This is a genomic window from Ralstonia sp. VS2407 (assembly GCF_052950655.1).
Window position 1 is genome coordinate 1 of record NZ_JBRFVG010000019.1, and the last position, 53148, is coordinate 53148.

General features: G+C 64.7%; 47 protein-coding genes. 26 read left to right on the forward strand and 21 right to left on the reverse strand.

Features of this window, described 5'->3' with window-relative positions; genetic code table 11:
- Window positions 1–182: 182 nt before the first annotated feature.
- From ACU8YE_RS22270 to ACU8YE_RS22280, 3 genes are all read right to left on the reverse strand, one after another.
- Window positions 183–806: a barstar family protein gene (locus ACU8YE_RS22270; RefSeq protein WP_260802179.1), complete on the reverse strand. Its 624-nt coding sequence runs from the start codon at window positions 804–806 to the stop codon at window positions 183–185.
- Complete coding sequence (locus ACU8YE_RS22275) at window positions 803–1234, reverse strand: ribonuclease (protein WP_232041020.1); 432 nt, start codon at window positions 1232–1234, stop codon at window positions 803–805. Before ACU8YE_RS22275 ends, ACU8YE_RS22270 begins: the two co-directional genes overlap by 4 nt.
- Before the next feature lie 473 nt (window positions 1235–1707).
- Complete coding sequence (locus ACU8YE_RS22280; RefSeq protein ID WP_232041021.1) at window positions 1708–4053, reverse strand: NADP-dependent malic enzyme; 2346 nt, start codon at window positions 4051–4053, stop codon at window positions 1708–1710.
- 161 nt (window positions 4054–4214) lie between these two features.
- On the opposite strand from ACU8YE_RS22280, the gene thiL reads away from it, so the two are divergent.
- The 4 genes from thiL to ACU8YE_RS22300 are packed head-to-tail and all read left to right on the forward strand — an operon-like array spanning window position 4215 to window position 6688.
- Window positions 4215–5300, forward strand: a complete 1086-nt coding sequence (gene thiL, locus ACU8YE_RS22285; protein ID WP_446929628.1) for a thiamine-phosphate kinase — start codon at window positions 4215–4217, stop codon at window positions 5298–5300.
- Window positions 5297–5875: a phosphatidylglycerophosphatase A gene (locus ACU8YE_RS22290; protein WP_433865311.1), complete on the forward strand. Its 579-nt coding sequence runs from the start codon at window positions 5297–5299 to the stop codon at window positions 5873–5875. Before thiL ends, ACU8YE_RS22290 begins: the two co-directional genes overlap by 4 nt.
- Window positions 5876–5907: 32 nt before the next feature.
- The gene (locus ACU8YE_RS22295; RefSeq protein ID WP_260802182.1) at window positions 5908–6408 is read left to right on the forward strand and encodes a CinA family protein; all 501 of its coding nucleotides are present in this window, start codon (window positions 5908–5910) and stop codon (window positions 6406–6408) included.
- 40 nt (window positions 6409–6448) lie between these two features.
- The gene (locus ACU8YE_RS22300; RefSeq protein ID WP_446929629.1) at window positions 6449–6688 is read left to right on the forward strand and encodes a hypothetical protein; all 240 of its coding nucleotides are present in this window, start codon (window positions 6449–6451) and stop codon (window positions 6686–6688) included.
- Here ACU8YE_RS22300 and pyrF read toward each other — a convergent pair.
- Window positions 6669–7484: an orotidine-5'-phosphate decarboxylase gene (gene pyrF, locus ACU8YE_RS22305; RefSeq protein ID WP_232041025.1), complete on the reverse strand. Its 816-nt coding sequence runs from the start codon at window positions 7482–7484 to the stop codon at window positions 6669–6671. The genes ACU8YE_RS22300 and pyrF overlap by 20 nt on opposite strands.
- 209 nt (window positions 7485–7693) lie before the next feature.
- Between pyrF and corA the strand changes: the two genes are divergently transcribed.
- A complete protein-coding gene (gene corA / locus ACU8YE_RS22310; protein WP_446929630.1) occupies window positions 7694–8656 on the forward strand; it encodes a magnesium/cobalt transporter CorA in 963 nt (320 codons plus the stop codon).
- 12 nt (window positions 8657–8668) lie between these two features.
- On the opposite strand, the gene mtgA is transcribed toward corA, so the two are convergent.
- From mtgA to mpl, 7 genes are all read right to left on the reverse strand, one after another.
- Window positions 8669–9373: a monofunctional biosynthetic peptidoglycan transglycosylase gene (gene mtgA / locus ACU8YE_RS22315; RefSeq protein WP_260802183.1), complete on the reverse strand. Its 705-nt coding sequence runs from the start codon at window positions 9371–9373 to the stop codon at window positions 8669–8671.
- 20 nt (window positions 9374–9393) lie between these two features.
- Complete coding sequence (gene aroE, locus ACU8YE_RS22320; protein WP_316871810.1) at window positions 9394–10311, reverse strand: shikimate dehydrogenase; 918 nt, start codon at window positions 10309–10311, stop codon at window positions 9394–9396.
- Between the two features lie 11 nt (window positions 10312–10322).
- Window positions 10323–11237 carry an energy transducer TonB family protein gene (locus ACU8YE_RS22325; protein ID WP_446929631.1) on the reverse strand — a complete coding sequence of 305 codons (915 nt, stop codon included), beginning with the start codon at window positions 11235–11237 and terminating at the stop codon, window positions 10323–10325.
- A 52-nt stretch (window positions 11238–11289) separates the two neighbouring features.
- Entirely contained in the window at window positions 11290–13386 is a 2097-nt protein-coding gene (locus ACU8YE_RS22330; protein WP_446929632.1) for a ribonuclease catalytic domain-containing protein, read from the reverse strand.
- A 153-nt stretch (window positions 13387–13539) separates the two neighbouring features.
- A complete protein-coding gene (locus tag ACU8YE_RS22335) occupies window positions 13540–14118 on the reverse strand; it encodes a chorismate--pyruvate lyase family protein (protein WP_446929633.1) in 579 nt (192 codons plus the stop codon).
- Window positions 14115–14738, reverse strand: coding sequence for a YqiA/YcfP family alpha/beta fold hydrolase (locus tag ACU8YE_RS22340; RefSeq protein ID WP_446929634.1), 624 nt, complete (start codon window positions 14736–14738; stop codon window positions 14115–14117). Before ACU8YE_RS22340 ends, ACU8YE_RS22335 begins: the two co-directional genes overlap by 4 nt.
- 7 nt (window positions 14739–14745) lie before the next feature.
- Window positions 14746–16131: a UDP-N-acetylmuramate:L-alanyl-gamma-D-glutamyl-meso-diaminopimelate ligase gene (gene mpl, locus ACU8YE_RS22345; RefSeq protein ID WP_446929635.1), complete on the reverse strand. Its 1386-nt coding sequence runs from the start codon at window positions 16129–16131 to the stop codon at window positions 14746–14748.
- Window positions 16132–16209: 78 nt separating this feature from the next.
- Here mpl and ACU8YE_RS22350 point away from each other — a divergent pair, with 78 nt between their 5' ends.
- The 10 genes from ACU8YE_RS22350 (at window position 16210) to ACU8YE_RS22395 (ending at window position 24734) form a co-directional block, all read left to right on the forward strand.
- Window positions 16210–16884 (forward strand): UDP-N-acetylmuramate--alanine ligase, encoded by a 675-nt coding sequence (locus tag ACU8YE_RS22350; protein ID WP_322017550.1) that lies wholly within the window; start codon window positions 16210–16212, stop codon window positions 16882–16884.
- A 64-nt stretch (window positions 16885–16948) separates the two neighbouring features.
- Window positions 16949–17473: a TlpA family protein disulfide reductase gene (locus ACU8YE_RS22355; RefSeq protein ID WP_232041034.1), complete on the forward strand. Its 525-nt coding sequence runs from the start codon at window positions 16949–16951 to the stop codon at window positions 17471–17473.
- Window positions 17474–17656: 183 nt separating this feature from the next.
- Window positions 17657–18124 carry a type II 3-dehydroquinate dehydratase gene (gene aroQ / locus ACU8YE_RS22360; RefSeq protein WP_446929636.1) on the forward strand — a complete coding sequence of 156 codons (468 nt, stop codon included), beginning with the start codon at window positions 17657–17659 and terminating at the stop codon, window positions 18122–18124.
- A gap of 141 nt (window positions 18125–18265) precedes the next feature.
- Complete coding sequence (accB, locus tag ACU8YE_RS22365) at window positions 18266–18733, forward strand: acetyl-CoA carboxylase biotin carboxyl carrier protein (protein ID WP_232041036.1); 468 nt, start codon at window positions 18266–18268, stop codon at window positions 18731–18733.
- Between the two features lie 132 nt (window positions 18734–18865).
- Window positions 18866–20233 carry an acetyl-CoA carboxylase biotin carboxylase subunit gene (gene accC, locus ACU8YE_RS22370; RefSeq protein WP_232041037.1) on the forward strand — a complete coding sequence of 456 codons (1368 nt, stop codon included), beginning with the start codon at window positions 18866–18868 and terminating at the stop codon, window positions 20231–20233.
- On the forward strand, window positions 20230–21129 hold the full coding sequence (gene prmA, locus ACU8YE_RS22375) for a 50S ribosomal protein L11 methyltransferase (protein ID WP_232041038.1): 900 nt from the start codon (window positions 20230–20232) through the stop codon (window positions 21127–21129). Before accC ends, prmA begins: the two co-directional genes overlap by 4 nt.
- 107 nt (window positions 21130–21236) lie before the next feature.
- Window positions 21237–22676, forward strand: a complete 1440-nt coding sequence (locus tag ACU8YE_RS22380; protein ID WP_446929637.1) for a DUF3426 domain-containing protein — start codon at window positions 21237–21239, stop codon at window positions 22674–22676.
- 52 nt (window positions 22677–22728) lie between these two features.
- Complete coding sequence (gene tpx, locus ACU8YE_RS22385) at window positions 22729–23229, forward strand: thiol peroxidase (protein WP_024979133.1); 501 nt, start codon at window positions 22729–22731, stop codon at window positions 23227–23229.
- Between the two features lie 92 nt (window positions 23230–23321).
- A complete protein-coding gene (locus ACU8YE_RS22390) occupies window positions 23322–24257 on the forward strand; it encodes a carbohydrate kinase family protein (protein ID WP_232041041.1) in 936 nt (311 codons plus the stop codon).
- Between the two features lie 9 nt (window positions 24258–24266).
- The gene (locus ACU8YE_RS22395) at window positions 24267–24734 is read left to right on the forward strand and encodes an outer membrane lipoprotein (protein WP_045204804.1); all 468 of its coding nucleotides are present in this window, start codon (window positions 24267–24269) and stop codon (window positions 24732–24734) included.
- 251 nt (window positions 24735–24985) lie between these two features.
- On the opposite strand, the gene ACU8YE_RS22400 is transcribed toward ACU8YE_RS22395, so the two are convergent.
- The gene (locus ACU8YE_RS22400) at window positions 24986–25561 is read right to left on the reverse strand and encodes a histone H1-like DNA-binding protein (protein WP_004632965.1); all 576 of its coding nucleotides are present in this window, start codon (window positions 25559–25561) and stop codon (window positions 24986–24988) included.
- A 786-nt stretch (window positions 25562–26347) separates the two neighbouring features.
- Window positions 26348–26533, reverse strand: coding sequence for a hypothetical protein (locus tag ACU8YE_RS22405; protein ID WP_440076263.1), 186 nt, complete (start codon window positions 26531–26533; stop codon window positions 26348–26350).
- Between the two features lie 766 nt (window positions 26534–27299).
- Here ACU8YE_RS22405 and ACU8YE_RS22410 point away from each other — a divergent pair.
- From ACU8YE_RS22410 to ACU8YE_RS22435, 6 genes are all read left to right on the forward strand, one after another.
- A complete protein-coding gene (locus tag ACU8YE_RS22410; protein ID WP_322017542.1) occupies window positions 27300–28079 on the forward strand; it encodes a collagen-like triple helix repeat-containing protein in 780 nt (259 codons plus the stop codon).
- 132 nt (window positions 28080–28211) lie between these two features.
- Window positions 28212–29273 (forward strand): collagen-like triple helix repeat-containing protein, encoded by a 1062-nt coding sequence (locus tag ACU8YE_RS22415; protein WP_446929638.1) that lies wholly within the window; start codon window positions 28212–28214, stop codon window positions 29271–29273.
- A 66-nt stretch (window positions 29274–29339) separates the two neighbouring features.
- On the forward strand, window positions 29340–29795 hold the full coding sequence (locus ACU8YE_RS22420; protein ID WP_232041045.1) for a DUF2147 domain-containing protein: 456 nt from the start codon (window positions 29340–29342) through the stop codon (window positions 29793–29795).
- 218 nt (window positions 29796–30013) lie between these two features.
- The gene (locus tag ACU8YE_RS22425) at window positions 30014–31561 is read left to right on the forward strand and encodes a methyl-accepting chemotaxis protein (protein WP_322017539.1); all 1548 of its coding nucleotides are present in this window, start codon (window positions 30014–30016) and stop codon (window positions 31559–31561) included.
- A 118-nt stretch (window positions 31562–31679) separates the two neighbouring features.
- Entirely contained in the window at window positions 31680–33023 is a 1344-nt protein-coding gene (locus tag ACU8YE_RS22430; protein WP_446929639.1) for a peroxidase, read from the forward strand.
- A 123-nt stretch (window positions 33024–33146) separates the two neighbouring features.
- Complete coding sequence (locus tag ACU8YE_RS22435) at window positions 33147–34043, forward strand: EamA family transporter (protein WP_446929640.1); 897 nt, start codon at window positions 33147–33149, stop codon at window positions 34041–34043.
- Here the strand turns inward: ACU8YE_RS22435 and ACU8YE_RS22440 are convergent.
- The 3 genes from ACU8YE_RS22440 to ACU8YE_RS22450 form a co-directional block, all read right to left on the reverse strand.
- Window positions 34040–35122 (reverse strand): M14 family metallopeptidase, encoded by a 1083-nt coding sequence (locus ACU8YE_RS22440; protein WP_446929641.1) that lies wholly within the window; start codon window positions 35120–35122, stop codon window positions 34040–34042. The two genes, ACU8YE_RS22435 and ACU8YE_RS22440, sit on opposite strands and share 4 nt — an antisense overlap.
- 154 nt (window positions 35123–35276) lie before the next feature.
- Complete coding sequence (locus ACU8YE_RS22445; protein ID WP_102066852.1) at window positions 35277–36485, reverse strand: ribonucleotide-diphosphate reductase subunit beta; 1209 nt, start codon at window positions 36483–36485, stop codon at window positions 35277–35279.
- Window positions 36486–36601: 116 nt separating this feature from the next.
- Window positions 36602–39574, reverse strand: coding sequence for a ribonucleoside-diphosphate reductase subunit alpha (locus ACU8YE_RS22450; RefSeq protein WP_260802212.1), 2973 nt, complete (start codon window positions 39572–39574; stop codon window positions 36602–36604).
- Window positions 39575–40224: 650 nt separating this feature from the next.
- On the opposite strand from ACU8YE_RS22450, the gene ACU8YE_RS22455 reads away from it, so the two are divergent.
- Genes ACU8YE_RS22455 through ACU8YE_RS22465 form a run of 3 tightly spaced genes read left to right on the forward strand, consistent with a single transcriptional unit; the run spans window position 40225 to window position 44676 of the window.
- A complete protein-coding gene (locus ACU8YE_RS22455) occupies window positions 40225–42255 on the forward strand; it encodes an alkaline phosphatase family protein (protein WP_446929642.1) in 2031 nt (676 codons plus the stop codon).
- A 30-nt stretch (window positions 42256–42285) separates the two neighbouring features.
- Window positions 42286–42480: a hypothetical protein gene (locus tag ACU8YE_RS22460; RefSeq protein WP_446929643.1), complete on the forward strand. Its 195-nt coding sequence runs from the start codon at window positions 42286–42288 to the stop codon at window positions 42478–42480.
- A 36-nt stretch (window positions 42481–42516) separates the two neighbouring features.
- On the forward strand, window positions 42517–44676 hold the full coding sequence (locus tag ACU8YE_RS22465; RefSeq protein ID WP_414561098.1) for a phosphocholine-specific phospholipase C: 2160 nt from the start codon (window positions 42517–42519) through the stop codon (window positions 44674–44676).
- A 566-nt stretch (window positions 44677–45242) separates the two neighbouring features.
- Here ACU8YE_RS22465 and ampD read toward each other — a convergent pair.
- From ampD to ACU8YE_RS22490, 5 genes are read right to left on the reverse strand one after another with little or no spacing between them, the layout of a single operon-like run.
- Window positions 45243–45839 carry a 1,6-anhydro-N-acetylmuramyl-L-alanine amidase AmpD gene (gene ampD / locus ACU8YE_RS22470; RefSeq protein WP_232041054.1) on the reverse strand — a complete coding sequence of 199 codons (597 nt, stop codon included), beginning with the start codon at window positions 45837–45839 and terminating at the stop codon, window positions 45243–45245.
- On the reverse strand, window positions 45832–47454 hold the full coding sequence (locus ACU8YE_RS22475) for a sigma-54-dependent transcriptional regulator (RefSeq protein ID WP_232041055.1): 1623 nt from the start codon (window positions 47452–47454) through the stop codon (window positions 45832–45834). The genes ampD and ACU8YE_RS22475 overlap by 8 nt, the downstream gene beginning before the upstream one ends.
- A 39-nt stretch (window positions 47455–47493) precedes the next feature.
- On the reverse strand, window positions 47494–49542 hold the full coding sequence (locus tag ACU8YE_RS22480; protein WP_414561101.1) for an ATP-binding protein: 2049 nt from the start codon (window positions 49540–49542) through the stop codon (window positions 47494–47496).
- Window positions 49539–49805 carry a hypothetical protein gene (locus ACU8YE_RS22485; RefSeq protein ID WP_232041057.1) on the reverse strand — a complete coding sequence of 89 codons (267 nt, stop codon included), beginning with the start codon at window positions 49803–49805 and terminating at the stop codon, window positions 49539–49541. Before ACU8YE_RS22485 ends, ACU8YE_RS22480 begins: the two co-directional genes overlap by 4 nt.
- A gap of 45 nt (window positions 49806–49850) precedes the next feature.
- On the reverse strand, window positions 49851–50759 hold the full coding sequence (locus ACU8YE_RS22490) for a cytochrome C assembly family protein (protein WP_446929644.1): 909 nt from the start codon (window positions 50757–50759) through the stop codon (window positions 49851–49853).
- Window positions 50760–50932: 173 nt separating this feature from the next.
- Here ACU8YE_RS22490 and ffh point away from each other — a divergent pair, with 173 nt between their 5' ends.
- Both ffh and ACU8YE_RS22500 read left to right on the forward strand, forming a co-directional pair.
- Window positions 50933–52348 (forward strand): signal recognition particle protein, encoded by a 1416-nt coding sequence (ffh, locus tag ACU8YE_RS22495; RefSeq protein WP_446929645.1) that lies wholly within the window; start codon window positions 50933–50935, stop codon window positions 52346–52348.
- Window positions 52349–52416: 68 nt separating this feature from the next.
- Window positions 52417–52965 carry a hypoxanthine-guanine phosphoribosyltransferase gene (locus tag ACU8YE_RS22500; protein WP_232041060.1) on the forward strand — a complete coding sequence of 183 codons (549 nt, stop codon included), beginning with the start codon at window positions 52417–52419 and terminating at the stop codon, window positions 52963–52965.
- Window positions 52966–53148: the final 183 nt, after the last annotated feature.

A 53148-nucleotide genomic window follows, 5' to 3' on the forward strand; every position in this document is an offset into this window, starting at 1 on the left:
ACAGCTTAAAAGCCAGGCTGTAGTCCCGCTGCGTTCGCTTCTTTGACCCTTCCATCCTGACTCTCCTTCCTACACCCGGAAAAAGTGTCAACCTTATTCAGGACGGGTCACGCGCAACAAAAAAGCCTCGCGGTTGCGAGGCTTTTTCACTTCAACGCCGATCAATCAGCGGTCGGGCAAGTTCACGCAAACGAATAGAACACGCGGAACTGGACCTTGCGCTCGCCCCAGAATTCGGCCGCGTCGCGGAACACGTCCAGCAGCACTTCGCGCGCTTCCTTGTCGAACTTGGGTTGGCACGGCAGCCCCTCTAGCACGATGACAAAACCCGGCTGCGGGCCGGCCTTGTAGATCATGTCGGTCAGGCAGTCAGCCAGGGCGTCGAAGTTCTTGCCGAAATGCTTCGGGAACAGGAACTCGCGTGCAATCACGTCGAGCACTTCGCTCTTGGTGGTCGCGGCCGCGCAGTTGGCGTACAGGAAATGCTGGCCCAGACTGGCCGCCGACTCGGCCAGATCCGCCACGCGAAACGCGCGGATCGACTGCACGATATTCGGACGCACCGTCTTGAACAGGTTCATGGCGTCTTCGCGACCTCCATCGTCGTCCGTCTGTGTGTTGTCCTGCGTCATGGTGTTCTGCGGTGCGCTTTGAGGCAACTTGGCCGCTCCCCCGACGCGTGCGCCCAGGGCTTGCATCCCGACCACACCGTCGTACAGATTTTGCGCCTTGTGCCACGCCTCGCGGGCCACGCGCTCATCGCGTGCGGTGAGCGAGTCGTCCAGCCCAAACATGTTGGTCGTCATCGCTGTATCCGTTGAAAACTGTTGTAGTGATCTTCCGTGTAGTAGCAGTCGTTCGCCGCTTGCTGATCGCCGCCACAGATGATGCGTCGGGCGCCGCGGTTACGAGCCCCCCGCGTCTTCACGGTGTACTCGTGGTAATAGCCACGCCGTTGCGCAGGCAAACGTCGCTCATAGTTGCCGAACGTGGTGCCATCCTTTGCATAGGGAAACGGGCCGCCCTGCTCAATCAGTGCCAGCGTGCGCTGCGCCTCATTGGGCAGGTCTGCCGGGCGAATGGTTCCCACGGCGGCAGCCATGCCGGTGGTGTCCCGCGCAACCGCATTGGCCGGCAAGCCGGTTACCGACAATGCAAGCGTTACCGCCAGCGCGCCGCGCGCCATCGCCTGAGATACGGAGCGGCCGATCCACGCTCCAAGTCGCTTTGTCATCAGCAGGCCCTAACGGGAGAATCGCGCCGACCGGAGCCCGGCGCAGGTCACAAGCGCAGGTGGCCGCCCAATAACGATCTGGACAGCCGGTTTGCAGCTGAAAGCGAAGCGGCTCAATGCGTGAGAGGCCTGGCAGGGAATGACAAGTCGGGCGACTGCCGAAGACTTGGGGAATCCTTCCGCCTGCAAAAACCACTCATTGCGCGCACCGAATAAGGCTAGCCGGTCAGACGTGTGTACGGAAAACCGCATTTTTTGGAACCCGTCCGGCCCGGTTCGGACCTCATGTGCTCAGAAGCACCCCTTCAGCCCGTAAGGGTACGCTCATCGATGACAACAATCAACCGACGGTGGAAGTCTGAAGGGTTTTTTGATATGGCTATTTAGTTTGCAGAAAAGTAAGCGCACGCAAACTTAATGATTAAAAAAAGGGAGCGCAGCATCGTGCGCTCCCTTTTCTGGTGCAGTGGCGATTAGCGTTGCGCTTGTGCCGCAGCATCCACGACGGTCAGGGCCGTCATGTTGAGGATGCGTCGCACAGTAGCCGACGGCGTGAGGATATGCACCGGCTTTTTCGCGCCCAGCAGGATCGGCCCGATGGCGATGTTGTTGCCAGCAGCCGTCTTCAGCAGGTTGTAGGCGATGTTGGCGGCGTCGATGTTCGGCATGACCAACAGGTTGGCTTCACCCTTGAGGGTCGAATCCGGCACCAGCGAGTCGCGCAGCTTCTGGTCGAGCGCGGCATCACCATGCATCTCACCGTCCACTTCCAGGTTCGGCGCACGTTCGCGCAGGATTGCCAGCGCTTCGCGCATCTTGACAGCCGAAGGCGCTTCAGACGAACCGAAGTTCGAGTGCGACATCAGCGCGACTTTGGGCTTGATACCGAAGCGGCACAGCTCCTCGGCAGCCATGATGGTGATCTCTGCCAGTTCTTCCGCCGTCGGGTCGACGTTGACATGCGTATCGGTCAGGAACACCTGGCGACCCGGCAGAACCAGGCCGTTCATGGCCGCATACACGCAATTGGTGCCACCCAGGATCTGGTCGATGTAGCGCAGGTGGGCGGCCGTGTTGCTGATCGTGCCGCAGATCATGCCGTCCGCTTCGCCCTTGTGGACCATGACGGCGCCGATCAACGTATTGCGGCGACGCATCTCCAGCTTGGCGTATTGCGGCGTCACGCCCTTGCGTGCCATCAGCTTGTAATACGTCTCCCAGTAATCGCGGAAGCGCTCGTCATGCTCGGGGTTGACCACGGCGAAGTCCACGCCTTCGCGCAGGCGCAGGCCAAAACGCTCGATGCGGTGGGCGATCACGCTCGGGCGGCCGATCAGGATCGGGCTGGCGAGCTTTTCGTCCACGACGATCTGCACGGCACGCAGCACGCGCTCTTCTTCGCCTTCGGCAAAGACGATGCGCTTGTTCTCCATCGGCACCTTGCGAGCGGCCGAGAAGATCGGCTTCATCAGCGTGCCCGAGTGGTAGACGAACTGCTGCAGATGCTGGCGGTAAGCGTCCATATCTTCGATCGGACGCTGCGCCACGCCCGACAGCATGGCCGCCTGCGCCACAGCCGGCGCGATCTTGACGATCAGGCGCGGGTCGAAGGGCTTCGGGATCAGGTATTCGGGGCCGAACGACAGATCCTGGATGCCGTATGCGGACGCAACGATGTCGCTTTGTTCCTGGCGGGCCAGTTCAGCCACGGCGTGCACGGCGGCCACTTCCATCTCACGCGTGATGGTGGTCGCGCCCACATCCAGCGCGCCGCGGAAGATGAACGGGAAGCACAGGACGTTGTTCACCTGGTTCGGGTAATCCGTGCGGCCGGTGCCCATGATGACGTCGGGGCGCACTTCCTTGGCCAGCTCCGGCAGGATTTCCGGGTTCGGGTTGGCCAGCGCGAAGATGATCGGCTTGTCGGCCATGCGCTTGACCATGTCCTGCTTGAGCACGCCAGCGGCGGACAGGCCCAGGAAAATGTCGGCGCCGTCGATGACTTCTGCTAGCGTGCGCAGGTCAGTCTTCTGTGCGAAGTGCGCCTTGTCCGGGTCCATCAGTTCGGTGCGGCCTTCGTAGACCACGCCCGCCAAGTCCGTCACCCAGATGTTTTCGCGCGGCAGGCCCAGGTCAACCAGCAGGTCAAGGCAGGCCAGCGCCGCAGCGCCCGCGCCCGAAGCCACCAGCTTCACCTTCTTGATGTCCTTGCCGACGACCTTCAGCGCGTTGGTAATGCCAGCGCCCACCACGATGGCGGTGCCGTGCTGGTCATCGTGGAAGACGGGGATCTTCATGCGCTTGCGCAGTTCGCGCTCGACGAAGAAGCACTCCGGCGCCTTGATGTCTTCCAGGTTGATCCCGCCGAAGGTGGGCTCCAGCGAGGCGATGATATCGACCAGCTTCTGGGGGTCTTTTTCGTTGATCTCGATGTCAAACACATCGATGCCAGCAAATTTCTTGAACAGGCCCGCCTTGCCTTCCATGACCGGCTTCGAGGCTTCCGGGCCGATGTCGCCCAGACCGAGCACCGCGGTGCCGTTGGTCACCACGCCGACAAGGTTGCCGCGCGCGGTGTAGCGGAACGAGTTGGCGACGTCTTCGACGATCTCTTCGCAGGCGGCGGCAACGCCGGGCGAATACGCCAGGGCGAGGTCGCGCTGGTTCGATAGCGGCTTGGTCGGCGTGACGGAAATCTTGCCCGGGGTCGGAAACTCGTGGTACTCCAGCGCGGCCTTGCGCAAGGCGGCGCGCTGCTGCGCCTTGAGTTCTTCATCCGTGCGGGCGGGCTGCTGAGGCTGGGAATCCACCGTGGTCATGGGTCTCTCGTATCGGGTGGCCAGCGCGCGCGCCGGCCGTCGCATCTAGCGGGCCACCGGGATACCCTCACGAGCGCCACGGGAATACGGTCCGCCTCCTTGGGCCCGTCATTTTATATAGTGAAAAGCGATCTCACAACGGGATTTTGGGTGGGGGTGACATGCGTATTCGCTACAATATTCCACCGTCCTGTCACGGCACCATCGGGCTTGCCCCATATTCTTCCATTGCCGCTGCCGTGTCCAAGCCCGCGAATTCACGCAACTCCGCCCATTCTCCGGCAAATTTGTCCGAATTTGAGCTAATTCGGCGCTACTTCACTCGGCCCACGCACAAGGCAACCTTAGGCGTAGGTGACGACTGCGCCCTGCTTGCGCCCCGCCCCGGGCACGAATTGGCGATTTCCACCGACATGCTGGTCGCTGGCCGTCATTTTTTCCCGAATGCGGAGCCGCGCGCACTTGGGCATAAAGCGCTCGCTGTCAACCTCTCGGATCTGGCCGCGATGGGTGCGGAGCCGCGCGCTTTTACGCTGGCCGTAGCGCTGCCTGAAGCCAATCCAGCTTGGCTTAAACCGTTTTCCGAGGGGCTGCTCGCCCTGGCAGATGCCTTTCACTGTGAACTCATTGGCGGGGACACCACGCGCGGGCCGCTCACACTGAGCTTGACGGTCTTCGGGGATGTCCCGGCCGCTGCGGCACTACGCCGCGACGCTGCCCGCCCCGGCGATGACCTTTGGGTCTCGGGCACCGTGGGCGACGCGCGACTCGCACTGGGCGCCCTGCGCAACGAATGGGCGCTTGCACCCGAGGCGCTCGCGCAAGTGCAGCCACGCATGGACCTGCCCACGCCGCGCGTCGCACTCGGCTTGGCATTGCGCGGTGTCGCCCGTGCAGCGCTCGACATATCGGACGGCTTGTTGGGCGATCTGGGCCACATCCTTACGCAATCCCGTGTTGGAGCGACGATCACGGTCGACAACGTACCGCGCTCGGCGACGCTGGCGGCCCAGCCCCTGGCGCTCCAGTTGCAATGCACGCTGGCTGGCGGCGACGACTACGAACTTTGCTTCACCGCCCCCGCCGATGCGCGCGACGCCGTGGTCGCGGCGGGCCAGCGTGCGGGCGTGGCCGTCACACGCATCGGCTGCATCGATGCTGAAGCGGGATTGCGGCTCGTCGATGCCCAAGGGGCGCCGGTCCTCTTCACCCACAGCAGTTTCGACCATTTCTCTTCCGCCTCATGATGTCCTCCGCACCCTTTCCGCCCTCGAATCCGCCGGGCCGGCCTGAAACCGTCGTCCTCGAGGCAGGCCAGACCGTGCAGGTGCGGCGCCCCACGGCGCGCTTCATGTTCGGCCATCCGGCACGCATCCTGGCGCTCGGCTTTGGTTCCGGCCTGTCGCCCATCCTCCCTGGCACGGTCGGTACGCTCTACGCGTGGCTGATCTACGTGGTGTTTGCACGTTGGATTTCGGGGCCGACCTGGCTGCTGATCGCAGCGGTTGGCTTCCTGATCGGCATCTGGGCATGCACCCGCACCGCACGCGATCTGGGCGTGGCCGATCATGGCGCCATGGTGTGGGACGAGATGGTCGCGTTCTGGCTCGTGCTGGCCTTCGTCACGCCCACCACGCTGGGGGGGCAGTTCGCCGCGTTTCTGTGGTTCCGCTTCTTCGACATGGTCAAGCCTGCGCCCATCCGCTATTACGACCGCACGCTCAAGGGCTTCGGCGTGCGCGGCGGCTATGGCGTGATGGTCGACGACATTCTCGCGGCGTTTTACACGCTGCTCGTGTTCGCGCTTTGGCGCTCGTTTTGACGGCTGACGTCAGAAGCTTCGAAGGTATTGCAATGGCTGAATCCCGCGCCCTGGCCCAACTGGCCGAACTGGTAGCTGACACGCTGAACAAGCGCAGCCTGATGATGGCGTCCGCCGAATCTTGCACGGGCGGGCTGGTGGCTGCCGCCATCACCGACGTATCAGGCTCGTCCGCGTGGTTCGAGCGCGGCTTCGTCGTCTATTCCAACGAAGCGAAATCGCAGATGTTGGGCGTGCCGGCGGCACTGATCCGCGAACATGGCGCCGTGAGCGAACCGGTGGCGCTTGCCATGGCCGAGGGCGCCGTGCTCAACAGCCGCGCGCAGGTGGCCGTCTCGATTACCGGTGTGGCCGGCCCGACCGGCGGCACGCCCGACAAACCTGTCGGCATGGTGTGCTTCGGGTGGAGCAATCGCCTGCAGACGCGCGTAGAAACGCGCCACTTCAAAGGGGACCGCAAACAGGTCCGCTTACAGGCTGCGGAGCACGCACTGCGCGGCCTGCTCGACTTCCTCGATTCAGCGGAGTCCTGATCTAAATTTCGCTGGGATGATCCGGCCGGCGACGATCTCCGTGATCATGTTCCGGCTGGTGTTCGTGGTCGTGCTCGTGGCGACGGTCGCGATCATGATCGCGACGCGTCGTCTCGTGCTCGTGAGTGTCATCGCGCTCTTTCTCGAGCTTGCGGTCCGGGTCCTTGCCGGTCTCTTCCCGGTGCGTACCGGCAACGGGACGGTGCGGATGCGTGGTCATGGCGTCCTCGCTCTCACCGCAACCGGACCGACAGTGCGGATCAGTTGCGGAACTGGTTGATCTGGTCCCGAGTGGCAAGCGCCACGCGGCGGGCAGCATCGGCGAAATCACTGTCGGTGCTGGCGTAGAGAATGGCTCGCGACGAGTTGATCATCATGCCGGTCCCGTCGGCCGTGCGGCCGGCGCGCACCGTGGCTTCGATGTCACCGCCCTGGGCGCCAACGCCCGGAATCAGCAGCGGCATGTCCCCGACAATTTCTCGCACCTTGGCAATTTCCTCCGGGAACGTTGCGCCCACCACCAGACCCATCTGGCCGCTGGTATTCCACACGTCGCGCGCGCGTTCTGCCACCACCTGGTAGACAGGGCGGCCGTCGGTTTCCAGGAACTGCACGTCGCTGCCGCCGGCATTGGAGGTACGACACAGCACGATCACGCCCTTGTCGGCATGTGCGAGATACGGCTGCATCGAGTCGAACCCCATGTAGGGACTGACGGTGATGGCGTCGGCCTGATAGCGCTCGAAGGCTTCCTTGGCGTAGTGCTCGGCGGTGGAGCCGATATCGCCGCGCTTGGCATCAAGAATGACGGGGATGCCCGGATACGCCTCGTGGATGTAATTGATGAGCTGCTCAAGCTGGTCTTCGGCGCGCTGCGAGGCGAAGTAGGCGATCTGCGGCTTGAATGCGCAGACCAGGTCGGCGGTGGCGTCCACAATGGCGCGGCAGAACGAGAAGATCGCTCCGCCCGTGCCGGTCAGCGACGCCGGCAAGCGCGCGGGGTCAGGATCGAGCCCGACGCACAGCAGGGAATTGTTGCGTTGCCAGGCGGCAGCGAGTTGTTCTGTAAATCGCATGGTGTCGGGAATGTGAGGGCGGCCGGCTGGCCGCATGACTTGTCTGCATTTTACCCGTCGGGCGGCCCGATGGCGGCATCTTCCGGGCGTGGCGCCTGCCCCACGCGTGCGCGCCAGGCCACCGCTTGTGGCTGAACCTGTCGCCTCTTTACGCTACACTCGGCGCGATTTTTCGCCGCCCGTTCAACGCCTGCTTCAAGGAAATACCCATGATCAACCTGTTCGTCGTGCAAAAAGGCCGTCTCGCGCAGGAACAGGTCGAAGAACGCAGTGAACTGCTGCAGCACAAGCCGATCTGGATCGACGTGATCGACCCCGACGACGAAGAGCTGGCATGGATCAAGGAAGCCTACGGCGTGGTCCTGCCCGAACTGGAGCAATTGGGGGACCTGGAAGCCTCCGCCCGCTACTTTGAAGGCGAAGACGGCCACATCCATATCCGCACCGATTTCCTGCTCGACGAAGAGACGACCTCGCGTAACGTGCGCGTAGCCTTCGTGTTGACCAAGGATGTGCTTTTCTCCATCCACGACGAGGATTTGCCCGCCTTCCGGCTGGTGCGCATGCGTGCGCGGCTTCGCCCGGGCTCGGTGCGCAACGCCAAAGACGTGCTGATGGATTTGTACGCCACTGACGCGGAATACTCGGCCGACTCCATCGAAGAAGTCTACGAACGCCTCGAAGATGCCAGCAAACGCGTGCTGGCCGATGAGGTGACCGATGCCGCCGCCGCCGATGTGCTGGAGATCATCGCCCGCGTGGAAGACTTGAACGGCCGGATCCGGCGCAACGTGATGGATACGCGCCGCGCGGTGTCGTTCCTGCTGCGCAGCCAATTGCTCTCGGCCGACCAGCAGGACGAAGCGCGTCAGGTGTTGCGCGACATCGATTCCATCGAGAACCACACGGCGTTCCTGTCCGACAAGGTCAACTTCCTGATGGACGCCACGGTCGGCTTCATCAACATCAACCAGAACAAGATCATCAAGCTGTTCTCGGTGGTGTCGGTAGCGCTGATGCCGCCCACGCTGATCGCCTCGATCTACGGCATGAACTTCAAGGTGATGCCGGAGCTGGACTGGGTTGAAGGCTACCCGTACGCGATCGTGATGATGGTGGTGTCGGCGGCGATTCCGCTGGTGTACTTCCGCCGCAAGGGCTGGCTGAAGTAGCCCTGCGCCGGGTCAATCCGGCAACGTGGCCGAACCCATGCGGTTGGCGATGACGGTGGCCTTGCGCGTGAAGTTGACGTGTACGTTGGCGCAGTAGCTCTTCTTGTCGAAGCACTTGGGTGCCGGCAGCGCCGCCGCCAGGCGCGCCGCCTGGCCTACCGTCAGTTGCGAGGCCGGGCGCTTGAAATAATGCTGCGCCGCCGCTTCCGCGCCGAACACACCTTCGCCCCATTCCACCGAGTTCAGATAGATCTCGAGAATGCGCTCCTTGTCGAGCCAGAACTCAAGCATCCACGTGATGACAAGTTCTTCGCCCTTGCGCAGGTAGTGGCGTTCGCCCGAGAGGAACAGGTTCTTGGCCAGTTGCTGCGTGATGGTCGAACCGCCCGCGACCACGTGGCCGCGCCGCTTGTTCTTCTCCCACGCATCGAGCATGGCGTCGACTTCCCAGCCGCTGTGGGAGACAAAGTCCGCGTCTTCACTGGCGATGACCGCGCGCTTGAGGTTGCGCGAGATCTGCTCGTAATTGACCCAGCGGTGATCGACCTTGCAGGTGAAAACATTGGCGCCGCACAGGCGCATGCGCTCGGCGCGCATGAAGCTGGTAGACGACGGATCGAAGAACTGCCAGCTCGCAATGGCAGCGAAGAAGTACAGGTTGAGTGCGACCACGCCCGCAACGAAGCAGCCGATCACGTAGCCGAACCAACGCATCATCGCTGGGCTGCGCTCCAGGTTCAGCGAGGCGCGCGTGCCGCGACGGCGGCTTCGCCCTGCAGCCCCTCGCGCATGGCGAGGAGCACCGGAGCGGTGTCCGGACGCACGTTGCGCCAGACGAAGAACGATTCCGCCGCCTGCTCCACCAACATGCCCAAACCGTCCCATGCGCGGGCGCCGTTGCGCCGGGCAAACTCCATGAACACCGTCGGCCGCGGGCCGTACATCATGTCGTAGGCCAGCGCGTTGGGACCGAACACGGTGGTCGGGATCGGCGGCACCTCGGCCTGCAGGCTGCTCGCCGTGGCGTTGATGATGACGTCGAAAACGTCGTCCGCAGCAAGCTCGTCATAGCCGCCGCCCACGAGTTCGACCTCGTGCAGCTTGGCCGAGACCTCGAAGCGCTCAACCAGCTTGTTGGCGCGATCGGCTGTGCGGTTGGCGATGAATACGCGCGCGGGCTTGTGCTCCAGCAGCGGCAGCAGCACGCCACGCGCGGCACCGCCCGCGCCCAGCAACAGCACGCGCTCGCCTTCGAACGAGTTCCCGATGTTGTGGGTGATGTCGCGCATCAGGCCGACCCCGTCGGTGTTGTCGCCAAAAATCTCATCGCCGTCGAACTTGAGCGTATTGACCGCGCCGGCCGATTCCGCCCGCAGCGACAGCGATGTCGACATGGCATACGCATCGAGCTTGAAGGGCACGGTCACGTTGAGCCCGCGGCCGCCTTCGCGCACGAAGTTCATCACGGTTTCGTCAAACGCGATCAGTTCGGCGTAGATGCGGTCGTAGCGGATGAGCTGCCCCGTCTGCTGCGCAAACGCGGCATGGATGATGGGCGACTTGCTGTGCGCGATCGGGTTGCCGATCACGCCATAGCGATCTGTGGGCGGCGCGCTCGCAGCTGCGAGGATGGCCTCTTGAAACGACGACGGCATGGACGACGAAATCAGCGGGTCTGCAGGTGGGTTTCCAAGCCTGCGCGGGTGAACTTGAACGTGGCAACCACATCCTGGATGTCGACGCGCTTACGCATCTCGGCCGGGAAGGCACCAAACGGAGAAGACGAACGGACGATGGCCACGGCCTGGCGATCCAGCGCGGGGTTGCCCGAGCTTTTTGCGATCTCGATGCCTTCGATCTTGTAGCCGTCCTGGTTGTAGCCGAGCTGGCCTTCGCGGTTGATGCTGATTACGACGATCAACTCGCCGTACAGCGGGCGGCCGTTCTGGCTGGGAAAGTTGGCGGTGCCACGCGCTTCGATCTTGCGGCGCACGGCATCGTAATAGCGGGCGTAATCGACCTGACGCGCGCTGGCGGCCGTCAGCACATTGCGGCGCGGGCGCTTGGCGTAGTTTTCGAGGTTGCGGTCGATCTCGGCCTGCAGGCGGGCGATTTCGTCTTGCGTGGTGCGGTCGTCGGTGCCGTTGGTGGGCGACGGCTGCGGACGCTCGCCGGGCTTGACCTGCCGTTCGTTGACCAGCGGTGCGCGGTCAGTCGATTGCGTGAGCAGGCGCCGCTGCTCCTGCTCGAGGTATTCCAGCCGGCGCTGCGTGAGCTTGATGGCGTCGCCGGTCTGCTCATTGGTGTCGGCAGGCAGCGGCGTGGTGGCGCGCTGTTGATCGAATTCGCCACCGCCGTTCAGGTTGACCTGGGCCACGGCCGTCGCCTTGGACGGCGCCGTCGACGATTTGGCATTCACGAGCACCACATCCAGGCCCGGATCTTCGCGCTTGATATCGAACGCTTCGGGGGCCACCACGCGCACGAACAGCAGCAGGACATGCACGGCCAGCGACACCACCAGCGCCTTGGTGAGCGTGCTGCTGCCGGACCAGTCCGGACGGTTTGCAAGGGCGGCCATGGGGCGATTCCTGGTCGATGCTCGAAGAATGAAGGTCAGACTGCGATTGTAGTTAGGCAGCGCCAGGCGTTCCACCGCTCTCGCTGTCTTGCGGCGGCGGCGCCACAGCAGCGTCCGCTTCTGCGCGCGCCTCTTCCTCATCGGCGGCGGGTTGTGGTTCAGCCGGCACATCGGATTCAGGCTCTGCCTCGGCCAGTTCTTCTTCGATGGCTTCGGCCTCAGCTTGCGCGCCGACCGCGGGCGCGAGGATTTCGACCACGCGGCACGACACTTCCAGGCTGATCTCGTCGGTCTCCAGGATATCGAGCACAACATGCGTGCCGCGTGGCGTTTGTGCCAGTTCGGGCACCTTCGTCACCAGCGGAATGTCGGCGAATCGCACAGCGCCTTCCTTCAGCACCACGGCCTGCATGCGTGTGCGGTTTTCCTGCTTGAGCCAGCGCAGGCACCAGTAGCGCTCCATGGTCGACTGGTGGTCGGCGTAGGCAGCGTAGGTGGCTTCGAAGTCGGCCACGGCAGCCAGCAGATCGGCATCTTTGGGCTTGAACGGCGCGATCAGCTTGGCCGTCACGCCGTGCTGCGCCACTGCTGCAATCTGCCATTGATTGACCAGATCGACATAGCGACGCAGCGGCGAGGTGCTCCACGCGTACTGCGCCACGCCGAGCCCTTCATGCGGCGCCGGATACGTCTGCATCCGCGTGCGGTGCATGCCCCACGCTTTCTGCGTGCGGTAGATGCCCGGCACCCCGGCGTCGGCCAGCATGCGGCCCCACGTGCTGTTGGCCAGGATCATCAGCTCGGCGACGATCTTGTCCAGCGGCGAGCCGCGTTTGCGCTGTTCGATCCGCACGCGCTCGCCACCGCCCTCGGCTTCGGGAATCGCATCGATGTAGAACGAATAATCGCCCTTCTGCGCGCCCTCCGGCTTCAGGCCGCTTGCGATGCGGGCCTGCTGGCGGCCGTCATACAAGGCGCACACGAACGGCCACAGCACCGCCAGTTCGGCCTTGAACGGGTAGTCGCCCGAGCCATCGGCCAGCGCGTCGGCGGTGATCACGTCATCCAGCAGGTTGTGGCGCAGGTTGGCCGCCACGGTCACGGATTCGCAGCGCGTCTCGCTGGCGGTAACCGTCCACGTGGCACGGTCGACCGTCGCGTACAGCGACAGCGCCGGGCACGCGCGCCCTTCCTGCAGCGTGTAACGATCCACCACCGACTCCGGCAGCATCGTGATCTTGTCGCCGGGGAAATACACGGTCGACAATCGCTGACGGGCAATCAGGTCCAGCGGTTCGCCGCGCTGGATGCCGAAGCCCGGCGCGGCAATATGGATGCCGATGCGCACGGTGGCGTCGTCAATCGGCGTGACCGAGATGGCGTCGTCGATTTCCGTGGTGGTGACGTCGTCGATCGAGAAGGCGCGCACGTCGGCGGCCGGCAGCTCCATCACCGGTTCCGGCACGGTCACATCCGGGAAGCCGGTGCCTTTCGGGAAGCACTCCGAGAGGAAGCGCGCCTCGTGCAGCGCGCGGGCGTTGGCGATGCCGCCCACCGCCACCATCAGGCGCATCGGCGACAGGCCCAGAGCCGTGCACGCCGCATCGAGCGCCTTATATTCGAGGCTGTTCTTGTCCGGCTTGAACAAGAGTTGCAGCGTCTTGCCGCCGAAGGCCTCGGGCAGGCGCATCGCCTTCAGCTCGGCTTCATATTCGGCCTGCAGGGCAGCTTGCTGTTTCTTGCGCTCGAGGCCCGCGAGCGCGGCCTTCAGTTGATCTTCGGGTGCGCGCTGATAGCGGCCGCGGCCCTTGCGGCGGAAGTAGATCGGCGAGCCATGCAGCGCGATAGCCAGCGCGGCTTGCTGCGTGGCATTGGCGCCGGCGCCAAAGTATTCGCCCGCCAGATCGGTAAAGCCGAATTCTTCGGCCGAAGCGCATTCCCAGAGGAAATCCAGGTCGATCTCTGCCGACAGTGCCTGAGCGGCCTGCGACAACTCACCAGCGGACGGCTGCGCGAATTGCAGCAACACGTCGCGCGACTTGACCTTGGTGCGCTTGGCACTCGGCAACTCGACCTGATAGGCCTCGCCCTGTTGGGACAAGACGGTGCCCGCGCGGATCTCGCCGCCTTCTTCAAACAGCAACTGCATGGATTTGTATGGATTGCGGCACTCGCATGAGCGAGCGTCACTTTGAATGAGGTGGAATGGCCGCGCACCCTGACGTCACAACGCAATACGCGGCGATAAAAAGTTGGGGGCGATGATACCGCACTGGCTGAACGCCCGGCCCGCGAAATACGCCTACCGCGGCGGGTGGAAGTTGCTCAGCGCAGGCAGGAAAACCTCCGTCACGAGCATCGCGCTTGCCCCGCGTCGGAACACCGATCGGCGGGCCGGCAACCGGGCGGTCCCAACCACAGGCGCGTCGCCGAGCGCCCCGTGCGCCCGGCGTACCAGCGGGTGGCGCGCGTCCAGCAAAGCGAATTCGAAATCTCCACGCTCAACACGCGGATCGGCAAACAGCGAGTGCCCCAGCGGCTGCGCGCCCAGTGCTTTCAGGAACGGCCAGTCAAGCGCCACACTGCGCGGATGCACGATGGTGTGGGCATAGACCACCGGGATGTCGTCGCAGATCAACAAAACCTCGCGGATCAAGGTGTCCGCAGGGCCAGCCATGCCTAGACAACGCCACTCGTCGCGCAACGGCATCGCGCGCTGCTGGCCGAGCAATTGAACGCGGAAGCGCGAGGATGCCGCCCGAAGCCGCGCGGTCAGCGAATCGGCACCCACAGCCCAACGCGCCCAATGCCGGTCATAGACGACAGCCGGAGGCAACGCGCTGCGCCAGAGGCTGCGCGGGTAAGAGGGGGAATCGGTCATGCGGCGCTAAACGGATGCGCTGCCAACAAATCGGCGGGAACACCGCAGAAGACAAGCACTTCGTCCATGTACTGGGCGAAATCGCTGATGCCATGGTCGCTGCCGTTGATGATACGGGTGGTCGCGCCAGGAAAGTGGCCGAGCATTTCGCGGTAATCGAGCACTTCATCGCCCGTCGCAGCCAGTAAGTAATAGCGCTCGGGTTGCGTGATCGCAGGTACGGCAAGGGCGCGCAGCTCATCGAGGTGATGTGGTTCAACGCGAATGGTGCCACCGCCATGCCACAACGGTTGCGCGCCAACGTATTTGGCGAGATCCCGCTCCGGGCGGGCAGCGGGATTAAGCATGGCTGCACGAAGCCCATGCCGCTCAGCCAGCCAGGTGGCGTAAAAGCCGCCCAGGGAGGAGCCGATGAGCACAGGCTTGAGGCCGTCACGCGTACCCAACTCAGCGAGTAGCGCCTCTGTTTCGGCCACCGCCTCACGCGGTGACACGGGCAACGTCGGACAAACGTATTCATCTGCCAGGCCCACGGAAGCCATCCGCCGACCTAACAACTGCGCTTTGAACGAGCGCGGCGACGAACGGAATCCGTGCAGATAGACGATGGATGCCGGCATATGGGGATCAGTTCGCCGTGCCGACGCGTTCAGCCAAGGCGTCCAGCAGCTTCTGATGTACGCCGCCGAACCCCCCGTTGCTCATGACAAGAACGTGGTCGCCAGGGCGGGCGGCAGCCGTGACGTCTGCGACTAGGGTGGCCAGATCAGAGAATGCCTTCGCGCGGCCCCCCAGCGGTGCTAACGCGCCAGCCAAATCCCAGCCGATTGCGTCGCGGCCGTTGGCGGCACCGTAAGCGAAGACTTGATCGGCTCCGGACAGGCTGTCTGGAAGCGCCTGCTTCATCACACCCAACTTCATGGTGTTTGAACGGGGCTCCAGTACCGCGAGAATGCGCCCCTTCCCTACCCGACGGCGCAGGCCGTCGATCGTCGTACGAATGGCGGTCGGATGATGGGCAAAATCGTCGTAGACGGTCACGTCATTGACAGTGCCACGCACTTCCATGCGGCGTTTCACATTTTCGAAACGGGCCAGGCTTTCAATGGATTGAGCAGGCGGCACGCCAACGTGGCGCGCGGCGGCAATGGCTGCCAGCGCATTCATGCGATTGTGATCGCCTTGAAGCGCCCAACGGACTCGGCCCTGCGGCTGCCCCTTGAAAACCACGTCGAAGCTGTCGTCATCGCGCAGGTTCGCGATTTCCCAGCCAAGGCGGTCTTCAGCGCCGAATTGCTCGACTTCTGACCAGCATCCGCGCTCAAGTACACGCTTCAGGCTATCTTCGCGACCATTCACGAGCAGGCGACCTTGACCGGGCACCGTGCGTACCAAGTGGTGAAATTGGGTTTCGATTGCGGCAAGATCGGGAAAGATGTCGGCGTGATCGAACTCCAGGTTATTCAATATGGCCGTACGGGGGCGGTAATGGACGAACTTGCTGCGCTTGTCGAAAAATGCCGTGTCGTACTCGTCGGCCTCGATGACAAAGAAGTCGGATTCCGTGAGTCGCGCCGACAACCCGAAGTTGCGCGGCACACCACCCACCAGGAAGCCCGGGTTGTAGTCGGCGTCCTGCAAGATCCACGCGAGCATCGATGTAGTTGTCGTTTTGCCATGCGTACCTGCCACGGCAAGCACCCATTTCTGACGCAGGACGTTGTCGCCCAGCCATTGCGGGCCAGAAATGTAAGGGAGATTGCGATCCAGGATGGCTTCCATCAGCGGATTGCCGCGGGAGATCACGTTGCCGATGACGTACAAATCAGCGCCGATGGAGAGCTGTTCGGGGTCGAAGCCTTCGATCAGTTCGATACCTTGCGCTTCGAGCTGGGTGCTCATCGGGGGGTAGACGTTGGCGTCGCAGCCGGTGACGCGGTGACCGGCCTGGCGGGCAATCAGGGCAATGCCGCCCATGAAGGTGCCGCAGATTCCAAGGATGTGGATATGCATGGGAGCCATCTCAACTTCGTTGCGCCGCATTGTACCTGCGGCTTCAGGCCGGCCCGCGCGCTTCAGTAAAATAGAGCCATGTCCAAACGCCCCACCCTCGACCCCGCCCGCGTGCGGGAGGAAATTGCCATCACCGCCGCGCGCATGATCGCGGAAGACGGCGCCGATTACGCGACCGCCAAGCGCAAGGCCGCGCGCCAGGTGCTTGGCACCGAATCCCGCGCGCCCGGCGAATGGCTGCCCGACAATGAACAGGTCGAAACGGAAGTCCGCGAATACCAGGCGCTGTTCCAGGCCGAATCCCAGCCGCGCGTGCTGGCGTTGCTGCGCCGCATCGCGCTGCTGCTGATGGAAGGGCTGGCAGTCCATCGCCCGTACTTGGCGGGGGCGGTCTTCAACGGCACCGCCAGCGAGCACTCCGACATCCACCTGCAGGTCTTCTGCGATAGCCCGAAGGATGTGGCGATCTTCCTGCTCAACGCCGGCGTGGACTTCGATACCACGGAGAGCGCTCACTTCGCCGGCCGTGACGAGGTGGAAACGCTCAGCTTCCTGTGGCGCGGCCAATGGCCCGCCGGGGCCGAATCCCGCGAGTTGGCGCGCGAGCTGCGCGCTGAAACAGGCACGCCCGTCGGCGTCCATATCGCCCTATATGACATGAACGATGTGCGCGGTGCGCGTCGGGCAGACGCCACCGGCAAGACGCAGCGCGGCGACGCGGCGGCAGTGCGTGCCCTACTGTCGCAGGGGTGATCGGCCGACAGGAGTACAATCCCGCACGCTCCGCCTCTGTATATATAGAGACCTCCGCAAAACCATGTCCCGCCGTACCGCTCTGATTGCCCTGTTGATTGCCGGCCTGCTTGCCGCGACGGCGGGCGTCTATTTTGGGCATCGCGCCACTGAGCCGAAAACGCCGGCCGACCATGCTGTTGCCGCGTTCTACGGCAGCAAGCTCCCGGACGCCAATGGCGCCCCCCTGGATCTGGCAGCGTTTCGGGGCCAGCCGGTGGTCATCAATTTCTGGGCACCGTGGTGCGGTCCTTGCGTAGAGGAGATGCCCGAGCTGTCTGCGCTGGCACAGGAGCAAAAGGCCAAGGCAAGGTTCGTTGGCATCGGGATTGACTCGGCGTCCAATATCCAGACTTTTCTGGGTAAGGTCCACGTCACATACCCCATTGCCGTGGCGGGCTTTGGCGGAACGGAGCTGGGCCGCCAGTTCGGAAACGAAGTCGGCGGCCTTCCGTTCACTGTGATCCTCAACGCACAAGGTGAGATCATTTTCCGGAAGATGGGTCGTGTGCATGCCGACGAACTGCGTGAGGCCCTGCGGCGCACGTGAATGTACAAAAACGTCATATGACGTTCATGTGCACACAACTCCCCTTCTTCTTCGGCAAATGCGTCGACAGCACGCCCAAGATCGGTGAAAACACCGATTTCTCGATACTTTTTCAGCAAAAACTAGACAAAGCATTCTAAGTTGCTGTAAATTGCGCCCAACTTCGCTCAACCGGTCAAAACCGTGGCTGATAAACCCATCGCCAAAGCGCTTCGCAACGTGCTCGTACTGCACGGCCCGAACCTCAATTTGCTGGGGACGCGCGAACCGGAAGTCTATGGCGCAACCACCCTTGCCGACATCAACGCCGCCCTGGTCGAACGCGCCACGGCGCGCGGCGTGACGCTTGCGCACTTCCAGTCGAACCATGAAGGTGCGCTGGTGGATCGTATCCACGCCGCAAAAAGCGAAGGCATTGAATTCATCATCATCAATCCGGCCGCCTACACGCACACGAGCGTGGCGCTGCGCGACGCGCTGGCCAGCGTGGTGATCCCGTATATCGAAGTGCATCTGTCCAACGTGCATCGTCGTGAGCCCTTCCGCCACCATTCTTATCTGGCGGACCAGGCGGTGGGCGTGATTTGCGGATTGGGCTGGCGCGGCTATCTGGCGGCGCTGGACTTCGCAATTGACCAACACGGCGGCTGATCAGCCGTCTTCTTCCTTTTATTTCAACCACTTAACCAACGCAACGACGCCAGCGCCTGGAGCGCCTTTGACCGATGTGCGGCTGAAGAGCCATTCGCGCGCATCGACCGCCCAGACCGCCGACGCTGCAGGAGAACGTTCATGGATTTGCGCAAGCTGAAAACGCTGATCGACCTCGTGGCCGAATCGGGCATTTCGGAACTCGAAGTGACCGAAGGCGAAGGCAAGGTCCGCATCGTCAAGTCGGCGCCGCAAGTGGTGGCCCCGATGCAATATGCGCCGATGCCGATGCAGGCCGCACCGGCAGTCGGCGCCCCCGCCGCAGCGGCTCCGGCAGCCGTCGGTGGCGAGGCTGCCGCCCCGGCCCTGCCGGCAGGCCACATCGTGACGTCGCCGATGGTCGGCACGTTCTACCGTTCGCCGTCGCCGGGCGCCGCCGAGTTCGTCAAGGTGGGCGACACGGTCAAGGAAGGCCAGACGATCTGCATCATCGAAGCGATGAAGCTGCTCAATGAGATCGAAGCGGACAAGGCGGGCGTGATCAAGGAAATCCTGATCGAGAACGGCCAGGCTGTGGAATACGGCCAACCGCTGTTCGTGATCGGCTGATCTTCCGGCATCTGACCCTCATCGTGCGGCGCGCAGCGTGCCGCATCCGAGCGCGAGCCGGCGCACAAGGGCTGCCACTGAGCGCGGCCCAGCCACTGCGCCCTCGCCTCTCCTTTTTGTAGCGAGAACACGATGTTCGACAAGATCCTGATCGCGAATCGCGGCGAGATCGCTCTTCGCATCCAGCGCGCCTGCCGCGAACTCGGCATCAAGACCGTGGTGGTCTATTCCGAGGCAGACAAGGAAGCCAAATACGTCAAGCTGGCTGACGAAGCCGTGTGTATCGGCCCGGCACCGTCGCCGCTGTCGTACCTGAACATGCCGGCCATCATCTCGGCCGCCGAGGTGACCGACGCACAGGCCATCCACCCTGGCTACGGCTTCCTGTCGGAAAACGCCGACTTTGCCGAGCGCGTGGAGCAATCCGGCTTCACCTTCATCGGCCCGACACCCGAATCGATCCGCCTGATGGGCGACAAGGTCTCGGCCAAGCAAGCGATGATCAAGTCCGGCGTGCCGTGCGTGCCGGGCTCGGAAGGCGCCCTGTCCGAAGACCCGAAGGAAATTCTGGCAACGGCCAAGAAGGTTGGCTATCCGGTGATCATCAAGGCGGCTGGCGGCGGTGGTGGCCGTGGCATGCGTGTGGTCCACACCGAGGCTGCGCTGATCAACGCCGTCAACATGACGCGCGAAGAAGCCGGCCGTGCCTTCGGCAACCCCGAAGTCTATATGGAGAAGTTCCTGGAGCATCCGCGCCACGTGGAGATCCAGATCCTGGCCGACCAGCACCGCAACGCCATCTGGCTGGGTGAGCGCGACTGCTCCATGCAGCGCCGCCACCAGAAGGTGATCGAAGAAGCGCCAGCGCCGCACATTCCGCGCCGCCTGATCGAGCGTATTGGTGACCGCTGCGCCGAAGCCTGCAAGAAGATCGGCTACCGCGGCGCCGGCACGTTCGAGTTCCTGTATGAAAACGGCGAGTTCTACTTCATCGAAATGAACACGCGCGTGCAGGTCGAACATCCGGTCACGGAAATGATCACGGGTGTCGACATCGTGCAGGAGCAGATCCGCGTGGCGGCCGGCGAAAAGCTGCGCTTCCGCCAGAAGGACATCGTGCTCAAGGGCCACGCCATCGAGTGCCGCATCAACGCGGAAGATCCGTTCAAGTTCACGCCGTCGCCGGGCCGCATCACGTCGTGGCACGTGCCGGGTGGCCCGGGCGTCCGCGTGGATTCGCACGCCTACAACGGCTACTTTGTGCCGCCCAATTACGACTCGATGATCGGCAAGCTCATTACGTACGGTGCAACGCGTGAGCAGGCCATCGCCCGCATGCGCATCGCCCTGTCGGAAATGGTGGTGGAAGGCATCCAGACCAACGTGCCGCTGCACCGCGACCTGATGCTCGACGCCAACTTTGTGGAAGGCGGCACCGACATCCACTATCTGGAGCACCGTCTGGCGCAACAGGAAGTGGCCAAGGGTGGCGGCAAGTGACGTACCGCGAATGCGTGCTCGAAGTGGCGCGTGACGACGCCGAAGCGTTGTCCGAAGCGCTGTTTGATCTCGGCGCGCTGTCGGTTTCGGTAGAAGACGCCGATGCCGACACGCCCGAAGAGCAACCACTCTTTGGCGAGCCCGGCCACGAGCCGACACGCCTTGCGTGGAACCGCTCGCGCGTGGTTGCGCTGCTCGCTGACGATGCCGACCCGGCATTGCTGGTGGCAGCCGCGGCCAACGAAATCGGGCTGTCACCGCTGCCTGCGTACACCGTGCGCGAAGTCGAAGAGCAGGACTGGGTGCGCGTCACGCAATCGCAGTTCGAGCCCATTCATATTGGTGAGCACATCTGGGTCGTGCCGTCGTGGCACGATGCGCCGGAGCCCGATGCCGTGGTGCTAGAGCTTGACCCGGGCCTCGCCTTCGGCACCGGCAGCCACCCGACCACGCGCCTGTGCATGGAATGGCTGGAGCAGCACGTGCAACCCGGCGAACGCACGCTCGACTACGGCTGCGGCTCGGGCATCCTGGCCATCGTCGCCAAGAAGCTCGGCGCCGGTGAAACCGTCGGTGTCGATATCGATCCGAACGCCGTGGAAGCCTCGCGCTACAACGCCGAGCGCAACCACGTCGAAGCCACCTTCGCCCTGCCCGACGATGCACCGGAAGGCACGTTCGATCTGGTCGTCGCCAACATCCTGTCGAACCCGCTCAAGCTGATGGCAGCCATGTTGTGCGCACGCGTGCGCCCGGGCGGCCGGCTGATTCTGTCGGGCGTGCTTGAGCGCCAAGCCGAAGAAGTGGCTGCCGCGTATGCCTCGGTCATTCCGCTCACCGTTTGGCGTGCACGTGACGGCTGGGTCTGCCTGCATGGTGTGAAACCCGCGGTGTGAAGCCCACATAATTTCACGGTATTGCGCGCCAGCGCCGCCTGCAAAGGTCGACGCTGGCGCCACTGTCTGCAATACTCGCGCGGTCGGCTTTTTTCTCCTCGTCCCGCATGGCAACTGCGCCACAAGCTGCGCCACGTTTGGCCGCCCGCTGCCCCAACTGCCAAACCGCATTCCGCGTTGTCGCCGATCAGCTTCGGCTGCGCGGCGGGCTCGTCCGTTGCGGCCGCTGCAATTACGTCTTCGATGGCCGCGATCATCTGATCGAGCTTGGTGCCGCGCCCATGCCTGCGGCGCCGCCCGCCGAAGCAACGCAGCCACGGCAATTGCCGGAACACACCGCTCGCGTTGCGCCGCTCTCAACGCCCGTCACCCCTGAACCGGAAACGCCTGCGGCGCCACCTGCCGCAGAGGACGATCACGGCTTCGGCATGACGCTGATCTGGGAAGAAGACGTTCCCGAAGAAGGCGTCGCGGAAGTGCATCTGGGGGAAGTGGAAGGCGCAACACCCGCGCCCGACGTGCAATCGACCGCACCGGACACCCGCCCGCTGCCGGACGAGGCGCCGATCGAGCGCGCTGCCGAGCCCGCGCCGCAGACATCGCAACCCGAACCGCCCGCCGCGTCCGTCGCTCCCGCCGATCCGTTCCACGGCCTGCCGCCCATCCGCGACCTTGACGACGAGGAAGACGCGTTCGCCGCCGCCGTGCCCAAGCAGCCGTCGGCAGACCTGCAGGTGGAATCGGCCATCGCGCCCTCGCCAGCTCCGGCTGTGACCGCGTCTGCGCCGGCAGCGGTCGCCTCCCTGATGCCCGAGGCGGAGAAGCACGATTCGGTCTGGATGCGCCACGAAACCGATCCGCACACGCTTTTTGCGCCGGTGCCGCGCCGCCACCACGGCCACGCACGTCGCACGCAAGCCGAGCCGACCGGTCCGACGCCGCAGCGCACGCTGACCGGCGCCCCGCGTCCCCGCAAGGTGCGTGGGCCGAATCATGGTGTCTCTGCCGCGACGCTGGATTTCCTGCGTGCCGCGCAGGCCCGCGAGCAAGCACGTAAAACGACCGGACGCCGTGCCCTGGCGCGCATCGCGATCAGCTTGCTGGCGGTGCTGGCGGTAGCGCAACTGCTCTTCCTCGCGCGCGCCGAAATCGCGCGCCGCGCGCCCTCTACACGGCCCATCCTGGAGGCAATGTGCCAGCCGTTGCACTGCACGATCGCGCCACCGCGTGATCTCGATGCATTGCAGATCGAATCGTCGCAACTGCAGCGTCAAGAGGGCGATGCCTCCGACCAGTACGTATTGACGGCTACATTGCGCAACCGCGCCGGCGGCCCCATCGCCCTGCCGGCCATCGAGCTGATAACCACCGACCTGCAAGACCAGTTGCTCTCGCGCCGTGCGCTACTGCCCGCCGACTACCTGAACCCGAGCGACAGTGCATACGGCAAGTCAGGGTTGCCCGCCCGCGCCGAACTACCGATTCGGGTACGATTCCAGTCCCAGCGCCCGACGGCCAATTACCGGGTCCTGATTTTTTACCCTTGAATCTTCACCCCCTGGCTTTTCCCCAACACGCATCAAAGGAAGGAGTAACACCATGGCAAACGTGACCCTTGGCGGCAACCCGATCGAAGTCGGCGGCCAATTCCCGACCGCAGGCTCGAAGGCCCCGGCATTCACGCTGGTCGGCGCAGACCTGAAAGACGTCTCGCTCGCTGATTTTGCCGGCAAGCGCAAGGTCCTGAACATCGTGCCGAGCCTGGACACCCCGGTGTGCGCCACCTCCACGCGCAAGTTCAACGAAGCCGCAGCCAAGCTGGATAACACGGTCGTGCTGTCCATCTCCGCCGACCTGCCGTTCGCAGCCGGCCGCTTCTGCACCACCGAAGGCATCGCGAATGTGAAGCCGCTGTCGACCTTCCGCGACAAGGGTTTCAAGCAAGCCTACGGCGTCGACATCACGTCGGGCCCGCTGGCTGGCGTGACCGCGCGTGCCGTGGTCGTGCTCGACGCCAACGACAACGTCCTGTACTCGCAGCTCGTGCCCGAGATCAAGGACGAGCCGAACTACGACGCCGCCCTGGCTGCGCTGAAGTAAGCTGAACTGATCGCATCGAGACCGATTTCCGGTCTCTCGTTCATCACACGGCCGTCCACTGGGCGGCCGTGTCATATCTGGAGTGTTTCAATATGGCCAGCGTGATCTGCGGCTCGGTTGCCTACGACACCATCATGACGTTCGACGGACACTTCCGCGAACACATCCTGCCCGACAAGATCCACATCCTGAACGTTTCCTTTCTGGTGCCAACCATGCGCCGGGAGTTCGGTGGCTGCGCAGGCAACATCGCTTACACGCTGAAACTGCTCGGCGGCGAGCCCATCATCATGGGCACCGTCGGCCAAGATGCGGGCCCGTACCTGGACTACCTGAAAAAGCTCGGTATCTCGACAGCGCACGTTACGGAGGTTCCGGACACGTTCACCGCGCAAGCGATGATCACGACCGACCGCGACAACAACCAGATCACCGCGTTCCACCCAGGCGCGATGAGCCATTCGAGCATCAATTCGGTCAAGAATGCACTGCCGGCCCGGCTCGGCCTGGTGGGCCCCGACAGCCGCGAAGGCATGCTGCACCACGCGACGCAATTTGCCGAATCCGGCGTGCCGTTTATCTTTGACCTGGGCCAGGCAATGCCGCTGTTTGACGGCGCGGACCTGCGCCACTTCGTTGAACTCGCCAGCTACGTGGTGGTCAATGACTACGAAGCGCAGGTCATGCTGTCACGCACGGGCTACAGTGCGGCAGAGCTTGCGCAGCGCGTCGAGGCTTACATCGTCACGCGCGGGGAAGAAGGGGCGGAGATTTACGCCGGCGGCAAGCAGTACACTATTCCGGCCGTGCCGGCAGAACGTGTGGTCGACCCGACCGGTTGCGGTGACGCGTTCCGCGGCGGCCTGCTCTACGGCATCGAGAACGGCCTGGACTGGGACACCACCGGTCGCCTCGCCAGCCTGATGGGCTCACTCAAGATCGCTTGCCAAGGCCCGCAGAATCACGGCCTGCCCGTCGACGAAATTGCCCAGCGCTTTGAATCCGCTTTCGGGTACAGGTATCAATAAGGAATCAACATGAAACCCATCTATCGCATCGGCGCCGCGACTCTGCTGGTCGCCGCCCTTGGCCTGCAAGGCTGCGCCATGGGCACCAACTCCAACAGCGCTTACACCTCGGTGCAGGCGCAGCGCGAGCAGACCGTGCGCTTTGGTACGGTGGATTCTGTGCGCAATGTCGTGATCGACCGTGAGCAGACCGGTGTTGGCACCATTGCTGGCGGCGCGATCGGCGGCATTGGTTCGGCAGCAGCCATCGGGCGCGGCAACGGCTCGGTGGCGGCCGGTGTGCTCGGTGCGATTCTCGGTGGCGTTGCAGGCAGCGCGCTCGAGGGTCAGATGAACAAGCGTCCGGGCCTGGAAATCACCGTCAAGCTCGACAACGGCGAGTACCGCGCGATCACGCAGGACGCCGACGAGGCCTTCCGTCCTGGCGAGCGCGTGCGCCTGCTCTCATCGGGTGGGGTGACGCGCGTCACGCACTGATCCACGACGCTCGGCCGACAGGCCGAGGGGTTGATGGAAACACCGCATCGGCATCGCGCCGGTGCGGTTTTTTTACGCCCGCGAGAAACGTATGCGCGACGCTCGGGCAAGAAAAAGCCCGCCGGGGCGTGAGCCGATCGGCGGGCGGTGCAAGACGCTGAGGTCTTGCGGACCGGATACGCAGTATCCGATCAGGTGGGCGCGACCTGCGCGCCGCTGTGGTCCCGGAGGATCACCGTCGTCAGAATGACTTACGGACGGTTGCCGGTCGGGAACGGCCATGCCGCAGCCGGGTTCAGCGCGGTCTTGGCAGCAGGTGCAGCAGGTGCAGCGGCCGGAGCAGCAGCGGGCTTGGCGACAGCCTTCTTCGCGGGGGCCTTCTTCGCAGCAGGCTTGGCAGCAGCCTTCTTCGCAGCCGGAGCCTTCTTGGCAGCAGCCTTCTTCGCAGCAGGCTTGGCAGCAGCCTTCTTGGCAGCCGGAGCCTTCTTCGCTGCAACCTTCTTCACAGCAGCTTTCTTGGCCGGAGCCTTCTTGGCTGCAACCTTCTTCACAGCAGCTTTCTTGGCCGGAGCCTTCTTGGCTGCAACCTTCTTCACAGCAGCTTTCTTGGCCGGGGCCTTCTTGGCTGCAACCTTCTTCACTGCGGCCTTCTTGGCGGGTGCCTTCTTGGCAGCGACCTTCTTAGCTGCGACCTTCTTGGCCGGAGCCTTCTTAGCGGCCGGAGCAGCCTTCTTTGCAGCGGCCTTCTTGGCGGCCGGAGCCTTCTTCGCAGCGGCCTTCTTGGCCGGGGCCTTGGCGGCCGGTTTCTTCTTAGCAGCAGTTGCCATGGGAAACTCCTTCAAGATTGGGTATCGAACTATCGAGATTGAGCAACCCGACCGGCCCGATCCCACGATGCATTGGCATCGCCAGACCAACCGAGCGAGCGATTCATCGGCGCGCCACCAAACGGCAGTCGCACGCTAATGAATTCGGTAGGAAGCTCTGCGACTTGCGCGGCGAACACACGCAGCAAGTTGCACGCCCTGGTCGCGCGCACGAGCGCAACCGCAAGCTGCCAGACAGATTGCATCCGGCGAGTCTTCAACAATTGAGAGGACCGGGGCATCGTGGCCACACCGGTCGAAATCTGATCTTGCGCGAATCGCTGCGTGGACCGCAAAGCCGCGTGCAGCGTGACTTTGCAGACAGCGAGAAACTGGAGAGCGCGCGTTTTCTTTTGGGGGTAGTACGCCCATCCCGACGGGGGGATCGCAGAGACGGCACCGAGTTCGAACAGCCCTGTCGGCGTGGCGTGCATCAAAGTGGTTACGCTCCTCGACTACCTTTCACTTGCCGCTTGGAACTTCATCGTCGTTGATCGCGCGAAGCTTCCTTGCATCGAAGTCAACGTCTTGTCAAGGCGAATCATAATTCGTTTGCGCGGTGATGTTAAGAGATTTATGCAAAAAGCGCGGTGAGTTTTGGTGAAGGATTGCGCTGCGTCTGTGCGTCGCTGCGATTCGAATCGCGCATGCACGCAGATCGATCTCGCGAATGCGCATTTTCTTGCGTCGTGACATCACGTTACGGCGTTGCTCCACGTTGACACACGCGCCCCGCAAACCCAGTGGTCATGCCGGTTTACAGCAACGCGCGATGTTGCGCGCGTGTGCATCGCGAACACACGCACGCGCCTCGCGCGCATTCAATATCGTCGTGCGCACCGACGTGCGAGCAGCGCGATGCGTGTCGAAAAAAACGATGCGTAGATGCGACAGCGCGCGCGAATTTTTCGCGCTCAACACGTCGATACGCACGCAATCGATGCGCTCGACACATGCGCATCGACATGTTGAACGTGTCGATGACGCTGCTGACTCGCATCTCGAACACCGCCGATGCGCGCTGCGCGAAGTCGATGCGATTGCGATGGTGAACCGCGTGCATGCAGGTGCCGCAAATCGCGTGCCGCGCGTTCGATGCGCGACGTGTTAGCGAGAGGGTCGACGCATCGATGCATACGTGCGCGCGAATCGCATCGACGCATGCGATGTTGGTGTCGACGCATGCGCCCCCTCCCGGGCGGGACGATGCCGAACTGCGGGCGAGCACGACGGTGCGTTGGCGACATGCGCAACGCAAAACCGATCGCCGATCGCGGGAAAACCCTGCTCAGCAACCGCTGAAAAGTTCACGCAACTGCGTTTGAAACGAGGCTGTTTTACGACGATAGAAGGATTGTTCTACGGCAATCCACAGGCCATTTTTGCTGCGGACTTATCGCCTGGGAAATGGCTCGCAGTCTTGCTTAATGCAGAAGCACGATCGCAAATTGCTGCAACCGCATATCTGGGTGTCAGGTTGCCGCTGATTGTCATGCCATTCGGTTTCACTTCACGATCCGCTCACCACATGAGCACGGCATCGATCGCGCGGTGTGGCACGGACCTGCGCGTGGCCCGTGACAAGACAGGGAGGTCGTCGCCAACCCCACAGCCTGGCGACGACAAACCCGACGAGCAAAGAGCGCAAGACAGAAGGGGTCCAACACAAGCGTTCTGTTCTGAGTAGTGGAGGCACAAGATGCGCGATCTAGCGTTCTTGTCGAAATCGAATCCGCCGAAGCGCGGAGTGTTCCTGCAGTGCGTGCTGGCGACAGCGTCGCTCGCCATGCTGGCCGGCTGCGCGAATTCGGGCAGCGGCGACATGGGTACGTCGCTTGGCGGTGGCAGCGATTCGCAATCCAAGCCGGCGATCGCGGCATCAAGCTCGCCCACGTGGTCGAACGACAACAGCGGCAATGCAACGGGTGGCACCGGCTCGACCGGCAGCACGCCCATCGCGACGCTGACCGGCCCTGTCGAGCAGGTGACGACCACCACCATCACCGCCATCGTGCCACTCACCAGCACGCTGACTTCGACCACACAAACGCTGGGTGCGACGACGGGCCTTGGTGCTCCGGTGAGCAACGTGCTGGCGACGCTGGGCGGCGCGCTCGGCAGCGCGGGCAGCACGATCACGACGGCCGGCAAGGGCGATGTGTTGGTATCGACGGTTGGCACTACGGTGGGCACGCTCGGCGCGGTCACCACGGGGTTGTCGACGATGGTCTCGCCGGCGGCACCGTCTGCTGCGGGCAGTGCGCCGGGTAGCGCGCTGACCGGTGCGCTCGGTGGCGCGCTGGCGCCGGTCACGACGGCAGTCGGTTCGTTGACGGCGGGACTGCCTGGCGTCGGTGCGCTTGGCGCCGTTGGCGCAGCCGGCAGTGGCGGTACCGGCGGATTGGGCAGCGTCGGCACAACGGTGGGCGGGTTGGTTGGCGGTGTGCTGTCGGGTGTGACATCCGGCGTGCACCACTAGCCACTGCTCTGTAGAACTTTCTTTGCATTCGACGGCAAACGCAGGCGGATGCTACCCGCTGGACGCCAGATGCGCGTTCTTCTGACCCGGCGGTGACACGCGGTACGGGCCGCGCTTACAAGGAGACTCACCATGAAGATTCAGAACCCGCTCCACACTTCTTCTTCCGCATCGTTGTCCGCCGTTTCGGCGTCGCGCACGCTGCTGGCAGCCGCTGCAGTGGCCGTGCTGACGCTGGCCGGCTGCGCTTCGGGTGGCAACCCGAACGGTGATACGACGCCGTCATCGACGGCCAATAACGATCCGGGCGCGGTGCCGGTCGGCAACGTGGCCAGCAGCAGCGGCAATGTGGTCACGCAGACGGGTAAGACCGTCAGCGACCTTGGCACGACGATCGGCACGGCGTCGGTGCCCGTCATCGGCGGCACGGCGACACAGAAGGACCTGGGTGCGACGGTCACGTCCGCCGGCAACACGGTGCAGACATTGGGCGGCGGCATCAGCAATGGGCTCGGCAAGATCGGCTCGACGCCCGACCCGGTCGGCACCACGGTGCAAAGCTCGGGTGACGTGATCCGCTCCGCTGGGGTGACGACAGGCAACGCGGGGCAGACCGTCTCGGATCTGGGTGCCGCCGGCAGCCCGCTGGCGCCGCTGAATCCGGTGACGTCACCGGTGGGCAGCGGTGTGTCTGCGCTGGGTCAGGTGATGCAGGGTGCTGGCGGGCTCGTCACGATTGGCACGTCGAGCGGCCCGGTGCAGCAGGTCACGCAGCAGAGCAGCAACGCGATCGTGCCGCTGTCGTCGCAGGTGGTGAAGGGCACGCAGACGGTCGGCAGCACGACGATGCTCGGCGGCCCGCTGGCCGGCGCGCTCAACACGGTTGGCGGCGGCCTGCAGAGCGCAGGGGCGCAAGTCGGTGCGGCCGGCGGCAACCCCGTCGCGGCTGACGTGGGCGGTGTTGTTGGCGCCGTCGGCGGCACGGTGGCCAGCACCGGTGGCCTGATCAATGGCGGCAGCGGCGGCGGGTCTACGAATCCGCTGGCGCCGATCACGACCGCACTGAGCGGCGCAGCCGGCAGCGGCAACCCGCTCGCCCCGATCACGAATGCGCTGGGTGGCGTCACGAACGCCGCCGGCACCTCTGGCAGCAATCCGCTGTCACCCCTGACCGGTGCGTTGAGCGCGCATTGATCCCTGCGCCGACATCATCGATCAGCCCTCACCGATTTTTTTGACTGACAACAAGGAGACTCCACAATGAAACCTACCCCCCACGCTCTCGCCCGCCTGGCTGGCGCCCTGGCACTCGCACTGGCCGCTGGCAGCGCCTTCGCGCAAGTCAGCCCCGCCGGCACCTGGAAGACCATCGACGACAACACGGGCAAACAGAAAGGCGAAGTGACGATCGTCGATAACGGCGGCACGTTCTCGGGCAAGGTCACCAAGATCCTGGTGCCGGGCGACGAGAACAAGACCTGCACCAAGTGCACGGACGACCGCAAGGACCAGCCCATCAAGGGCCTGACGATCCTCACGGGTCTGAAGGCGGACGGCAACAACAACTGGGATGGCGGCCAGATCCTGGACCCGGAAAACGGCAAGGTGTACAGCGCCAAGATGTCGCTGTCCGAAGACGGTCAGAAACTGAATGTGCGCGGCTTCCTGGGCATCAGCCTGCTGGGCCGCACGCAGACCTGGATTCGCGAGCAATGATCGCCTGCCGATAGCAGAACCAAGCGAAACATCCCAACGCGCGGCGGCGCCCCCTCCTTGTGGGTGGGTGCCGTCTCTTCGGGCGCCGGTGCAAGCCGGCGCCTTCTTTTTTTGCGGAAATCCGCACACTGCGCGCACGGTATCTCCATTAAAGAAGACCACTCCACCGCCGTTACCCCGTTGGGGAGACGTCAAACAATAAGTGGAGAAAACGCGACATGCGACAGTGGACACTCAAAGCAAAGCTGCGTCTTGCGTTGGGCCTGATGTGGCTGGGGCTGATCGGCGTCGGCATCTGGAGCGCGATGGAGACCCGCGCAACCATGCTCGACGAGCGCAAGGTCGGCCTGCAAAACCTGGTGGATGCCGCCGAGGGCATCGCCAAGCTGTATCACGGCCGCGCGCAATCGGGCGCCATGAGCGAAGCCGACGCCAAGAAAGCCGCGCTGTCGACGCTGGCCTCGATGCGCTTCGGCTCCACCGGCTATCTATTCGTGGTCGACTCGCAGTTCATCCTGCTGATGCATCCGACGCTGGCCGACATGGTCGGCAAGAGCACCGCAGGCTTCAAGGACCCGACCGGCAAACCGGTCTACCCGACCATCGTCAACGCCGCTAAAGACAAAGGCTTCGGCTTTGCCGAATACCAGGGCCGCCTGCCCGGCAGCGAGACCGCATTGCCGAAGATCGGCTACGTGAAGCACTTTGTGCCGTGGGACTGGAACATCTCCAGCGCCGTCTTTCTGCAGGAAGTGGATGCAGCGTACCGCCATTCGCTCATCGCCAATCTGATCGTCATTCTGGTGGTGGGCGGCGCGGTGTCGCTGGCCATGTCGCTCATCATCCGCAACGTGCAGCGCGGGCTGGGCGGCGAACCGAGCTACGCCGCCGAGATGGCACGCCGCATTGCCGGCGGTGACCTCGCCGTGCACGTGCAAACCCGCGCCGGCGACCGCGACAGCATGCTGGTCGCCATGGCGCAGATGCAGCAGCAACTGACCGGCACCATCAGCCATATCAAGACATCGGCGGATTCGATTGCGAGCGCCACCAAGCAGATCGCCGCCGGCAATGCCGATCTGTCGCAACGCACGGAAGAGCAGGCTTCGTCGCTGGAAGAAACCGCGTCGAGCATGGAAGAGCTGACGAGCATCGTGCGTCAGAACGCCGACAACGCGCGCCAGGCGAGCACGCTGGCCGTCAACGCATCGGACATCGCCGCCAAGGGCGGCGAGGTGGTCGGCCGCGTGATCGACACCATGGCGGGCATCAACGAAAGCAGCAAGAAGATTGCCGACATCATCGGCGTGATCGAAGGCATCGCGTTCCAGACGAACATCCTGGCGCTCAATGCCGCAGTCGAGGCCGCGCGCGCCGGCGAACAGGGCCGCGGCTTTGCCGTGGTGGCCGGCGAGGTACGCAACCTGGCGCAGCGCTCGGCGGGGGCGGCCAAGGAAATCAAGGAACTCATCGGCGATTCGGTCGGCCGAGTGGAAAACGGCACCACGCTGGTGGCCGAAGCCGGCAGCGTGATCGACGAGGTGGTGATCGCAGTCAAGCGTGTGACCGACATCATGGGCGAGATCAGCTCGGCCTCCGAGGAACAAAGCTCTGGCATCGAGCAGGTCAACCAAGCTGTCACGCAGATGGACGAGGTGACGCAGCAGAACGCCGCGCTCGTCGAGCAGGCCGCGGCCGCCGCGCTGTCGCTGGAAGAACAGGCACAGGTGCTGCGCGACGCGGTGGCGTCGTTCCGCACCGCCTGATCGCCGAGATTTCACGTCTTGCTCCCCAACGAGGGGAGGGACGCCGCGCCGTTCTCTGGTGTGTCGCATGGTGCTATGCTGCGCGCCAGAGAATCGATAAAACCATGTTGGAATAGCCATGCCCGAGCGCAACCGGCCGCCATTCAGGGGCCCTTTTGGCGCGATTGCCGGGTCGACCACCAGCGTCTATGCCGCAGCAGGAGACACCGCCGGCGACGCCCATGAGCCGATGTCCGGCGGCCGCTCCAGTGCGGTGCGCGATGTCGCTGCACAAGATCTGGCCAGCGACACCGCGCTGTGGCGCTTTGCGCTGGCCGCAGAGCACGGCGGCCGCGCGCCCCATCCCGACGCCGCCTTGCGCGACGATCTTTCCGTCCTGCGCATCCTGCGCCACGCAGACGGCCTGCGCCTGCTCCGGCAAGGGTTGCGCAGTGCGTTCCCGGGTTCGGCCCTGCGCCTGACCACCTTCTGGCCCGAAGAACAGCCGCACGCCTACCCGGCGCGCGCGGAAGCCCGCCCAGCGGAATTCGGCGATCTACTCGTGCTGCTGCGCTTGCGCGGCGCGGTGCCGACGCTCGATTGCCGCGCGCTCTTTCTTACCAGCCGCCGCATCGACCAGCCGGACGATGCGCTCGACAAGCACCACGCCCTACCGCAGATCAACCTGTACGAAGGCTGGCCCGACTTCAACGTCTATGCGCGTTCGCCGATCAAGTCGCGCAACGCAACCTTCCTGGGCAAGTTCGACCTGTCGGCTGAGCTGGACCCGCTGCGCCGCGTTGGCCGCGACCAGCGCCAGTGGCGTTACCTGACGCCCTGCACGGGCCTGCAGCACTACGCGCAATGGCCTGGCGCACGGCCGGCTTCTCCGCTGCAATGGCGCTGGCCTTCCGGCCCGCAAGCCGGCGCCGCACGGCCCAGCACCGGTTCGTTCACGGGCCTGCTGCGCCAGCTCGCACGCCCGGAAGGCCCCGGCGAGGATTGCTCCGCCGGCACAGACGTGCCAACGTGGGGCCGCCTCATCAACAGACTGCTCGACCACAGCTGGGAAGTCGCCCCGAGCCACGCGCTCAAGAGCGGCAATATCAGCTCGCTGGCATTCTGGACGCGACTGCGCGGCTTCCTGACGGCGGAATACCTGCTCGGCTCGCACTCGTTGCAGAAGGGTTTTGGGGCGTCGTTGCAGTTCGAGATGGCCAATGGCCTGCAGGACATCGCCCGCGACGACTGGACAGCCACCACCGGCTTCGACCCTGAAGACCTCGACGTGCCTGGCGTGCGCGGCACGCTACAGCGCATTGCGGCGTCCAGACTGGCCGTCTTCGGCATGAGCGCGGAAGACCCGGCACCGCTCGCTGCACCGCGCCCCCAACGCGGCGTGACGCCGCGCCCCGATGGCGAACGCGAAGGCCAGCGCGTGTTGCTGATCGACGTGATCCGCCCCAGCGCAGCCGCCCTGTAAGCACGCCAATTCGATAAAAAGCGACGCCCGCGCCGCCGAGAACGCAACGATTTCTCGGCGGCGCGCGGCTATGCTGTGGCGTTGCGCTGCCGCGCTTCCTGCCGCCCCCCTCCGCTGTCGCTCATGCCTTCCGCTGCTTCCGCTTCCACTGCTTCGACGACGTCCACCTCCCCCTGGATGCCCATCCTTGCCCTGATGGGTTCGATGGCCTCCGTGTGCCTCGGTAACTCGTTTGCCAAGACGCTGTTTCCGGTGCTGGGCGCGGCGGGCACGGTCACGTATCGCGTGACGATTGGCGCGGTGATCCTGCTGGCGTTCTGGCGGCCGTGGCGCCTGCACCTGAGCCGCGCAGATGCCGGCCGCATCGCGCTGTATGGCGTCACGCTGGCGAGCATGAACCTGCTGTTTTACCTGTCGCTGCAGCGGTTGCCGATCGGCATTGCGATCGCCATCGAATTCACGGGGCCGCTGGTGCTGGCCGTGCTGCTGTCGCGCCGCGCGCTGGATTTCGTGTGGATCGGGCTGGCGGTGGTCGGCTTGCTGATGCTGACGGTGGCCGACAAGTCGGTCGGTCAGGTGGACCACCTGGGCGCGGTGTATGCGCTGGCCGCCGGCGTGTGCTGGGCGCTCTACATCCTGACGGGCAAGAACCTCGGCGGCCTGCATGCGGGCCAGGCGACGTCGATCGGCATGGTGGTCGGTGCGCTGTTTGCGATTCCGTTTGGGGTGGCGCAGGCCGGGTGGGCGCTGTTCTCGCCCTCGCTCATTCTGGCGGGACTCGGGATCGGGCTGCTGTCGAGCGCGATCCCGTATTCGCTGGAGATGGTGGCGCTCAAGCACCTGCCGGGCAAGACGTTTTCCGTGTTGCTGAGCCTGGAGCCTGCCATCGGCGCGCTGGCCGGGGCGATCGTGCTGCACGAGCAACTGACCGGGCGCCAGTGGGTGGCAATCCTCGCCATCATCGCCGCGTCGGCCGGCTGTGCGCTGACGGTGCGCGCTCCCAAGCCCGCCCAGAGCTAGCCGGAAACCCGCGCTGCGGCTTGCAATGCAGCCATGCGCGTCTGCGCGTAGACCATCCCCTTCCATTCCGGCACGTCGCAATAAAACGCATCGCGTAGCCCCTTGCGGATGCCAGCCTGCTGCGCAGCGCCCTGCTCCGGATGGCGATGCAGCCAGTGGTCGGCGCGCAGCGCCTGCAGCACCGCCAGCGGCGCGAGCGTACCGAACTCCAGCGTCACGCAGGTCTTCTCGATGCCGGGCAGCAGTTCGTAGGCGATGCCCACCAGATCGCCCTTGACGACCGACGAGACCGAACCCGCTGCAGCAATCGGTCGAACATCGGCACCCCAGGTGCGCATGGCACGCTCCAGCTCGGCAGGATCGGGGCTGTTGAAGATCTTCTCGCCGTGGCCGTAGTGGCCGAGCCCGGTATGCAGGTCGATCCACACCAGGCGCGACATGCCGGCCGCGTGCCGCGACACGATCCCGCGCATCTGCAGCGTGCTCCAGCACGGCGCGCTGCCGCCGTAGAACATGCCGTCCGGCACGCGGTATTGGCCGCTCGTTGCGGCGTCTTGCAGGGCTTTTTCGCCGCGGGTGACCATGTAGTGCTGCAACGCTGCCTGATCCGCCTGGCTGGGCGGCCACGTGCGCGGCAGCAGCAGCGGATCGACTTCGAGATACGCCGGGTTGGCGGACGCGGCTTCGGCAATGTCGACGCTGTTGCGGTTCAGGTCAACGTTGTCTTCATTCACGCGCCGCAAGTGTGCAAACCCGTACGGGTTGACCGCATGCACCAGCAGCAGCGCTACGTTGGCAGCCGCCAGCCGCGCGAACAGTTCGTCGTCTTGCAGCAGGCCGGTCTGGCAGCCGGAGCCGCAGAACCCCTCCACACCATGGACGCCGGAGGTGACGATCAGCAGAGCCTGAGCCTGCGCCGGCGCGAGCAGCGCGGTATCGATGGAAAGCTGCTCCCCAGACGGCCCCGCCACATCGGGATGCAGATGACGCTCGATGCGAAGCCCCCGGCTCTGTGCGGCGGCGAGGAACTTGCTGCGCGCTTCATCGTAGGTCTGCGAGAAGAAGGCTTCGACCGTCATAGCGGGAATCCGGGGGCAGTGGTAGCCGCAGCGTGCCATGTCTGACAGGCGCGGCGCAATCGCACAAACGTGAATGGACGCCCCAAAACGCAAACAGGCGACGCATGGTGCGTCGCCTGTCTACGTTGATGCCGGGTCGAGCGCGTGGCTCAGATCACTCCCAGGACAGCGCACCGCCGGTCTGGTACTCGATCACGCGCGTCTCGAAGAAGTTGCGCTCCTTCTTCAGGTCGATCATTTCGCTCATCCACGGGAACGGGTTTTCTTCGTTCGGGAACAGCGCGTCCAGGCCGATCTGCTGGCAGCGACGGTTGCAGATGAAGCGCAGGTAGCCCTTGAACATCGGTGCGTTCAGGCCCAGCACGCCGCGCGGCATGGTGTCTTCGGCGTAGCGGTATTCGAGGTCGACCGCCTTCTTGAACAGCTCCGTGATCTCGGCCTTGAACTCGGCCGTCCACAGGTGCGGGTTCTCGAGCTTGATCTGATTGATCAGGTCGATCCCGAAATTGCAGTGCAGCGACTCGTCGCGCAGGATGTACTGGTACTGCTCGGCGGCACCGGTCATCTTGTTCTGACGGCCCATCGCCAGGATCTGCGTGAAGCCAACGTAGAAGAACAGGCCTTCCATGATGCAGGCGAAGACGATGAGCGACTTCAGCAGCTTCTGGTCGTTCTCGGGCGTGCCGGTCTTGAATGACGGATCGGTCAACGTGTCGATGAACGGGATCAGGAACTCGTCCTTGTCGCGGATCGACTGCACTTCGTGGTACGCGTTGAAGATCTCGGCCTCGTTCAGGCCCAGCGACTCAACGATGTACTGATACGCGTGCGTGTGGATCGCCTCTTCAAACGCCTGGCGCAGCAGGTACTGGCGGCATTCCGGCGCGGTGATCTGGCGGTACGTGCCCAGCACGATGTTGTTGGCGGCCAGCGAATCGGCCGTCACGAAGAAGCCCAGGTTGCGCTTGATGATGCGGCGCTCGTCTTCGGTCAGACCGTTCGGGTCTTTCCACAGGGCGATGTCGCGCGACATGTTGATTTCCTGCGGCATCCAGTGGTTCGCGCAGCCGGCGAGGTACTTTTCCCAGGCCCACTTGTACTTGAACGGCACCAGCTGGTTGACGTCGGTGGCGCCGTTGATGACGCGCTTGTCAGCGGCGTTCACGCGGCGGTTGCTCTGTGCGGCAGCGGCGTTCGGGTTGTTGCCGAGGATGCCCGTGCCGGCGGCCTGCGTGGCCGACGGGGGCAGGACGCCGCCCTGGTCAGCGGTGGCCGTTTGCAGTTGCGGCTGCGGTTGATACACCGGCTGCGGTGCAGCCGAAGGTTGTGCGGCAGGTTTGACGTCGTCGTCCCAGCTCAGCATATGTGCTTCTCCTAATTCTTTGCGCGTCGCTCCCGCTCTTTTGGAGCGCGAGTCCAGTGTCGTTCAGGTCACGGCGCCCCCGCTTGCGCGGGAGCAACCTCAGACACTGTTTTGACTTATTGGCAGGCTTCGCATTCCTCGAAACCGGGGTCGCCCGGGCGCATAGTGCACACGGCGCCTTCGGCTTCCGGCATCGCCTGGGCGGTGGCAGCAGCGGCATCCAGCGCGCTGGTCGGTGCGGCCGACGTCACGCCCGATGCACCTGCAGCCGACACACCACCTGTATCGCTACCCGAGGACACCGCATTCAGCGTGCCGCGCGACACGGTCGACTTCTCGACGTGCGTGGCGCCGATCGTGCGCAGGTAGTACGTGGTCTTCAGGCCACGCAGCCAGGCCAGCTTGTACGTGTCGTCCAGCTTCTTGCCCGACGCGCCGGCCATGTAGATGTTCAGCGACTGAGCCTGGTCGATCCACTTCTGGCGGCGCGATGCCGCTTCCACCAGCCACGTCGGCTCCACTTCGAAGGCCGTTGCGTACAGGTCGCGCAGGTCTTGCGGAATGCGGTCGATGCGGGCCAGCGAGCCATCGAAGTACTTCAGGTCGGCGACCATCACTTCGTCCCACAGGCCGCGTGCCTTCAGGTCGCGCACCAGGTAGTCGTTGACCACCGTGAATTCGCCCGACAGGTTCGACTTGACGTACAGGTTCTGGTACGTCGGCTCGATACAGGCCGACACGCCGATGATGTTGGAGATCGTTGCCGTCGGGGCGATCGCCACGCAGTTCGAGTTGCGCATGCCGTACTGCTTGATGCGGCCGCGCAGGCTGTCCCAGTCCATGGTCGACGACATGTCGGTTTCCAGGTAGCCGCCACGCTCTTCGGCCAGCAGCTTGAGCGAGTCCTGCGGCAGGATGCCACGGTCCCACAGCGAGCCCTTGTAGCTGCTGTAGCGGCCACGCTCTTCAGCCAGCTCGGTCGACGCCCAGTAGGCGTAGTAGCACACGGCTTCCATCGAGGTATCGGCAAACTGCACCGCTGCGTCGCTGGCGTACGGCACGCGCAGCACGTGCAGCGCGTCCTGGAAGCCCATGATGCCCATGCCGACCGGACGGTGGCGCAGGTTCGAATCACGTGCCTTCTTGACCGCGTAGTAGTTGATGTCGATCACGTTGTCGAGCATGCGCATGGCCGTGCGCACGGTCTTCTTCAGCTTCTCGTGATCGAGCACCACGCTGCCATCCGCCTGCTTGACCAGGTGGGCGACCAGGTTGACCGAACCCAGGTTGCACACGGCGATTTCGCTGTCGTTGGTGTTCAGCGTGATTTCCGTGCACAGGTTGGAGCTGTGCACCACGCCCACGTGCTGCTGCGGGCTGCGGATGTTGCACGGATCCTTGAACGTGATCCACGGGTGGCCGGTTTCGAACAGCATGCCCAGCATCTTGCGCCACAGCTGCAGCGCCGGCATCTTCTTGAAGAGCTTGATCTCGCCGCGCGCGACCTTGTCTTCGTAGGCCAGGTAGGCCTGCTCGAATGCCTTGCCGACCTTGTCATGCAGGTCCGGGCAGGTGGACGGCGAGAACAGCGTCCACTCGCCGCCTTCCATCACGCGCTTCATGAACAGGTCCGGGATCCAGTTGGCCGTGTTCATGTCGTGCGTGCGGCGGCGGTCGTCGCCGGTGTTCTTGCGCAGCTCCAGGAATTCTTCGATGTCCAGGTGCCACGTTTCCAGGTACGCACACACCGCGCCCTTGCGCTTGCCGCCCTGGTTCACGGCCACAGCCGTGTCGTTGACCACCTTCAGGAACGGCACCACGCCTTGCGACTTGCCGTTCGTGCCCTTGATGTGCGAGCCGAGTGCGCGCACGTTCGTCCAGTCGTTGCCCAGGCCGCCGGCAAACTTCGACAGCAGCGCGTTTTCCTTCAGCGCCTCGTAAATGCCGTCCAGGTCATCCGACACGGTGGTCAGGTAGCACGACGAGAGCTGCGAGCGGCGCGTGCCTGAGTTGAACAGCGTCGGCGTGCTCGACATGAAATCGAACGACGACAGCAGCTGGTAGAACTCGATGGCGCGGGCCTCGCGGTCGATTTCGTTCAGCGCCAGGCCCATCGCCACGCGCATGAAGAACGCCTGCGGCATCTCGATGCGGGTTTCATTGATGTGCAGGAAGTAGCGGTCGTACAGCGTCTGCAGGCCGAGGTAGTTGAACTGGAAGTCGCGCGAGGCGTCCAGGGCCGCACCCAGGCGGGCCAGGTCGAACTGCGCCAGCTTGTCGTCGAGCAGTTCGGCGTTGATGCCGCGCTTGATGAACTGCGGGAAGTAGTCGACGTAGCGCGTGCTCATTTCCGCTTGCGTGACTTCTTCGCCGAGGATTTCGCGGCGGATCGTGTGCATCAGGATGCGCGCCGTGACCTGGCTGTACGCCGGGTCCTTTTCGATCAGGGTACGCGAGGCCAGGATGGCCGAGTCGTACACCTGCGTCATCGGCACGCCTTCATACAGGTTCTTGACCGTTTCCTTGAGGATCGGCTCCGGGTCCACCGCTTCGCCCAGACCTTCGCAGGCCGAGACGATCACGTTGCGCAGCGCCGCCATGTCCAGCGGGCGGGTGATGCCGCCGTCGGTCACGTTCAGGCCGATGAAGGCCGGTTGCTGCTGGGTTTCACCGGCTTGTGCGCGCTCCTGGGCGCGGCGCTCGCGGTACAGCACGTAGGCGCGGGCCACGTCGTGCTCGCCCGAGCGCATCAGGGCCAGTTCCACCTGATCCTGCACGTCTTCGATATGGAACGTGCCGCCGTTCGGGCGGCTGCGCAGCAGCGCACGCACGACGTTCTGCGTTTGTTGCTCGACCAGCTCGCGCACACGCGCGGAAGCAGCGCCCTGCCCGCCATTCACGGCGAGGAAGGCCTTGGTCATGGCCACGGCGATCTTCGAAGGCTCGAAGCTCACCACGGCGCCGTTGCGGCGGATGATCTTGTAGTCCGCGTAGCCAGTGCTGGGGGCAGCGGCCGTGCCGCCAGCGCTTTGCGCAAATTGGGAGGGGTTGGCGGTGCCGGAGTGGATTTCTGGTTGGGCCGTCTGCATGTGGACTCCTGTTGAACCGTTCGTTTTATTGGCGCGCCGGGGGTGAAGCACCCTGGGCGAATCCTTGCGCTACGCGGAGAAATGAGACGGAAAAGACCCCTGCCTTTCCTCAGCCCCCAAGCGCCGGCTCGACCTGCCGTACGCCCGCCCCCGCGTGGCGCTGAAATAAGAATCCCGGAAAGCGACCACTACATCTAGTGTCCAACTCCGGGATTGACGCTAAGTATAGTGGCCCAATCGAATTTGCCTAGACTTGACAGGTGGGGGCAGAGGGCTATTTTTCACCCGCCAATGCGGTGCCGCAAACCCGCTACGCCAGTCTGCACAAAGGGTCGGCGGGACTGGCGTGCGGCGTCGCAATGACCGACTCTTCAGAATAATTCTTTCTATCGACGTCGCAAGCTCAATAGACGTCACCTCATCTTCGGTAGGGGTATGTGTGCGGCGCACTGCACCGGTGCACGCGTGCCGCACCCCGGGGCAATCCCCGGCATTCACCCGCTCAAGAAATCCGAATAGCCACATCAGCATTCTTGCCGAGGCTGTCACTTGAGCGACAGGCCCCCACCCTACGCTTCGGTCGCATTGCAGGGAGCGCAATCACAGCGGCGGGACACCGAGCGCCGCGCACAACGACCGAGGAAATCGACATGGCTTGGAATCCACCTGCCCGCCGCCTGCTGACGGCAGCGCTGGGCACGACCGTGGCCGCGACGCTGGCGACCACGTTGACCGCATGCGGCGGTAGCGACAGCAGCCCCATCGCCAACCAGGGCAACACAGACGCGCCCTCTACCAGCGCCAGCAAAAAGGTGCTGGTGGTCGGCGTGGACGGCGCCACTTATGCGCAGGTACAGAGCGCGCTCTTGCAGCACAGCCTGCCGAACCTGGGCGCGCTGGCGGTGATGCCGGCTTCGACCGGCGGCACGCTTGGCACCACCACCGCCCAGCCGCCGCTGGACACGCCAAGCTGGGCCACCGTGCTGACCGGCGCCTGGCAAAACCGCCATGGCGTGACCGACGACACCGTCACCACCCTGGCCGCCCCAAGCGTGTTCAGCTACGCGCGCAGCGCCGCCAAGGCAGCCGGCGCCACGCAACGGCTCGGCGCCGCAGTTAGTTCGGCAGCGCTGCCTGCGCTTCTCAAGGCGGATCAGCAAGCCGGCAACCTCGACACGCTCGTGGACTGCGCCCAGGTGGACACCTGCGTGACGCAGAACAGCGTGAAGCTCGTGCAGTCCGGCTACGACGTCGTCTTCGCGCAATACACCGCGCCGGCCGCCGCCGCGCTGGCATCGGGCCTGCAAAGCGACGCGTACACCGCTGCGCTGGCCAACGTCGACCAGGCGCTCGGCACGCTGCAGGCCGTCATCGCCCAGCGCCGCACCGCCAACCCGAACGAAGACTGGCTCGTGGTCGTCACCACCAGCCACGGCCTGGACGCCACGGGGGCCACCACGTCTGCGCCGACGCTGGAAAACCGCACCGCCTTCATCGCGCTGAACAAGAGCGTCAATCCGGTGCTCGGTAAGAACGGCATGGCCGCGCCCACGTCGGAAGCCGCGCTCGCTGCCCTGCCGAGCGAGGCCGACATCGTGCCGACCGTGCTGGCGCAATTGAACGCCGCCGTACCGGCCACCGCTCACAAGTTGGACGGCGCAGCGCTCACCGCCAACGCGATCGGCGTGCGCAATGTCCAGAGCACCGTGGGCGCGTACAGCGCCTCGCTGTTGCTGAACTGGCAGAACCCGACAGCGGCGAGCGGCCCCATCACCGTGCTGCGCGACGGCAAGCCGGTTGCCACGCTGCCCGCCACGGCCACGCAGTACACCGACAGCAACATCGCTGCCGCCAGCGGCATTTACCGCATCAACTACACGCTGGTGCGCAACAACGTGCCCGTGTCGATGCTCGCGCAGATCGCCTACGTTGCCCCGACGCCGCTGGCCACCTCGCTCACCAACGGCCTGGCTGCGTACTACAGCTTCGACCCGCTGCCGCCGACCGACCGCAAAGCCAGTTCGACGATCGGCCCGTGGGTGGCAGGCACCGACGGCGGTTCTGCGGCAACCGACCCGTTTGGCGGCACGGCGCTTTCGGTCGATTCGCGCATCGACGCCTACAAGCTCACGCAGAACGGCGCCGACATTGCGCAGAGCCCGCAGTTCACGATTGGCTTCTGGTTCAAGTCGGATTGCACGCAGGGCAACGGCACGGGCGAGCCGATCCTCGCCAACAAGGACTACTACTCCGGCTCCAATGCCGGCATCGCCATCGGATTGTGGGGCGGCTGCGAAGTCCGCTTCAACCTGGGTAGCGGCGGCAAGCGCGACGACATCCAGGGCATGAAGTTCAGCGCCAACCAGTGGGCCTATCTCGCCCTCTCGGTCGACGCGCAGGCCAAGCGCTTCAGCGCTTACATCCTGGACCCGGTGCTCGGCGTGCAGAAGGTGGAAGACAAGGCCATCGCCAACACCGACGTCACGAAGCTGGGTGGCCTGGCCACCAAGGTCTGGGGCATGAACGACGACGCCACGCACAACTACGTGCCCAACAACCCGGGCTCGCTCAAGGGCGTGATGGCCTACGACGACCTCGCCATGTGGACGCGCCGCCTGACGCTGGACGAACTCAAGACGATCAACGGCTCGCACCAGCCGCTGTCGTCGCTGAACCCCTGACCCCCTCCCCCAACCCGAACGAGACCGCTCATGAAGCCTTTCATCCACCCTCTCGCGAGGCCGCACCGGCTGGCCGCCGTGCTGCTGTGCGCTGTCACCTTGTCGCTGTCGGCCTGCGGCGGCGATTCGAACGACGGCACGCCGAGCACGGGCCCCGGCGCCGCTCAGCCCGATCAACCCGGCCAGCCGCCGGCCAACAAGCCGACCCTGCACTGCGCTCCGTAACGCGCGGCTTCCCATCGACTTGCGTTTGAGACCGACATGACTTCCGACACGAACCACGCCAACAACGGCAGCCGCCGCAACTTCCTCAAGATGGCCAGCACGGGGGCGATTTCCGCCGCCGCGCTCGCCGCCTTCCCGCCGTCGATCCGCCGTGCGCTGGCGATTCCCGCCAACAACGCCACCGGCACGATGCGCGACGTGGAACACGTGGTGATCCTGATGCAGGAGAACCGCTCGTTCGACAACTATTTCGGCACGCTGCAAGGTGTGCGCGGCTTTGGCGACCGCTTCCCCATCCCGCTGGCCGGCGGCCTGAACGTGTGGCAGCAGACCTACGTGCCCAGCAGCGGGCCGAGCCGCACGGTGCTGCCGTATTACCTCGACAGCAGCGCCGGCAACGCGCAGCGCGTCTCGGGCACGCCGCACAGCTACCCCGATGCGCAGAACGCGTGGGACCTGGGCCGCATGAGCAAGTGGCCGACGTACAAGCAGACGCAGTCGATGGGCTATTACAAGCAGGCCGAGCTGGACTTCCAGTTCGCGCTGGCCAACGCCTTCACGCTGTGCGATGCGTACCACTGCTCGTTCCACGGCGGCACCAACACCAACCGGCTGTTCCACTGGACGGGCACGAACGACCCGACCGGCGCGGCGGGCGGCCCCGTCATCGACAACAGCGGCGACCACCTCGACGCCAGCGTCACGTACAACTGGAAGACCTATCCCGAGCGCCTGCAGGCGGCCGGCGTGTCGTGGAAGGTCTACCAGAACATGCCGGACAACTTCACCGACAACCCGCTCGCCGGTTTCAAGGCCTACCGCGATGCCAACGCCGCGCGCGGCAACCTGGCCGACGGCAGCCCGTTCCCGCCGTACACGCCGGCCGACGAAACCGTCAGCCCGCTGATCAAGGGCGTCGGCAACACCATGCCCGACGGCGGCTTCCTGCAGGCGCTGAAGGACGACATCGCCGCCGGGCAACTGCCGCAGGTGTCGTGGATCGTCGCGCCGGCCACGTATTCCGAGCACCCCGGCCCGTCGAGCCCCGTGCAGGGCGCGTGGTACACGCAGGAAGTGCTCAACGCGCTCACCGCCAACCCGGCCGTGTGGAGCAAGACCGTGCTGTTCATCAACTTCGATGAAAACGACGGCTTCTTCGACCACGTGCCGCCGCCCGCAGCCCCCGCCTATGACAACGGCGTGCTGGCCGGCAAGTCGACGGTGAGCACCGCCGGCGAATACCACACGGACCAACACCCCTACGGCCCCGGCCCGCGCGTGCCGATGTACATCGTCTCGCCGTGGAGCCGCGGCGGCTGGGTCAACTCGCAGGCGTTCGATCACACGTCGGTGCTGCGCTTCCTGGAGCTGCGTTTCAACGTTCAGGAGACCAACATCAGCGCGTACCGGCGCGCGGTGCTGGGCGACCTGACCAGCGCCTTCAACTTCGTCAACCCGAATAACGAAACGCTGCCCACGCTGCCCAGCCGCGACAAGACCACCGCCGACGCCATCCGCACCGCGCAAGGGTTGCAGCCGCAGGTGCCGCTGCCCTCCGTCACAGCGCAGCAGATGCCTGTGCAGGCCACCGGCACCCGCCCCTCGCGCGCCCTGCCGTACGAGCTGCATGTCAGCGCCCGCGAAGACGCCACCAACCGCGCGCTGCGCCTGATCTTCAGCAACACCGGCACGGCGGCTGCCGTCTTCCACGTGTACGACCGCCTGCATCTGGACCGCGTGCCGCGCCGCTATGCGGTCGAGCCCGGCAAGATGCTCGACGACACCTGGGACGTGTTCACCGCCGACAAGGGCAAGTACGACCTGTGGGTGCTGGGCCCCAACGGCTTCCACCGCGCGTTCTCGGGCGATGTGAGCGCCGTGTCGGCAGCGGGTTCGAGCGCGCCGGAAATCCGCGTGTGCTACGACCTGGCCAACGCCGAGGTCTACGTGACGATGATGAACACCGGCACCGCGGGCTGCACCTTCACCGTCAAGCCGAATGCCTACCGCAATGACGGCCCGTGGACGTTCGACATCCCGGCCGGCAAGCAGCTCGACCAGCATTGGCCGATCGCGCGCCAGGGCAACTGGTACGACTTCACGGTGACGGTGCCGCAAGGCGGCTTCACGCGGCGCTTTGCCGGTCGCATGGAAACCGGCAAGGACGGCGTGTCCGACCCGGCGATGGGCACCTGAGGCAGGCAGTGAAGTAGAAAGAGAAGCAGGGAAAGATGCGGGCGGCCTTCGAAAGCGGGCTGCCCGCTTCCGTTTCGGCGCTGCGTAGGGCGTGCGGCCTGCAACGTGTTGGCCTCGAAGGGCCGAATGCCACGGTTTCACCCCGACGCCTGGGCTTCACACCACGACGTTCGAGACGTTTATTCCCGCGTATGGTGCTCACACCTTCGTGTTCGCGGGTTCAAGTGTCGTGCGCGAGCTTCAGACCCTGGAATCGTTCCCGGATTGATCGACGAAATGGGCATCCGACGGTCGCGCTTCACGGTTTCACACTCGCACGCGAGCGTCGGACCGTGACGCTCCACGGTTTTACTGTCGTGCGTGAGCCTCAAACCGTGGAACGCCACAGTTTGACCCTCGCACGCGACCCTCCGACTGTGGCGTTCCACGGTTTCAGGCTCGCGTGCGACGCCTGGACACTGACGCTCCACCGTTTCACCCTCACGCCTGAGTCTTGGAGGGTGACGCTCCACGGTTTTACCCTCGCACGTGGGCCGCAGACCGTGAGGCGTGGGAGGATTGTCGCGTCAGAGCGCGTACTGATACGGAAACAACGCCGCGTTGAACCCGCCGAGCGCACGCAGATGCGCCCAGTCGAAATGCGGCCCAGGGTCCGTCTTGCGGCCCGGTGCAATGTCCGAATGGCCTGCAATCGCCGTAATGGGATACGCCGCGCAAATCGCCCGCACAAGCGACGCCGTGGTGGCGTACTGCTCGGGCGTGAAGGGCAGATCGTCGGTGCCCTCGATTTCAATGCCGACCGAGAAATCGTTGCAGCGCGTGCGGCCGAAAAAGTCCGACGCACCGGCATGCCAGGCACGCGCGTCGCACGACGCAAACTGCACGCATTCGCCCGTGCGGCGGATGAAGAAATGCGCCGACACGCGCACGCCGCGCAGCTGATCGAAGTACGGATGCGCGTCGCAGTCGAGCGTGTTGGTGAAGAAGTCGAGCACGTGGTCGGTGCCGAAGTCGGCCGCGGATTGCGCCGGCGGCAGGCTGATGTTGTGCAGCACGATAAGGTCGATCGGCATGCCGTCCGGCCGTGCGTCAATATTCGGCGACGGATGGCGGCGTGCGCCGTCCACCCATCCATCAGCACCGATGTGCAACCGTTCAGGCATCGCCGTTCAGTCCATTTCCGGCCGCCTCGCCCACGCTGCCCGGCGACGCTTCCACGTCACGCGGGTCACGAATACCAAGCTGCTGCATGCGATAGCGCAACTGGCGGAAAGACAATCCGAGCAGCTTGGCGGCCGCCGTGCGGTTGAAGCCCGTCTGGTCCAGGGCGGCCAGGATGACGTTGCGCTCGACCGACTCCAGATAGGCCGGCAGATCGATCGGCAATGCAACGCTCGGCAGCGACGGCTCCGCCGGCTGCGCTACAGGGGCCGGCTCGGGCTGCGCCACTGGTTGCGGCATCCCCATGGGACTTGGCACGGCCGCCGGCATGTAGACGGCATCAGGCCAGCTTGTCATCGGCGGCGACATCGGGTGATGGGCCGCTGCGGCGGCCTGCGCCTCGCGCGTGCGGTGGAACAGCGGCGAGCGCTCGATCTCGGCGCCCAGCGCGCCAAGGTCATCCACGTCGATCGACTCGCCTTCCGCAAAGGCGTAGGCGCGCTCCAGCAGGTTCTCCAGCTCGCGCACGTTGCCCGGGAACGGATACGCGCACAGTTGCTGCAGCGCCGGACGCGTCAGGCGCTTGGGGCGCGGATCGCCGTAGCGGCTGGCAAGCTGCTCGAGCAGCACGCCGGCCAGCACGGGCACGTCTTCGGCCCGCTCGCGCAGCGTGGGCATGCGCAGTTCCAGCACGTTCAGGCGGTAGAACAAATCTTCGCGGAAGCGGCCGGCAGCCACCAGACGCGCAAGGTTCTGGTGGCTGGCGCACACGACACGCACGTCGACGGGGTCTTCGCGGCTTTCGCCGATCTTGCGCACGCGGCGCTCCTGCAACGCACGCAGCAATTTCACCTGCATCGTGAGCGGCAGGTCGGCCACCTCATCGAGCATGAGCGTGCCGCCATTGGCCGCCTGGAAGAAACCCTGCCGGTCGGTGTCGGCGCCGGTAAAAGCGCCTTTCACGTAGCCGAAAAACTCGGCTTCCATCAGGTTCTCGGGAATCGCGCCGCAGTTGACCGCCACGAACGGCCGCGATGCACGCGCAGACAGCGCATGCACCGCGCGCGCCGCACGCTCCTTGCCGCTGCCGGATTCGCCGCTGATCACCACCGGCGCCATGCTGCGCGCCAGGCGCATCAGCGAGCGGCGCACTTCCTGCATCGCGGCAGAATGGCCCGGCAGCAGGTCGTTGGTGCGCTCAACCAAGTCGGCATTACCGGGATCGGGATCGCGTTGCTGACGGCCCAGCGCGTTGAGCACGAGGCTGCGCAACTGGTCCAGCGAGAGCGGTTTGGCGATGTAATCGAACGCACCTGCCTTGAGCGCTTCCACCGCGTTCTCGGCGCTGCCATAAGCGGTGATGACGGCCACCGGCGTGCGGTCTGCCGTGGCAGAAAGCTGGCGCACGAGTTCAATGCCCAGGCCATCACCCAGGCGCATGTCTGTCAGCACAAGCGCAAAGCGCTGGCGGGAGAGCGCCTCGCGCGCCTCGGCCAGTCCGCTGGCAAGCACGACGTCGTGCCCCATGCGGCGCAGGGAAATTTCCAGCAGCTCGCGCAGGTCGGCTTCGTCATCGACGACGAGGATGGGTTCGCGAACGATGGCGGCTTTGGACATGGATCAGCAGATGGTCGGCAGAAATTCGCGGCCAGCAGATCATTCCGCTACGGCCAAGGCAGGTTGGTCAAACATCAGGGTGATGACGAAGGCGCGGCGCGGCAACGTGTCGCGCGCCTCCATGGTCAACGCTCCGGTGCGATCGAGCAAGGATTCCAGTGCAATGGCGCCGTAACGGATCTGCGCATCGTTGGCGCTACACAACTCGCGCGCCATGTAGAGGCCCAGGCCAGTGCCTTGGGCGTCATTCGTGAAGAACGGCTCGAACAGGCTGCGCTGCTGCTCGGTCGGCACTTCCGGGCCGTCGTTCCAGATCACGAGTTCGGCGTGGGTGTCGTCCAGCGCGTAGGCCGCCAGTTGGATCGAACCCGGCACGCGGCGGCAATAACGCAACGCGTTGTCGAGCATGTTGCCCACCACCTGCTGCAACTGCGCCGGGTCGAACAGCACGGGCTTGCCGAGGTCGACGGCCACGCGCACGAGGTTCGGGTTGATCTCGGTGGCTTCGCCTGCGCGGCGCAGGGCTTCGGCACGCCAGCGCTCGACGACCTCCGGCAGCACCTGCGCCAGTTGCACGCGCACGCGTTCGCCACGCGGGCGACGCGAGAGCATCAGCACGTCGGCAACCACCTGGTCGAGCCGGCGCACGTTATCCCGGATGATGCGCAGCAGGCGCGTCTCCACCCCGGAGTTTTCCGGTCGCGCGTGCGCGCCGCCATCCTGGCCGTCGCCCCCCTCGCCCGGATCGTCCAGAAGCTCAGCGGCCTGGCTGATCGCGGCCAGCGGGTTGCGGATCTGGTGCGCGACGCTGGCCACCAGCCGCCCCATCGAGGCCAGCTTCTCCTGCTGCGCCTGCTCCGCCACACGCTCCCAGCTTTCCACGTGAACCAGCACGGTGTCGTGCAACTCGTGGCGCAGAAACGCTTCGTCATCCGCCGACCAGCCCTGCGCGGTGGCCTCGGCCGACGGAATGCGCGGACGCATCTCGCCGCCCTCGCCCGGCAGGCCCAGGCCGATCGAGCTGACAAGGCTATCCATATAGACGCTGCGCAGGTTGGCCAGGCTCGGCAGGATGAAACGCAGGCGCAGCCGGGCGCTCAACATCGCGCGGCCGCCCCGGCCGCCCGTAGCCATGGGCAGCAGATCGAGGATGCGCGGTGCATCGTCGTCGCCAGTGCCATCGGCCGGACGGCTCTTGCGGCGCAGCCACTGGCGCAGCGTTTCGAGCAGCGGGCGCAGGTGCGGCACGTCCTTCAGGTCGAACAACATTGCACCGCTGCCGACAAACGCGCTCTGCGGCACGCCCAGCAGCATCGCTGCGGCCGGGTTGGCTGCAACGACACGGCCATCGGCACGCACGAGCATCACGCCGTCCTGCATGTCGTAGACCATCAGGCGGTTGACGAGCTGTTGCAGGCGCAGCTCGCGCTCGCGGGCCATCGTCAAACGTTCCTGCGCGATCTGGCGGTGCGACAGGCCGTACATCATCGACGCGGCCATCATGTAGACCATGCCGTACAGCCCGGCAGATGCCAGGCCCGGCGCAATCACGCCGTCGCTCATCATCTGCAGGAACGGATCGGCCAGCACCACGATCGACGCCACCGCCGCCGTGAACAGCGCAAAGAGCAGGCTGGTGAGTGCACCCGCGGCCAGCACCGGCACCAGCAGCACCATCGCCACGCTGGCCGACAGACGCGAGAGCGTGGCGTACGCCAGCCCCAGGAACAGCAGATCGAGCACCACATCCAGCCGCACACGGAATTGGAATCGCGTGCGCCACCAGCCGGCCGCCGCCAGGATCAGCAGGGCCATCGCCAGATACGGCAGCGTCAGGCTGAGCAAAGCGTCGCTATTGGGCAGGCCGACTGCATCGTTGTGCTCGCGCGGCACCATCACGAACAGCAACAGCACCAGCGCCACGGCCGCGCGGCTGAAGGCGAAATAGCGCAGCAAGCGCCACTGGAACTCAGGCGGATCGGGCTCCAGCCAGACCGCCCGGATTGCGCGCCAGGCATTCAGGCGCGCGAGCAGGCTGCGCGCGGCGGACGGCGTTGCCCGCGCGGCACCTGACGCTTCGGGCGTCATGTGTTGCCTCGGTCAGCATGTTCCGGGCAGCGATAGCGGCCGCCCGGTAGCGCGATCATGCCGGTGCGCGGCGCGTGCACGCCGCACACCGCACATTGCTCGATGGGTTGCGACGCCTGGGGGGGAGGAGTGCGCTGGGCCGTGCCCTGCCCGCGCGGGGCCGTCTGGCCCTGCCCCGAAGAGCGGGAGGAGCGCGTCCCAAGGCGGCTCAACCACCACCAGCCGGCGAGCAGCATCAGGATCAGCAGGACAGGACGGGACATGGGGAACAGACAAGGACAGGTAACGGCGCTGGCGCCAGGAACGCGCTAGGCGCGATGCAGAATGACTTCGAGCACGAAGCGGCTGCCCACGTATGCCAGCAGCAGGATCGCAAAGGCTGCCATCACCCAGCGCAGCGCCACACGCCCGCGCCAGCCGCGAAAACGCCGTCCGATCAGGATGCCGCCGAACATCGCCCACGACAGCACGGCAAAGATGTTCTTGTGGTCGAAATGGAAGGCGCTGTGGAACAGCTGTTCGGAGAACAGCACGCCCGAGGCGATCGTCAGCGTCAGCAGAACGAAGCCCGCCCCGATCAACCGGAACAGCAGTTTTTCGAGCGTGAGCAACGGCGGCAGCAGATCCAGCCAGCGACTGAACCAGCTTGCCTCCGGGCGATTGATGGTGTGCAGGCGACGCTCTGCAGCCAGCATGAGGATCGCGTGGAATGCCGCCAGCGTGAACAACCCGTAGGCGACGTTGGCAATAGCGAAGTGCAGCTTGAACAGCGGGCTGGCCGCATAGCCGAGTATTTGCGTGCCGGGGAAGGCCACCGGCAGCAGGCTTCCGATCAGCGCCACCGGCATCACCAGCAGGCCGAGGCCGGCCAGCGAGAAGAAGAGGCTTTCGATCCAGAAAATGCCCACGCCCAGCCACAGCATGGCCGACAGCGCATAGGCAAAGCCAAACACCATGGCACTGGCCGGGAAGATCGTCTCGTGCAGCAGGAACCCGTGCGCGATCAAGGCGGCCAGCAAACCCCAGCGCCACCAGGCCGGGACAGTGTCGGCGGCCCCCGGAGGCGGCGGAACGAGCACCGTGGCGCCCGGCGATTGACCGCCTGCCGCCATGGCTCCGGCCGGGGCCTGGGCGCCCAGTCCACCGCGTCGCGCCCACGCTACCGAAGCGAGGGTGCCGTAGAGAAGCGCCGTCAGCGCATACAGTACAATTGCCATTTGCACAGTTTACCGCAGCGCACCCCGGTTTTGGCTGGGGCCCGCCCCCGCCGAAAGCCTCGTTGGGCGGGAACGCAACATGCGCGCAATAAGCACATTCCTAGCCGGTGCAAGCGAAACGCGCGCCGGCCTCCTCTTTATCCCGTCCCCAATTCCGGATCCCTGTCACTGTCATGCTGGATAACCTGACCCAACGGCTCGCGCGCGTGGTCAAGACCATGCGCGGCGAAGCGCGCCTGACCGAAGCCAATACCGCCGAGATGCTGCGCGAAGTCCGCCTGGCACTGCTCGAAGCCGACGTGGCGCTGCCGGTCGTGCGCGAGTTCATTGCCCGCGTCAAGGAAAAAGCGCTCGGCGAAGACGTCATCACAAGCCTTTCGCCTGGCCAGGCGCTGGTCGGCATCGTCCAACGCGAACTGACGGCCATCATCGGCGGCCAGGAAGCGCTGGAAGGCATCGGCAGCAACATCATGGGCGGCCGCGCGGCAGAGCTGAACCTCAACGTCACGCCGCCCGCGATCATCCTCATGGCCGGTCTGCAGGGCGCGGGTAAGACCACCACGGTCGGCAAGCTCGCCAAGTGGCTCAAAGAGAACAAGAAGAAGAAAGTGCTGACGGTGTCGTGCGACGTGTATCGCCCCGCCGCCATCGCGCAGTTGAAGACCGTTTCCGAGCAGGTGGGCGCAGAGTTCTTCCCCTCGCAGCCGGACCAGAAGCCGGTGGACATTGCCGCCGCAGCACTGGATTGGGCCAAGAAGCACTACCATGACGTGCTGATCGTGGATACGGCCGGCCGCCTTGGTATCGACGAGGCGATGATGCAGGAAATCGCAGCGCTGCACGCCACGCTCAAGCCGGCCGAAACGCTGTTCGTGGTCGACGCGATGCTCGGCCAGGACGCTGTCAACACCGCCAAGGCCTTCAACGACACCCTGCCACTGACCGGCGTGGTGCTGACCAAGCTCGACGGCGATGCGCGTGGCGGCGCGGCGCTGTCGGTGCGTCACATCACGGGCAAGCCGATCAAGTTCGTCGGTGTGGCCGAAAAGCTCGACGGGCTGGAGCCGTTCTACCCCGACCGCATGGCCCAGCGGATTCTGGGCATGGGCGACATCCTTGCGCTGGTGGAAGAAGCCCAGCGCGGTGTCGACATGGAAGAGGCGCAGAAGCTTGCGGCCAAGATCAAGAAGACCGGCGGCTTCGACCTCGAAGATTTCAAGGCCCAGATCGGCCAGATGAAGAAGATGGGCGGCCTGGGCAGCCTGATGGACAAGCTGCCTGCACAGTTCGCGCAACAGGCCCAGGGTGCCAACATGGACCAGGCCGAAAAGCAGGTCCGCCGCATGGAAGGCATCATCAACAGCATGACGGCCGCCGAGCGCGCCAAGCCCGAACTCATCAAGGCGAGCCGCAAGCGCCGCATTGCTGCAGGTGCGGGCGTGCAGGTGCAGGAAGTCAACCGTCTGCTCAATCAATTCGAGCAGATGCAAGGCATGATGAAAAAGCTCAAAGGCGGCGGCATGATGAAGATGATGCGCGCCATGGGCGGCATGAAAGGCGGCATGAAGGGGCTGTTCGGCGGCCGCTGAGCGGGCTACCCTCCTTACTGAATCGCACCCTTGATCGACACACCGAACCGTTTCACCGAACCGACACGATGCTGAGCGCAGAACAGGCCCGCGAACTCTGGGCCAACTCCGAAGAAATCGTCAGCGAAGACGCCGTGCGCGGCTCGCTGGACCGCATGGCCGAAGAGATCACCGAGAAGATCGGCGACACCTTCCCGATGGTGCTGTCCGTGATGGGCGGCGCGGCCGTCTTTACCGGCATGCTGCTGCCTAAGCTGGCCTTCCCGCTGGAGTTCGACTACATCCACCTCTCGCGCTACAACAACAAGACGGTGGGCGGCGAGATGCAGTGGCGCGTGGCGCCGCGCGAGTCGGTCAAGGGCCGCACGGTGCTGGTGCTGGACGACATTCTCGACGAAGGCGAAACGATGGCCGCCATCCGCTCGCGCATCATCGACATGGGCGCAGCCGAGTTCTACTCCGCCGTGCTGTGCGAGAAGACGCTCAGCAAGTCCAAGCCGCTGTACCCGGACTTCTGCGGCTTCAATGTGCCAGACCGCTACGTGTTCGGCTGCGGCATGGACGCCAAGGGCTACTGGCGCAACCTGCCAACCATCCGCGCGCTCAAGAACACCTGAGACAGCACCGCGGCAAACAAAAAAGGGCGACATCTCAGTCGCCCTTTTTTGTTGCCCGTGACCCGTCCTGAATAAGGTTGACACTTTTTCCGGGTGTAGGAAGGAGAGTCAGGATGGAAGGGTCAAAGAAGCGAACGCAGCGGGACTACAGCCTGGCTTTTAAGCTGTCGGTGGTGGAGCAGG

Bases quoted from the DNA above. Each gene is read 5' to 3' on its own strand.
- ACU8YE_RS22270 (WP_260802179.1), bottom strand. From the start codon at position 806: ATGACGACCAACATGTTTGGGCTGGACGACTCGCTCACCGCACGCGAT.
- ACU8YE_RS22275 (WP_232041020.1), bottom strand. From the start codon at position 1,234: ATGACAAAGCGACTTGGAGCGTGGATCGGCCGCTCCGTATCTCAGGCG.
- ACU8YE_RS22280 (WP_232041021.1), bottom strand. From the start codon at position 4,053: ATGACCACGGTGGATTCCCAGCCTCAGCAGCCCGCCCGCACGGATGAA.
- thiL (WP_446929628.1), top strand. From the start codon at position 4,215: ATGCGTATTCGCTACAATATTCCACCGTCCTGTCACGGCACCATCGGG.
- ACU8YE_RS22290 (WP_433865311.1), top strand. From the start codon at position 5,297: ATGATGTCCTCCGCACCCTTTCCGCCCTCGAATCCGCCGGGCCGGCCT.
- ACU8YE_RS22295 (WP_260802182.1), top strand. From the start codon at position 5,908: ATGGCTGAATCCCGCGCCCTGGCCCAACTGGCCGAACTGGTAGCTGAC.
- pyrF (WP_232041025.1), bottom strand. From the start codon at position 7,484: ATGCGATTTACAGAACAACTCGCTGCCGCCTGGCAACGCAACAATTCC.
- corA (WP_446929630.1), top strand. From the start codon at position 7,694: ATGATCAACCTGTTCGTCGTGCAAAAAGGCCGTCTCGCGCAGGAACAG.
- mtgA (WP_260802183.1), bottom strand. From the start codon at position 9,373: ATGATGCGTTGGTTCGGCTACGTGATCGGCTGCTTCGTTGCGGGCGTG.
- aroE (WP_316871810.1), bottom strand. From the start codon at position 10,311: ATGCCGTCGTCGTTTCAAGAGGCCATCCTCGCAGCTGCGAGCGCGCCG.
- ACU8YE_RS22325 (WP_446929631.1), bottom strand. From the start codon at position 11,237: ATGGCCGCCCTTGCAAACCGTCCGGACTGGTCCGGCAGCAGCACGCTC.
- ACU8YE_RS22330 (WP_446929632.1), bottom strand. From the start codon at position 13,386: ATGCAGTTGCTGTTTGAAGAAGGCGGCGAGATCCGCGCGGGCACCGTC.
- ACU8YE_RS22335 (WP_446929633.1), bottom strand. From the start codon at position 14,118: ATGACCGATTCCCCCTCTTACCCGCGCAGCCTCTGGCGCAGCGCGTTG.
- ACU8YE_RS22340 (WP_446929634.1), bottom strand. From the start codon at position 14,738: ATGCCGGCATCCATCGTCTATCTGCACGGATTCCGTTCGTCGCCGCGC.
- mpl (WP_446929635.1), bottom strand. From the start codon at position 16,131: ATGCATATCCACATCCTTGGAATCTGCGGCACCTTCATGGGCGGCATT.
- ACU8YE_RS22350 (WP_322017550.1), top strand. From the start codon at position 16,210: ATGTCCAAACGCCCCACCCTCGACCCCGCCCGCGTGCGGGAGGAAATT.
- ACU8YE_RS22355 (WP_232041034.1), top strand. From the start codon at position 16,949: ATGTCCCGCCGTACCGCTCTGATTGCCCTGTTGATTGCCGGCCTGCTT.
- accB (WP_232041036.1), top strand. From the start codon at position 18,266: ATGGATTTGCGCAAGCTGAAAACGCTGATCGACCTCGTGGCCGAATCG.
- accC (WP_232041037.1), top strand. From the start codon at position 18,866: ATGTTCGACAAGATCCTGATCGCGAATCGCGGCGAGATCGCTCTTCGC.
- ACU8YE_RS22380 (WP_446929637.1), top strand. From the start codon at position 21,237: ATGGCAACTGCGCCACAAGCTGCGCCACGTTTGGCCGCCCGCTGCCCC.
- tpx (WP_024979133.1), top strand. From the start codon at position 22,729: ATGGCAAACGTGACCCTTGGCGGCAACCCGATCGAAGTCGGCGGCCAA.
- ACU8YE_RS22390 (WP_232041041.1), top strand. From the start codon at position 23,322: ATGGCCAGCGTGATCTGCGGCTCGGTTGCCTACGACACCATCATGACG.
- ACU8YE_RS22395 (WP_045204804.1), top strand. From the start codon at position 24,267: ATGAAACCCATCTATCGCATCGGCGCCGCGACTCTGCTGGTCGCCGCC.
- ACU8YE_RS22400 (WP_004632965.1), bottom strand. From the start codon at position 25,561: ATGGCAACTGCTGCTAAGAAGAAACCGGCCGCCAAGGCCCCGGCCAAG.
- ACU8YE_RS22410 (WP_322017542.1), top strand. From the start codon at position 27,300: ATGCGCGATCTAGCGTTCTTGTCGAAATCGAATCCGCCGAAGCGCGGA.
- ACU8YE_RS22415 (WP_446929638.1), top strand. From the start codon at position 28,212: ATGAAGATTCAGAACCCGCTCCACACTTCTTCTTCCGCATCGTTGTCC.
- ACU8YE_RS22420 (WP_232041045.1), top strand. From the start codon at position 29,340: ATGAAACCTACCCCCCACGCTCTCGCCCGCCTGGCTGGCGCCCTGGCA.
- ACU8YE_RS22425 (WP_322017539.1), top strand. From the start codon at position 30,014: ATGCGACAGTGGACACTCAAAGCAAAGCTGCGTCTTGCGTTGGGCCTG.
- ACU8YE_RS22430 (WP_446929639.1), top strand. From the start codon at position 31,680: ATGCCCGAGCGCAACCGGCCGCCATTCAGGGGCCCTTTTGGCGCGATT.
- ACU8YE_RS22435 (WP_446929640.1), top strand. From the start codon at position 33,147: ATGCCTTCCGCTGCTTCCGCTTCCACTGCTTCGACGACGTCCACCTCC.
- ACU8YE_RS22440 (WP_446929641.1), bottom strand. From the start codon at position 35,122: ATGACGGTCGAAGCCTTCTTCTCGCAGACCTACGATGAAGCGCGCAGC.
- ACU8YE_RS22445 (WP_102066852.1), bottom strand. From the start codon at position 36,485: ATGCTGAGCTGGGACGACGACGTCAAACCTGCCGCACAACCTTCGGCT.
- ACU8YE_RS22450 (WP_260802212.1), bottom strand. From the start codon at position 39,574: ATGCAGACGGCCCAACCAGAAATCCACTCCGGCACCGCCAACCCCTCC.
- ACU8YE_RS22455 (WP_446929642.1), top strand. From the start codon at position 40,225: ATGGCTTGGAATCCACCTGCCCGCCGCCTGCTGACGGCAGCGCTGGGC.
- ACU8YE_RS22460 (WP_446929643.1), top strand. From the start codon at position 42,286: ATGAAGCCTTTCATCCACCCTCTCGCGAGGCCGCACCGGCTGGCCGCC.
- ACU8YE_RS22465 (WP_414561098.1), top strand. From the start codon at position 42,517: ATGACTTCCGACACGAACCACGCCAACAACGGCAGCCGCCGCAACTTC.
- ampD (WP_232041054.1), bottom strand. From the start codon at position 45,839: ATGCCTGAACGGTTGCACATCGGTGCTGATGGATGGGTGGACGGCGCA.
- ACU8YE_RS22475 (WP_232041055.1), bottom strand. From the start codon at position 47,454: ATGTCCAAAGCCGCCATCGTTCGCGAACCCATCCTCGTCGTCGATGAC.
- ACU8YE_RS22480 (WP_414561101.1), bottom strand. From the start codon at position 49,542: ATGACGCCCGAAGCGTCAGGTGCCGCGCGGGCAACGCCGTCCGCCGCG.
- ACU8YE_RS22485 (WP_232041057.1), bottom strand. From the start codon at position 49,805: ATGTCCCGTCCTGTCCTGCTGATCCTGATGCTGCTCGCCGGCTGGTGG.
- ACU8YE_RS22490 (WP_446929644.1), bottom strand. From the start codon at position 50,759: ATGGCAATTGTACTGTATGCGCTGACGGCGCTTCTCTACGGCACCCTC.
- ffh (WP_446929645.1), top strand. From the start codon at position 50,933: ATGCTGGATAACCTGACCCAACGGCTCGCGCGCGTGGTCAAGACCATG.
- ACU8YE_RS22500 (WP_232041060.1), top strand. From the start codon at position 52,417: ATGCTGAGCGCAGAACAGGCCCGCGAACTCTGGGCCAACTCCGAAGAA.